Raw genomic sequence first — 56321 nt, 5'->3', positions numbered from 1 at the left:
GGTGATCCCGCCGAGCTCGCGCACCCGGGTCAGCAGCGGCGGCAGCAGCAGCTGGGCGCCGCTCTGGAACGCCGACACCCGCACGGTGCCCTCGGGGCGCTCGAGGAAGGCGGCGCACGCGGCCCGCGCCCGCTCGACGGCGACCGCGACGTCGACCGCCGCCTCGGCCAGCGCCTCCCCCGCCGCGGTCAGCCGCAGCCCGCGCCCGACCCGCTCGGTGAGCGGCACCCCGGCCTCCCGCGAGAGGGCGGCCAGCTGCTGCGACACCGCCGACGGCGTCAGGTGCAGGACGGCGGCCGCGGCGGTGACACCGCCCTGCGTGCGCACCGCGCGGAGGGTCTCCAGCGCGCGGACGTCCATGCAGCGAAGCTACATCGTTCTGTCAGGATTTCTCGCTGGTGCTGCACAGTTGCGGGGCGCACGCTCGACGTCGTGCCGACCCGCGACCGCCTGCTCGCCCTCCTCGTGGCCGTCGTCTGGGGACTGAACTTCCCGGCGATCCACCTGTCCCTCGAGCAGTTCCCGCCGTTCTTCCTCGTGGCGCTGCGGTTCGCGCTGGTCGCCGTCCCGACCGTGCTGTTCGTGCCGCGTCCCGGCGTCCCGTGGCGGTGGGTGCTCGGGTACGGCGCCGGATTCGGCGTCCTGCAGTTCGTCTTCCTCTACGTCGCGATGGACACCGGCATGCCGACGGGTCTCGCCTCGCTGGTGCTGCAGTCCTCGGCGCCGTTCACGGTCGTGCTGGCCGGGCTGCTGCTCCGCGAGCGGCTGACGGGGCGGCAGGCGGCCGGGGTGGGACTCGCCGTCGTCGGCCTGGCCGGCATCGCCGTCCACCGGGCCGGTCTGGACGGCGGCGCCACGCTGCTGCCGGTGCTGCTGACGCTGTGTGGCGGCCTCGGCTGGGCGCTGGGCAACCTGTGCAACCGGCAGGCGCGCCCGGCCCGGCCGTTCCGGCTGATGCTCTGGATGACCGTCGTGCCGCCGCTGCCGATGCTCGCGCTGTCGCTGGCCACCGAGGGCCCCGCCCGCATCGGCACGTCGCTGACGACGCTCGGGACGGCGACGGGGCTGCTCGCGCTGGCCGGCCTGCTGTTCACCGTCGTGGTCGCCACGCTGCTCGGCTCCGGCATCTGGACGGCGCTGATGAGCCGGCACCCCTCGGGCACCGTGGCGCCGTTCTCGATGCTGGTGCCCGTCGTCGGGATGGGCTCGGCGTGGCTGTTCTTCGGTGAGCGGTCGCCGCTGGTGGAGCTGGCCTGCGGCGCGCTCGTGGTGGCCGGCGTGCTGTACGGCAGCCGCCTCCCCCGGGTTCCGCCCGACGCCGCTCCTCCACGGGCGACGGCTCCGCCCCCGGGCGCCGTCGCCGCCGATCACGAGCCGGCCGGGCGCCCGTGACCGGACGAGGGCCCAGGACGGGTCGGTCCGGCCCCCCCGAAGCCGGGGGTTCGTGCGACACACGGGTGAAGGGCACCGGCATGCGTGGACGAACGGAACACCCCGGGTCAGGATTGGCGGGCTGTGACAGCTCAGGGGGACGCGTACATGGACAGGAAGCGACGCGGGGTCCGATCCGCCCGGTTGATCCCGGGGCTCGGCGCCACCGCGTGCGCGCTCGGGATGGCAGCCACGCTGGCGGCGGTCTCCGGGCCGCCGGTCGCGGGCGCGGTCGGGGCGGATCCGACGTCGGCCGAGGCCGGGCGCGGCGGCTCGGGTGACGACGGCCTGCCCGAGGGCGGCCCGCTCGTGATGCCGAGCATCGGCGTCACCGCGCCCGGGTTCGAGGACGGCTGGGCCCCCGCGGCCGCCACCCGGCCCGCGCCGGACGACGACGCCGACTCCTCCCCCGGATCCCTCCCCCGCGGCTCGCTCCCGCGCGGGTCGTCCACCGACGACCGGTCCCTGCCGACGGAGGTCCCGGCCGACCCCGCGCCGGTCGACCCCGCTCCCCTCGACCTCGCGCCCGCCGCCCCGGCTCCTGCCGCCCCGGCGCCCGACGTCCCCGCCCCGGCTGCCGCGGCTCCCGTGGCTCCCGCGGTCGAGGCGCCCGCGACCCCGGCTCCTCCGGCCGAGCAGCCCCCGGCCGCGCAGACGCCCGCCGAGGAGACGCCCGCGCCGGCGGACCCCGCCCCGCCGGCATCGGGACCTGCCGAAGGGCCTGCCGAGGAGCTGCCCGCGGACCAGCCCCCGGCCGAGCCGACCCCCGTCGAGCAGCCGCCCGCCGAGGAACCGCCGGCCGAGGAGCCGTCGTGCGGGGACGCCGACGCCGGGACCACGACCGACCCGGCTCCCGACGCTGCGGCCGCCCCGGCCACGGAGACGACGACGGACCCGGCGGCCGACCCGGCCACCACGACGCCCGGGTGCCCCGCGGGACCGACCTGTCCCGAGGCGCCCGCCGACCCCGCGGCCACGGACTCTCCCGAGGCCCCGGCGCCGGAGGAGTGCACCGCGGTGGAGTCCCCGGCGACCGAGCCCGTCCCCTGAGCGGACCGCGCTCCCGTCAGTCCAGGTCCCGGACGTACCAGACCTCGCGCAGCCGCCGGCCGGCCCACTCCCGCTCGAGCACCTCACCCGTCGGCCGCCACCCGGCCCGCTCGTAGAAGGCGCGCGGGCCGGCGTTGCGCTCCTCGGTGCGCAGCCGGGCCCGGTCCCACCCGGCCGTCCGGAGCAGGTCCAGGACGGCCGCCAGCAGCGCCTGCCCGGTGCCCCTGCCCTGCTCGGCGGGGTCCACGTAGAGCAGCGCCACCACACCGGTCGCGACGTCGGCCCGCCCGAACCCGACGACGGCGCCGTCCCGCTCGGCCACGAGGAACCCGTCCGCGGGGACCCGCTCCCGCCACAGCGGCACGTCCGGCTCGGCCAGGACGTCGCCGAGGAACGCCGACCACGCCGACCGCCCGGCCCGGGCGTGCACCCCCGCGACGGCGACGGCGTCCGCGGGACCCGCCGTCCGGATCACCACCTCGGCCACGGCGGCAGTCTGACCCCGCCGGGCGGCGCGCTGGGGCACGACCGAGGATGGGGCGTGCCCATCGACGCCACCACCAGCTACACCGCCGCCCCCGACCGCGTGTTCGCCGAGCTCACCGACGAGGTCTTCCTGCGCGAGGTCGCCCAGGCCCTGGACGCCGAGGTGCACGAGGTCTCGAGCCAGGCGAACGGGACGGGCAACACCACCCGGGTGCGGCTGTCGGCGCCGACGACGGGCATCCCGCCGGTCTTCGCCCGCTTCGTGGGCACGACGGTCCCGGTCACCGAGACCACGACCTGGCAGCCCGACGGCGACGGCGGCTACCGCGGCGCCCTCGACCTGCGCGCCGAGGTCATGGGCCGCGAGGCCCGGGTCACCTGCGAGCGCCGGCTGACCCCCGCGTCCGGCGGCGGCACCCGCGCCACGGTCACCGGCGACGCCAAGGTCGACGCCCCCTTCATCGGCCGCCAGGCCGAGGGCGCGGTCCGCGACCTGGTCACCCAGGTCGTGCTGCGGCGCGAGCACGAGGTGCTGCAGCGCCGCCTCGGGGAGGGCTGAGCTCAGGGCGCGGCCGAGCCCCAGCGCGCCACGTCGCCGCCGGCGTCGTCGACGAGCACGTACTCCGCGGCACCGGGCGGGTCGTCCGCGCGGTGGCGGGCGACGACGTCGACGGCCTCGGCCTCGGCGGCGGTCGCGTCGGCGGCGTCCCACTCCTGCAGGACGGCGCCGTCGCCGGTGGTCAGGCGGAACTGCGGCATGGCCGGACGGTAGCCGCGGGCACCGCCGGCCGCCCGCTCACGCGAGCCCGGCCAGGGCGCGGGCCAGCACGTCCCGGGTGTCCGCGGGGTCGACGACGTCGTCCACCTCGAACGCCGACGCCACGTTGAGCGCCTTCCCCTGCGCGTAGGACGCGGCGACCAGCTCGGCGAACCGGGCGTCGCGCTCCGCGGGCGGCAGCGCCTCCAGCTCCCGCCGGTACCCGAGCCGCACCGCGCCCTCCAGGCTCATCGGCCCGAACTCGCCGGTCGGCCAGGCCAGCGTGAGCAGCGGGACCTGCAGGTCGCCGCCGAGCATCGCCATCGCGCCGAGCCCGTACGCCTTGCGCAGCACCACCGCCAGCAGCGGGACGCCGAGCTGCGCCCCGGCCACGTACAGCCCGCCGAAGCGGCGCACGGTGCCGGTGCGCTCGGACTCCGGGCCGACCATGAACCCGGGGGTGTCCACCAGCGAGACCACCGGCAGCCCGGCCGAGGAGCACAGCCGCAGGAACGCCGCGGCCTTGTCCGCCGACCCGCCGTCGATCGCCCCGCCGAGGTGCCGCGGGTCGTTGGCCACGAACCCCACCGGACGCCCGTCCAGGCGGGCCAGCGCGGTGACGATCCCCCGCCCGGACGCCGGCCGCAGCTCCAGCACGCTGCCGGGGTCGGCGAGCGTGGCGACCACCGGCCGCACGTCGTAGCTGCGCACCCGGTTGGCCGGCAGCGCCGTCCGCAGCGGCCGCTGGTCGGCGGCCTCCCCCGGCACCACCCGCCCGGTCAGCAGCCCGACCGCCTGCCGGGCGGCGGCCACGGCCGCGGCGTCGTCGGGCACCACGACGTCGACGACGCCGTTGGCCGCCTGCACCGCCGTCGGCCCGACGTCCTCCGGCGCGACGACGCCCAGCCCGCCGGCCTCGATCATCGCCGGGCCGCCCATCCCGATGCTGCTGTCCTCGGTGGCGATGACGACGTCGCAGCAGCCGACCAGCGCGGCGTTGCCGGCGAAGCAGTACCCGGAGACGACGGCGACCGTGGGCACCTTCCCCGCCAGCCGCGCCATCGTGGTGAAGGTCGGGACGTCGAGCCGGGAGAAGCCGCCGCCGTCGGTGTCGCCGGGCCGCCCGCCGCCGCCCTCGGCCACCAGCACCACCGGCAGCCCGCGCTCGGTGGCGACCTCGAGCAGCCGGTCCGTCTTGCGGTGGTTGGTGCGGCCCTGGGTACCGGCCAGCACGGTGTAGTCGTAGACGAGGACGGCGCACGGCACGCCGCCGACCTCGCCGATGCCGGTGACCATGCCGTCGGCCGGCGTCCGCGCGACCAGCTCGGCCAGCGTCCGCCGCGCCCGCTGGGCGGCGATGCCGAGCTGGCCGTACTCGACGAAGGTGCCCTCGTCGACCAGCGCGGCCACCGTCTCCCGCGCGGTCATCCGCCCCGCCTCGTGGCGGCGGGCGACCGCCTCCGGCCGGGCCTCGTCGAGGGTGGCGGCGCGGCGCTCCAGCAGCTCGGCCAGCTCCGGGCGGACGGCGTCCGGGTCCTCCCCGCCGGGTCCACCCTCGGCGTCGCCGGCCTCGCCGGGCACGATCCCGCCGAGCACCGTCCCCGCCGTGACGACGTCGCCGACCCGCACGGCCAGCCCGGTGACCACACCGGCGGCGGGGGCGGCCACGACGTGCTCCATCTTCATCGCCTCGAGCACCAGCAGCGTCGCTCCGGCGGCGACGGCGTCGCCCTCGGCGGCGGCCACCTCGACCACCGCCCCCGACAGCGGCGCGGTCACCGGCAGCACGCCGTCGACGGCCGCCGCGACCTCGGCCGGGCGCCCGGGCACCGGCTCGGGCACCAGGTCGGCCAGGCGCGCGTCGACGAGGTCGGTGGTCGCGCGGCCGTCGGCCACCTCGGGGAGGTCCAGCAGCGCCGCGAGCAGGTCCGCGTTCACGGGCACCCCGGCGACGTCGAGCTCGGTCAGCGCGCGGCGGCAGCCGGCCAGCGCCCGCGGCAGGTCCCGGTCGGCCACGACCACCTTGGCCAGCAGCGAGTCGTAGCGCGGGCCGACCTCGTCGCCGGCCACCACGCCGGTGTCCACCCGCACGCCGCGCCCGGTCGGGGGGACGAACCGCTCCAGCCGCCCGGCGCCGGGGTGCACGGTCCCGTCGGGCAGCAGCGTCTCGGCGTTGACCCGCGCCTGGACGGCGGCCCCGCGGGACGGCGGCGGCGTGGCCAGGCCCAGGTCGGCGAGCGTCGCACCCTCCGCCAGCCGGATGCCGACCTCGACCAGGTCCAGCCCGGTGACCTCCTCGGTCACCGTGTGCTCGACCTGCAGCCGCGGGTTGACCTCGAGGAAGGCCACCTCCTCCGCGCGCACCAGGAACTCGACGGTGGCCAGCCCGCGGTAGGCCAGCGACCCGCACAGCGTGGTGGCGTACCGGGCCAGCCGGGCGCGCAGGCCGTCGTCGAGGCCGGGCGCGGGGGCGACCTCGACCAGCTTCTGCCGCCGCCGCTGCAGCGAGCAGTCGCGGTCGCCGAGGGCCACCACGGCCGCGCCGTCGCCGGCCACCTGCACCTCGACGTGCCGGGCGCCGGTCAGCAGCCGCTCGACGTACACCGCGCCGTCGCCGAACGCCGCCCGCGCCTCCGAGCGCGCCCGCTCCAGCGCGGCGGGCAGGTCGGCCGGGTCGCGCACCGGGCGCATCCCGCGGCCGCCGCCCCCGGCCACCGCCTTGACCATGACCGCGCCGGCGTCGCCGAGACCCGCGAGGAAGGCGGTCGCGGCGGCCAGGTCGGTGTCGCCGTCGGTGGCGGCCAGCACCGGCAGGCCCAGCTCGCCGGCCCGGGCGCGGGCGGCGGTCTTGTCCCCGAGCAGCGCGAGGGCGGCGGCGTCCGGGCCGACGAACGCGATCCCGGCGTCCGCGCAGGCGCGGGCCAGGTCGGGGCTCTCGGCGAGGAAGCCCCAGCCGGGGTGCAGCCCGTCGGCGCCGGCGCGGACGGCGGCCCGGACGACGGCGCCGACGTCCAGGTACGCCGCCGGCCCGGTCCCGGGCAGGCGGACGACCTCGTCGGCGCGGCGGGCGTGCAGGCTCCCGGCGTCGTCCTCCGGCGCGACGGCGACGGTGGACAGGCCCAGGGCGGCGGCGCTGCGGAACACCCGGACGGCGACCTCGCCGCGGTTGGCCACCAGCAGGCGGGTGATGCTCATCGGCGCCGGAGTCTAGGTGGCGCCGGTCACGCCGCGACGCCCTCCCGGGGAGCGCACCGCGCCGTCGGCGGGCAGGCTGCGGTCATGACGACGCCGTCGCAGCCCGACCAGCCGCAGCCGCGGGACATCGCCCTCGAGATGGAGGACGCGGAGACCGAGGCCTCCCTCGAGGCGCAGAGCGAGCCGGAGCCGCAGGACGGGACCGACTGAGGGCGGGACGCCGGCTCCTCCGCGGGCGTACCGTCCGCCCATGTCCGCCGACACGGGTGCAGGGCGGCTGGTCGCCGGCCGCTACGCGGTCACCGGGATGCTCGGCCGCGGCGGGATGGGCGTGGTCTGGAGCGCGACCGACCAGGTGCTGCGCCGGCCGGTGGCGCTCAAGGAGGTCACCTTCCCGGCCCACCTCAGCGACGACGAGCGCGGGGCGCTGCGCGACCGCACGCTGCGCGAGGCCAGGGCGGCGGCGCGGCTCGTGCACCCGTGCGTGACCACGCTCTACGACGTCGTCGAGGAGGACGGCCGGCCCTGGCTGGTCATGGAGCTCGTCGACTCCCGCAGCCTGCAGGAGATCGTCGAGCGGCAGGGCCCGCTGCCCTGGCCGACGGTGGCCCGCGTCGGCCTGGACGTGCTCGCCGCGCTGGAGGCCGCGCACGCCGCCGGGATCGTCCACCGCGACGTCAAGCCGGCCAACGTGCTCGTCGGCCGCGACTGCTCGGCGCACCTCACCGACTTCGGCATCGCGGTCGCCACGGGCGGGCCGTCGATCACCACGTCCGGGGCGATCATCGGCTCACCGTCCTACATGGCGCCGGAGCGGGCGCGGGGCGAGGAGCCCGGACCCGCCGTCGACCTGTGGTCGCTGGGCGCCACGCTCTACACCGCCGTCGAGGGCCGGCGGGCCTTCGACCGGCCCGAGTCGATGGCCACCCTGCTGGCCGTCGTCTCCGAGGACCCCGCGCCGGCCGAGCGGGCCGGCCCGCTGGCGCCGGTGCTCGAGGGGCTGCTCACCAAGGACCCCGCGCGGCGCTGGGACGTCGCGCGCACGCGCGCCGCCCTGCAGGCCCTGTCCGAGCGGACCGGGCCCACGCCGGTGTGGACCCCCGTCGCCGCGGGCCCGCGCGACGCCGGCCCGCACCCCGCCCCCGGGGACCGGGTCGAGCGCTTCGACCTCGACGACCTGCGCGGGCTGGCCTCGGTGCTCGGCACCGTCGCCCGCGACGCCCGGGACCAGGCGCGCCACCTCGCCGACCGGCACCGCGAGCGGCGCGCCGAGCGGCACGCCCGGGCCGCCGCTCCCCCGCCGGCACCGCCCCCGCCCCCGCCGCGGCCGGCCCGGCGGCGGTTCCGGCGCCGCTGGGTGGTCGTCCCGGTGCTGATCGCGCTGCTCGCCGTGCTGGCCGCGATCGGCGGGGTGCTGGCGCTACTGGCCGCCGCGTTCGGCGTGTGGTGACCGGTCCAGCCGCGTGACGTCCAGCCGCTGCGCCGCGACGTAGTACAGCGTCGCGCCCTCCGGCACCGGGGTGTCCCAGGCCGGGCTGACCCGCAGGTCGTCGGCGGTCCGCACCGCCAGCACGGTGGCGCCGTGGTCGCGGCCGAGGGCGGTCTGCCACTCGCCGAACGCCCGCGGCGGCGCGCCGGCCGGCACGCGCAGCGAGTAGGTGTTGCCGTGCCCGCCCGCCGTCATGAGCTCGTTGTAGATCTCGGTGAGCCCCGGGTCGGCGGCCTCCTCCGACAGCAGGAAGGGCATGTGCCACTGCACGACCTGCACGCCGGGGTTGACGTAGCGGAGGGTGTCGCGCCGGCCCAGGTCGCGGACCGCGGCGACCATGTGCACCCGCGGGTTGGCGTGGTCGACGGCGACCGCGATGGCCAGGGTCTCGTTGTCGTCGCGGCCGTCGATGACGACCGTGCGGGCGCGGGCCACGCCGGCGCGGACCATGACGTCGGCGTGGGTGAGGTCGCCGCGGACGAAGGAGACCGCCGTCTCCTCGGGCATGGGGTTGACCGCGACGTCGTCGTGGGCGCACAGCGCGATGCGGGTGCCCGGCTCGACGGTCAGCTCCGCGACGATCCGCTCGGTCCGTCCCGGGGTGTAGCCCAGCACGACGACGTGGTCCCGGAGGTCCAGGCCGACCACTCCTCTCAGTCGCCTGCCCCGCGCGGTCTGCAGGGCGGTGGCCAGCTCGGTGAACAGCAGGGTCAGCGTGACGATCCCGCCGACGATCACGTAGGCGCCCACGACCCGCCCGGCGACCGACGCCGGGTAGAGGTCGCCGTAGCCGACGGTGGCGGCGGTGACGACGAAGTACCACCAGTAGGTGCCCGGCGCGGCGATGCCGCTCCCGGCCGGCTCGAGCAGCGCCATCGCCGCCCAGCTGGTGAGGAACACCAGCCCGATGACCGCCAGCGGCAGCCGCCAGCCCGAGAGCCGGGCGCGGAGGGAGCGCAGCAGCCGCTGCAGGACGAACACCAACGGGCTGGCTCCCTCGACGGCCGGGCGGACACCGCAACCTACCGTCGGCCGGCGCCGGCAGGCGTCCCCCGCGAGCGGGACGGGTAGCGGCCGGTCATGCGGACCCGTGACCTGCTCACCTACGCCTACTCGCAGATCGGCGAGACCCTGCACGCCGCCGTCGAGGGCCTGTCCCCCGACCAGCTCGCCGAGCGCGTCGGGCCCGGCGCCAACCCGGTCGGCTGGCTGGCCTGGCACCTGCTGCGGGTGCAGGACGACCACCTCGCCGACGTCGCCGGCACCGAGCAGGTGTGGACCGCGCAGGGCTTCGCCGGCCGCTTCGGCCTGCCCGTCGACGACGCCGCCACCGGCTACGGGATGAGCGCCGAGGAGGTGGCCTCGGTGCGGGTGCCCTCGGCTGAGCTGCTGCTCGAGTACGCCGACGCCGTCGCCGCCCGCAGCGCGGAGTTCCTCGGCGGGCTCACCGACGACGACCTGGACCGCGTCGTCGACGAGCGGTGGGACCCGCCGGTGACCCTCGGCGTCCGGCTGGTCAGCGTGCTGTCCGACGACCTGCAGCACGTGGGCCAGGCGGCCTACGTGCGGGGGCTGCTCGGCGCCTGACCCAGCACCCGGGCGGCGAGCTCCTCGAGGACGGCCGCGGGCTCCGCGAGGCACCGGGCGAGGTCGGGCTCGGCCTGGGTCAGCGCGTGCGCGGCGGCGAACCCCGCGCCGCGCAGCTCGTCGCCGGTCAGCGCCACCCGCCCGGCCAGCCCCACGCACGGGACGCCGGCCCGCCGGGCCCGCGCGGCGACCACCGAAGGCGCCTTGCCGCGCAGCGACTGCGCGTCCAGCGACCCCTCCCCCGTCACCGCGAGGTCCGCACCGGCCAGCGCCTCGTCCAGCCCGACCAGGTCGGCGACCAGCTCGGCGCCCGACCCGACCGAGCAGGTCACGACGGCGGCCACCCCGGCCGCCGTCCCCCCGGCCGCGCCCATCGCGGGCCGGCCCTCCAGGTCGACCCCGAGGTCGCGGCGGACGACCGCGGCGAACCGCGCCAGCGCCGCGTCGAGCTCCGCCACCTGCCCCGGCGTCGCACCCTTCTGCGGCCCGTACACCGCGGCCGCGCCGGACGGGCCGGTGAGCGGGTTGTCGACGTCCGTGGCCACCCGGACCTCCAGGCCGTGCAGCCGCGGGTCGCGGGCGCCGGGGTCGATCCGCGCGAGGTGCGCCAGCCCCGCGCCGCCGGGCGGCACGTCGCGGCCGCCGGCGTCGAGCAGTCGCACGCCGAGCGCCTGCAGCAGGCCCGCGCCGGCGTCGGTGGTGGCGCTGCCGCCCAGGCCCAGCACCACCCGCCGGGCGCCGGCGTCGAGCGCGGCCAGCAGCAGCTCGCCCACGCCGCGGGTGGTCGCGGTCGTGGGAGCGGGCTCCGCGAGCAGCCCGAGCCCGGCCGCGGCGGCGAGCTCGAGCACCGCCGTCGTCCCGTCGACGGCGAAGGTCGCGCGCACCGGCCGGCCGTCGGGGCCGCCGACCGTCGTGGTCACCGGGCGGTACCCGGCGCGCAGGGCAGCGGCCACCGTGCCCTCCCCACCGTCGGCCACCGGGCGCGCGAGCACCTCGGCTTCCGGGTGCACCCGGGCCAGCCCGCGGGCGACGGCGTCAGCAGCGTCCTCCGCGGTCAGCGTGCCCTTGAAGGAGTCCGGGGCGACGACGATCCGCACGCCCGGCAGCATGCCCTCCCCGCGCGTAGCGTCGGGCCGTGCCTGAGACCGCGAGCACCGACTTCTACGCCCTCGAGGAGCTGCTCACCCCCGAGGAGGTCGAGATCCGCGACCGCGTGCGCGCCTGGTGCGACAAGGAGGTGACGCCGCGGATCAACGACTACTGGGAGCGGGCGGAGTTCCCCTTCGAGCTGGTGCCGGGGTTCGCCGAGCTCGGCATCGCGGGCGGCACGGTGCAGGGCTACGGCTCGCCGGGGATGAGCGCGGTCGCCGCGGGCCTGGTGGCCGCCGAGCTCGCCCGCGCCGACGGCAGCGTCGGCACCTTCAACGGCGTGCACAGCTTCCTCGCGATGCAGTCGATCGCGATGCTCGGCTCGGAGGAGCAGAAGGAGCGCTTCCTCCCCGAGATGGCGCGGATGGAGAAGATCGGCGCCTTCGGCCTGACCGAGCCCCGGCACGGGTCGGACGCCGTCGCCCTGGAGACCAGCGCCCGCCGCGACGGCGACGTCTTCGTCCTCGACGGGCAGAAGAAGTGGATCGGCAACGGCACCATCGCCGACTACGTGCTCATCTGGGCGCGCGACGAGGAGGGCGCGGTCGGCGGGTACGTCGTCGAGAAGGGCACGCCCGGCTTCAGCACGCGGGTGATGACCGGCAAGACGGCGCTGCGGGCGGTGTGGCAGGCCGAGATCACCCTCGACGGCGTCCGCGTGCCGGCCGGGAACAAGCTGGCGAACTGCCGCTCGTTCAAGGACGTCTCCACGGTCCTCGACCGGACCCGCTACACCGTCGCGTGGCGCGCGCTGGGCGTGGCGACGGCGGCCTACGAGCTGGCGCTGGCGCACTGCCTGCACCGCGAGCAGTTCGGGCAGCCGATCGCGGGCTACCAGCTGGTGCAGGAGAAGCTCGCGACGATGCTCGCCGAGATCACCACCATGCAGCTGATGTGCTGGCGGCTGTCCAGCCTCGCCGACGCCGGCCGGATGACCGCGGCGATGGCGTCGCTGGCCAAGCGGCACTGCTGCGCCACCGCCCGGCGGATCGTGGCCGACGCCCGGGACCTCTTCGGCGGCGACGGGATCCTGCTCGAGCACCACATCGCCCGCCACCACGCCGACATCGAGGCGATCTACACCTTCGAGGGCACCGACCACGTGCAGGCCCTGATCGTGGGCCGGGAGATCACCGGCCTGTCGGCGATCAGCGGCCGGCGGCGCTGACCGCCGCGGTCAGCCGGCGCGGCTGAGCAGGGCCTGCTCCCAGGCCAGCCCGGACAGCCGCCGGCACTCCGGGCAGCCGGTGCGCCCGGCGCCGATGCGCTCCCACCGCTGGTGGCCCCAGATCTGCACGATCGACCCGCACAGGGCCAGCTCCACCTCGCCGTCGCGCTCCGCCGCCGGCCACACCGACGGGACGGCGTGCCACGGGGTGCGCTCGGTGGCCGGAGTGCCCTGCTCCCAGCGTGCCGGACGGGCGGATCCGACCGCGAGTGGGTCCACGAGCTGCTCGTGCCCGGGACGGTCTCGTATCAACCCGCCCGTCCAGGAAAGCCGCGGCGCGCCCGCGCCCGGCACCCCGAGCGCGCCCGCGGCGTTACCGTCGGGAGGTCTGCGGAGCGGAGGAGCGACGACGGTGGAACCTGTCAGCCTGGTCATCGGTGCGGCACTGCTGGCCGCGGGCTTCGTGGCCGGCCGGCTCGGGCGCCGTCGTCCCGCGGGGCCGCCGCCGAACCCGACCCCGGTGTGCGGCTGCGGGCACACGCTGAGCCAGCACGACACCGAGACCAACACCTGTTACGCCGAGCTGCGCCGGGACACCTTCGACCGGCGCGGCCGGTTCGCCGGTCACACCTGGGTGCCGTGCACCTGCCGGCAGTACGTCGGGCCGCGCCCGATCGACGAGGTCTTCGTCCCCCGCCTCCTGCCGCCGTCCGACTGACCGGCTGGCCGTCGCCGGTCACTGCCTGCGCGTGCCGGACCGGTGTACCCGGGTGGCCGGGCGCCCGCAGTGGGCTGCCGGCGTCCGACGGTCCCTGACACACGGCCCACGTCGAGTCGGTCATCGGATGCGTGCCGCTCGCGCCGGCGTGTCGGCGCGTGTCCCGTGCACGCAGCCGATGATCGACTTCGCGGCGTGTCCCTGGCGTCCTCGCCGCCCACGGGATGTGGGCCGGGTGCCGCCGCCGTGGTCAGGCGGGCGGGTCGGCGAGGTCGGTGAGCGCGGCGACCAGCGCGGCGACCCGGGCCGGGCCGAGCTCGGTGGTCAGCGCCGCCTCGTGCGCGGACACCAGCGCCTCCAGCCGGTCCAGCCGGGTGCGGCCGCGGGCGGACAGGTGCACCCGCACGCGGCGACCGTCCTCGGGGTCGGGCAGCCGGTAGGCCAGCGCGGCGTCGACCAGGCCGTCGACCATCCGGGTGGCGGTGGGCGCCGGGACGCACAGCGCCGCGCACAGCTCGCTCATCGTGCGGCCGGGACCCGAGGCGAGCGCGCGCATCAGCCGGTAGGTCTCCAGCGTCGCGCCGTCCTCGGCGAGCACCGTCCCGACGCCGCGGGCGACCCGCCGCGAGACGACGGCCAGCAACTCGACCAGCGAGGCGGCGGGCGTGGGGCGCGCGGCGGGCACCGCGGTGCCCGTGGCCTGCTGCTCGACCGCCATGGCCGCACCATACTCAGGAGGTGCCCGGACCGACCGCTCCGATGGAGGCGTGGGAGGCGGCCGTCGTCGGCCGCTCCCCCGACGTCGTCCGGATCGGGCTGGCCGTCCCGCTGAGCGGGCCGCTGGCGATGACCGCGCCGTCCGCGCTGGACCTGGCCGCGCTCGCCGCCGACGAGGTCACCGAGGCCGGCGGGGTCCGCGGCCGCGCGGTGGAGCTGGTCACCGTCGACGCCGGGCGCCGGCCCGCGGAGGTGGCCGCCGACGTCGCGGCCCTGCACGCCGCCGGCGCGGTCGACGTCCTGGTCGGCTTCTCCACCAGCGACGTGTCCCGCGCGGTCGCCGCCGCGCTGGCCGGGCGCGCGGGCTACGTGTTCACCCCGCCGCACGAGGGCGGCCGCGGCTCCCGCGGGGCGCTGCGGATCGGCGCCTCCCCGCTGGCCCAGCACGCCGCCGCGCTGACCTGGCTGGTGCGCCACCGCCGGGCGCGGCGCTGGGTGCTGCTGGGCACCGACTACGTGTGGCCGCAGGCGGTGCACCGCGCCGCGCGGTCGGTGCTGCACGACCTCGGCGCCGAGGTCGCCGGCGAGCTGCTCGTCCCGTTCGGCCCGGCCGACCCCGGCCCGGCGCTGGACCTGGTCCGCCGCACCCGCGCCGACGCCGTCCTGCTGAGCCTGGTCGGCCGCGACCTGGTCGCCTTCAACCGCGCCTTCGCCCGCGCCGGGCTCGACCGCCGCGTCGTGCGGTTGTCCGGTGCGCTCGAGGAGAACGGCCTCTACGCCGTCGGCGGCGACGGCACCGGTGAGTTGTACGCCTGCATGCCCTCGTTCGCGGCGGCCGACGGCGCCGGCGACGAGGGGCAGCTCGCCCTGCAGGAGCGGCTGGCCGCCCGGGTGGGGCCGAGCGCGCCGGTGGTCTGCGCCTACGCGCGCGGCGTGCACGACGGCGTCCGCACCGCCGCGCGGCTGCTGGAGACGGGCACGCCGGCGCCGCCGCGGATCCCGCGGCCGCGGCTGGCGCGCGCCGACGGGCTGGTGTTCCGCGAGGTCGGCCGGCGCGGCTGACCCCCGATGCTTCCGACCGGAAGCATTGGGGCCTACCCTCCCCGCGTCCGGCCCCGAGCCGGCCGAGAGGAGGAGTCGTGACCGACCCCCGCACCACCCCCTCCGCGCACGCCACCGGGAGTTCCGGTGCCGGCGCGGTCCCGGCAGCCGGCGCCGCCGGCGTCGAGGAGTTCGGGTACCGCCAGGAGCTCAAGCGCTCGCTGACGTTCACCGACCTGCTCGTCTACGGCCTGGTCTTCATGGTGCCGATCGCGCCGTTCGGCATCTTCGGCAGCGTCTTCCAGGCCAGCGGCGGCATGATCGCCCTCGCGTACGCCATCGGCGGCCTGGCGATGGCCTTCACCGCGGCGTCGTACTCGCAGATGTCCCGGGCGTTCCCGATGGCCGGCTCGGTCTACACCTACGCCGGCCGCGGCATCGCCCAGCCGGTCGGGTTCATCGCCGGCTGGATGATCCTGCTCGACTACGTGCTGGTCCCCGCGCTGCTCTACCTCATCGCCGCGATCGCCATGAACTCGATCGTCACGTCGATCCCGGTGTGGGTCTGGCTGATCGGCTTCGTCGTCCTCAACACGGTCGTCAACTACTTCGGCATCGAGTTCACCGCGCGGGTCAACAAGATCATGCTGGTCGCCGAGCTGATCGTGCTCGCGATCTTCCTGGTCATCGGCGTCGTGGCGCTGGCCTCCGGCGAGGGCCGCGGCTTCGACTTCTCGCCGATCTACAACAGCGACACGTTCTCGCTGGAGCTGGTCTTCGGCGCGGTGTCGGTCGCGGTGCTGAGCTTCCTCGGCTTCGACGGCATCTCCACCCTCGCCGAGGAGAACCGCGAATCGGCCCGCTCCATCGGCAAGGCGATGATCGCCGCGCTGGCCCTGGCCGGGACGCTGTTCATCGTCCAGACCTGGGTCGCCGCCCTCCTGGTGCCCGACCCCGGCACCCTGATCGCCGAGGGCGACGCCGCCGGCACCGCGTTCTACGACGCCGCCGAGGTCGCCGGCGGGGCGTGGCTGGGCACGCTGACGGCGATCGCGACGGCGGTCGCGTGGGGGTTCGCCAACTCCCTGGTCGCCCAGGCGGCCACCTCGCGGCTCCTGTTCGCCATGGCGCGCGACCGCCAGCTGCCCGGCTTCCTGCGCAAGGTGCACCCGACCCGCCGCGTGCCGGTCAACGCGACCTTCCTCGTCGCGGCCGTCTCCCTCGTGCTCGGCCTGTACATGGAGCAGCGCGAGGACGGCATCACGCTGCTGTCCACCCTGGTCAACTTCGGCGCGCTGTCGGCGTTCCTGCTGCTGCACGTCGCCGTCGTCTGGCACTTCATCGGCCGGATGGGGAGCCGCAACTGGTGGCTGCACCTCGCGGTGCCGGTCATCGGGTTCGGCATCCTGGCCTACGTCGTCTACAACGCCCAGGTGGCCGCCCAGGAGCTCGGCTTCGTGTGGCTGGCCATCGGCGTGGTGCTGATGATCGTCCTGATCGCCACGGGCCGGAGGCCCGAGATCCGAGCGGAGGAGGAGCTGTGACGGCGTCCCTCGAGGTCGTCTCCCTGGAGCCGACCCCCGACCAGCTGCGCTACTCCTTCGGCGGCGGCGAGCCGCTGCTCACCGTGGCGCCGGGCACGGTGGTCGAGCTGACCACCGAGGACTGCTACGGCGGCAAGGTGCGCAGCGTCGAGGACCTGCCGAGCCAGGTGTGCGACTTCCCCTTCCTCAACCCGGTGAGCGGGCCGATCGCCGTCGAGGGGGCCGAGCCCGGGGACACCCTGGCGGTGCACCTGGTCGACGTCGCGCCGGCGCGGGACTGGGCGGTGTCCAGCACGTTCCCGCACTTCGGCGCGCTGACCACCACCCACTCGACGGCGATGCTGCACGAGCCGCTCGAGGAGCTGGTCTGGCTCTACGAGATCGACCGCGAGCGGGGCACCTGCCTGTTCCGGCCGCGCCGCGGCGGCCCGGAGGTGGAGCTCCCGCTCGACCCGATGCACGGCACGATCGGCGTCGCGCCGGCCGCGGGCGAGGTGTTCGCCAGCATCACGCCCGGCGCGCACGGCGGGAACATGGACACCCCCGAGGTGCGGGCCGGCACGACCGTCCACTTCGGCGTCAACGTGCCCGGCGGGATGCTCTCCCTCGGCGACGGGCACTGCCGGCAGGGCGAGGGCGAGGTCTGCGGCACCGCGGTCGAGTCGGCGATGCGCACGGTCGTCGTCGTCGACCTGGTCAAGGGCGGCGGGCCCGCCTGGCCGCGGCTGGAGACCGACGAGTTCCTCATGTCGACCGGCTCGGTCCGGCCGCTGGAGGACGCCTACCGGATCAGCCAGCACGACCTGGTGACCTGGGCGGCCGAGCTGGCCGGCTGGGACCGGCTGGACGCGCTGCAGCTGGTCAGCCAGGCGGGGCTGGCGCCGGCGGGCAACGTCGTCGACACCAACTACACGATGGTGGCCAAGCTGGGGAAGCGGTACCTGCCCGGCGCGGTCGCCGCCGACGGCGTGCACGAGCGGCTGCGCGCCACCGCGGCGGCGTACCTGCAGGAGCGCTGACCCCGGCGCCCGGGACCCGCCTTTCGCGCGCGGAAGGTGAGTCCCGGGCGCCCGGCCGGGTAGCGGTGGTGCAGACCCGTCACCGCCGTCGGAGGGAAGACCGTGGCCGACGCCCCGAACAGCCCGGAAGCCCGCCGCCGCCTGCTCGCCGCCACCGAGCCCGTGCGGGCCGCGGCCAGCGCCGGCGCGCTCGCGCTGACCTACCCGCTGCTGCGCGGCGCCCCCCGCGGCGAGCCGCACGGCGTGCTCGTGCTGCCCGGCCTGATGGCCTCCGACGCCTCCACCGCGACCCTGCGCCGCTGGCTGCGCGGCCTGGGCTACCCGGTGGTCGGCTGGGAGCTCGGCCGCAACCGCGGCCCCACCAAGGAGGTCACCGACGAGCTGCCCCGCCTCGTGCAGCGGCTGGCCGACCAGCACGCCGGGCCGGTCAGCATCGTGGGGCAGAGCCTGGGCGGCATCTACGCCCGGCGGCTGGCGCTGCGGGTGCCGCGCCTGGTCCGCCAGGTGGTCAGCCTCGGCTCGCCGTTCGGGATGGCCGGCGGGCCGCCCGACGACAGCCCCGGCGCCCGCGCCTACGTCCGCTACCGCCACCTGCACGCCGTGCCGCGCGGGCGGGGCGGCCTGGCCGGCGGCCTGCCGGTCCCGAGCACCGCGGTGTACTCGCGCTGGGACGGCGTCGTCGACTGGCGGGCCTGCCGGCAGACGCCCGGGCCGCGCGCGGAGAACGTCGGTGTGCACGCCAGCCACCTCGGGATGGGCCACGACCCGGCGGTGCTGTGGCTGGTGGCCGACCGCCTGGCCCAGACCCGCGACGGCTGGCGGCCGTTCACCCCGCCGGCCCGGCTGCGGCTGCTCTACACGAGCGAGGACGACGTCACCGGCTGACGGCGCCGCGCCCGCAGCACCGCGTCGGCGGCGTGCGCCGAGCCGTGCTCGTGCCCGCGGGCCGCGCGCGGTCGCGCCTCGGCCACCTGCACCTCCCAGTCGCCGGGGTCGAGCACCGCGGCCATCTGCCCGCCGGTGGCGTACCAGTCGGGCAGGCCCGGCCGCTGGATGCCGTGGGCGGCGTCGCTGCCGTCGTGCATGGTCACCAGCAGCGTGCCGCCGGGCGCGACCGCCGACGCCAGCGTCCGCAGCACGTCGTCGCGGGTGCCGGGCGGGAAGTGCAGGAACGAGGCGGTCACCAGGTCCCACCGCTCCTCGCCGGGCTCCCACGAGGAGACGTCGACCTTGCGGGTCTCGAGCGACACCCCGGCCGCCGCGGCCGCCGCGGCCGCCCGGTCGAGCGCGGTGCGGGAGAGGTCGAGCGCGGTCACCGCCCAGCCGCGGCGGGCCAGCCAGACGGCGTCGCCGCCCTCGCCGGCGCCGGCGTCCAGCGCGCGGCCCGGCGGCAGGCCGGCGGCCTCGGTGGCGAGGACGTCGTTGACCCGGCCGCTCCACACGCCGGAGCCGTGCGTGCGGTAGCGCTCCTCCCACCACTGCTCGCCGTACTCCGGGTCGCTCATCGCGCGGATCACGTCGACGGCGGCCCTGGTGTCCTCGGCGACCAGGTCGGCGTTGACCTGCGCGCCGGCCATCAGCCCGGCGGCCGCGGCGCCGATCACCTGGGCGCTCGGGTCGGCGACGTTGCCGGCCGCCCACACGCCGGGCACCGCGGTGGCGCCGCGGGCGTCGACCGGCACGTGCGACCCGACGACCGCCTCGCCCATCCGGAACGGCTGGGCCTCCAGCCCGAGCCCGGTCAGCACGGCCGAGCGGGCGGTGAACCGCGGGGCCACGACGACGGCGGCGCGCGGCACCACCTCGCCGTCGGCCAGCCGGACGCCGGTCAGCCGGCCGCCGTCGGTCTCCAGCGCCGCCACCTCGCCGCGCACCACGCGGATCCCGCGCGCGGCCAGCGCCTCGGCGGTGGCGTCGTCCGGCTCCGGCGCGGTGTGCAGGAAGAACACGACGTCGGCGCTCCACTGCCGCCACATCTGGGCCTGGTGCAGCGACATCGGGCCGGTGGCGACCACGCCGATCGCCCGGTCGCGCACCTCCCAACCGTGGCAGTACGGGCAGTGCAGGACGTCGGTGCCCCACAGCTCGCGCACTCCCGGGACGTCCGGCAGCTCGTCGGTCAGGCCGGTGGTGACCAGCAGCCGCCGCGCGCCGAGCACCCGCCCGGAGGCGAGCTCCACGGTGAAGGCGCCGGCCGCCCCGCCGACCGCGGTGACCGTGCCGTCCACCAGCACCCCGCCGTAGCCGGCGACCTCGGCCCGCCCGGCGGCGAGCAGGTCGGCCGGGGGCGTGCCGTCGCGGCCCAGGTAGTTGTGCATCTCGTGCGCCGGCGCGTTGCGCGGCGTCCCCTCGTCGACGACGGCGACCGAGCGCCGCGCCCGCCCCAGGGCGAGGGCGCCGGACAGGCCCGCCGCTCCCCCGCCGATGACCACCACGTCGTACGTCTCGTCCATGCCGCCCACGGTGCACCCGCCGTCGCGAAAGAGGCAAACCCCTTTGCCATAATGGCAACGTGACCGATCCCGGCGCGGAGCTCGACGCCGTCCTCGACGCGGTGGGCCCGCGGCTGCGCGAGCTGCGCCGGCAGCGCGGCGCGACGCTGACCCAGCTGTCCGACGACACCGGCATCTCGGTGTCCACGCTGTCCCGGCTGGAGTCCGGGCAGCGGCGGCCCACCCTCGAGCTGCTGCTGCCGCTGGCCCGCGCCCACCAGGTGCCGCTCGACGAGCTGGTCGACGCCCCCGAGACCGGCGACCCCAGGGTGCGGCTGAAGCCGCTCACCCGGCACGGCGCCACGTTCATCCCGCTCACCCGCCGGCCGGGCGGGCTGCAGGCCTACAAGATGGTGCTGCCGCCGCGCTGGGGCGGGGAGCCCAATGAGCAGCGCTCGCACGAGGGCTGGGAGTGGCTCTACGTGCTGTCGGGGCAGCTGCGGCTGCTGCTCGGCGACGCCGACGTCACCCTGACCCCCGGCGAGGTGGCCGAGTTCGACACCCGCACCCCGCACTGGCTGGGCAACCCCGACGGCCGGGCCGCCGAGGTGCTCGCCCTCTTCGGCCCGCAGGGCGAGCGCATCCACGTGCGCGCCGCCCTCCGCGGCCGCGGCTAGGGCACCACGACCAGCCGGACGCCGGCGCTCCCGTCGGCCTGCCGCGCCCAGGCGGCGGCGACGTCGGCCAGCGGCACCGTCTCGTGCGCGACGGCGACCCGGCCGGTGGCGGCCGCGGCGAGGACCGCGCCGAGCGCGTCGCGGCGCTGCTGCGGGGTCAGCGCGTTGTTGGTGTAGCCGAGCACCTCCGCCGACCGGCCCCGCAGCACCGCCGAGGAGAACACCGCCTCGTCGCCGGACGCCCCGCCCAGGTTGACCAGCCGCCCGCCCGGCGCCAGCACCCGCGACGCGGCGGTCGCGGCGACGCCGAACACCGGGTCGACGACGACGTGCGCGCCGCCCGGGCACGCCTGCGCCAGCGCGGCGGCGAGCGCGTCGACGTCGCCGGTCAGCGGCACCACGGCGTCGGCGCCGGCGGCGCGGGCCCGCTCCCGCGCCGTGGTCGAGCGGCAGACCGCCACCACCCGCCCGGCGCCGACCACCCGCGCCGCGCCGACCGCCACCTGCCCCACCGCGCCGCCGGCGCCGAGGACGACGACGGTCTCCTCCGGCTGCAGCCGCCCGCGCCAGGTCAGGCACATCCACGCGGCCACGCCGGACAGGCCGATCGCCGCGACCGCCGCGTCGGGCAGGTCGGCGGTCAGGGGCACGAGGTCGTCGTCGTCGACGGCGCACCGCTGCGCCAGGCTCCCGTCGCCCGGCGCCATGCCGGCCGACGTCGCGAACCAGACCCGGGTGCCGGCCGGCAGCCGGCCGGACTCCTCGACGACGCCGACGCCCTGCACGCCCGGCACGTACGGCACCGCGGGCGCGCCGAAGTACGACGTGCCCGAGGCGCACAGCAGGTCCAGCGGCACGATCGGCGCGGCGGTGACCCGCACCAGCGTGCGGCCCGGCCCGGCGGCGGGGTCGGGGTGCTCGGCGTGCCCGGGCGGCGTCCCGGGCGCGCGGACGACGGCGGCGCGCACGTCAGGTGGCCCGCCCGTCAGGTGGTGATGTCGGGATAGGGCAGCGTGATGTGCTCCATCGCCCTGCCGTAGGCCTTCTGGTACTCCAGCGGCCCGTGGTCGCGCTCGAACATGGCGATGAACAGCGTGAGCGTGAGGAACGGGTGGGCGCCCATCCCGAACAGCGTCACGTGGTCGTGCTCGCGCAGCGCGCGCCGCTCGTCCTCGGTGAACTCCAGCCAGGTCGACCGCTCGTCGTCGGTGCAGTTGAGGATCCGGTTGGCCATCTCGGCCTCCCACCACTCGACCGTGCCGGCCGGGTCCTCGCGGTAGCGCTCCACGAGGGCGGGGTCGCGGTCGACGGTGAAGAGGAACTTGTCCAGCAGGTACCTGCTCACGCCGGGGCTCCGTTCGGGTACCAGGTGAAGTAGGCCTCCATGGTGTGGAACAGGTCGAGGGTGTCGACGTGGTCGGCCTTCTGCCCCTCGCCGGCGGCGCCCATCATCAGCATGAAGTCCATGAACCCGTGGGTGGCGTTGCCCGGGGCGTGCAGCGAGTCCAGCGACACCTCGGCCAGGCAGCCCTCGATGTCGCCGGAGGCGATCCACTCGACGGCCTTGCGGTCGAACTCCGGGTCCGGGCCGTGCTCGCCGAACTGGCGCGGCCCGCCGAGCTCCAGCGACAGGTGGCCGGTGCCGATGATGGCCACCCGCTCGTCCGACTCCCAGGACTCGACCATCTCCCGGATCGCCTTCCCCAGCTGCACGAAGCGCCGGGGCTGCGGCAGCGGCGGGGCGAAGATGTTCGTGTAGACCGGCACGATCGGCAGGTCGGCCTGCGGGCGCAGCGTGATGATCGGGCACGTGATGCTGTGGTCGATCCGCAGCTCGTTGGAGAAGGCCAGGTCGAAGTCGCGGTCGAGGCCGTCGCGCAGCAGGTGCGCGGCCAGGTCCTCCTCGCCGCGCAGCGTCATCCGCGGCAGGCCGAACTCGCGTTCCTCGTTGTACCAGTTGGCGTCGAAGAAGGGCGCCTTGCCGACGAGGAACTGGGGCATGTTGTCCAGCCACAGCTGGTGGAAGTGGTCGCTGCCGACCATCACCAGCACGTCCGGCTCGGCCCGCGTGAGCGTCTCCCGGAACCGCTCGATCTTGGCCACCCACTCGTCGGCGAACGGCGGCCGGTCCGCGCCGGTCGAGGTGCTCGCGCGGTAGTAGAAGGGGTGGTGGGTCGACGCGATGACCGCGGCCACCTCAGCCATGACTGCCTCCCAGGGTCTCGGGCTCGTAGGGGTCCGGCGCGACGGAGCGGTTGTGCAGGTCGACGGACAGGAAGACCTCGTTGGCGACGGGGCGCCGGATCTCCTCGGCGAGCTGGCCGATCAGCCCGGCGGTGCGGGCCAGCAGCGCGAAGCCCCGCAGCAGCTCCAGCGGCAGGCCGAGGTCGGCCAGCGCGGCGCCGCAGACGCCGGCGCCGTTGAGCGGCAGCGTCCTCCCGAGCACCTGCGGGTGCACCCGGCCGATCGCGGCGAACAGCGTCAGGTGCGGGCCGACCAGGCCCTCCTCGGCGGCGATCTGGAACAGCCGCGGCGTGCGCGGGTCGCCGTCCTTGTGCACGTGGTGACCCAGGCCCGGGACGAACCGGCCGGCCGCGCGCTGCGCCGTGACCGTCTCCAGGGCGAGGGCGTCCCAGCCGGCGTCGTCGGACGGGAGCTCCCCCGCCGACGCCAGGACCCCGTGCAGGAACCGGCCGCAGTCCTCGGTGACGCCGAGGAAGCGGGACCCGCCGCCGAGCAGCCCGGCGGCGAGGGCGCCCTGCACCGAGTCCGGCGCGGACAGCCAGGTCAGCCGGGTGACGATCGCCGTCGGGGTGAAGCCGTGGTCGGCGAGCGCGGCGAGCACCGCCTCGAACACGCGGGTCTCCCCGGGCGTGGGGCGGCGCTGGGTGGCCAGCCAGAACGCCAGCTCGCCGAAGCCGACGGTGCCCATGACGTCGCGGGCGAGGTCGGTGCCGAGCAGGGTGATCGACTCGCGGCTCGAGGCACCCAGCGCGGTCGGGTACCCGTCCTCGGTCACGGCGTCTCCTCGCCCTCGGCCAGCCAGCGGCGGATCTCCGCACCGTGCTCGTCGAGCGCGGGCGGTGGCAAGCGGTACCGCGCCGCCGTCTCCGAGAACCGGATGGGGTTGCGGATGGACGGCACGGCCGCGTCGCCCTCCCCCGCCGTGACGACGGGGTCCAGGCCGACCTCCTCGGCGAAGGCGACGCCCTGGTCGACGGTGTTGATCGGCCCGCACGGCACGCCCGCGGCGATGATGTCGCGGAACCACTCCATCTTCGTGCGGGTCCTCAGCCGCTCGACCAGCAGCGGGCGCAGCTCCTCGCGGTTCGCCGTGCGGTCCTCGTTGTGCAGGAACCGGGGGTCCTCCACCAGCCCGGGCACGCCGAGCACCTCGCACAGCTTCCGGAACTGGCCGTCGTTGCCGGCGGTGACGATCAGGTCGCCGTCGGCGCAGGGCAGCGGCTCGTAGGGGAACAGGCTCGGGTGGCTGTTGCCCATCCGGAACGGGACGACGTCGCCGGCCACGTACGCCGAGGTCTGGTTGACCAGCCCGGACAGCGCGCTGGAGAGCAGGTTGACCTCGACGTGCTGGCCGCGGCCGGTGGCGTGCCGCAGGTTGAGCGCGGACAGCACGCCGATGGTGGCGTGCAGGCCGGCCATGACGTCGAAGACGGCGACGCCGGCCCGGTAGGGGTCGCCGCCCGGGTCGCCGGTGAGGCTCATCAGCCCGGAGATGGCCTGCACGATGAGGTCGTAGCCGGGCAGCGACCGCCCGCCGGGGCCGCTGCCGAAGCCGCTGATCGAGGCGTAGACGACGGCGGGGTTGGTGGCGGCCACCGTGTCGTAGTCCAGGCCGAAGCGGGCCAGGCCGCCGGGCTTGAAGTTCTCCACCAGGACGTCGGCGCGGCGGGCGAGCTCGCGGGCCGCGGCCAGGTCGGCGTCGTCGGCGAGGTCCAGGGCCACCGACCGCTTGTTGCGGTTGACGCCCAGGTAGTAGGTCGAGACGCCGTCCCGGACCGGTGGCGCCCAGGTGCGGGTGTCGTCGCCGCGCGGGCCCTCGACCTTGACCACCTCGGCGCCGAGGTCGGCCATGAGCATCGTGGCGTAGGGACCGGCGAGGATCCGGGAGAAGTCCGCCACGAGCAGGCCGGCGAGGGGGCCCTCGGGGTTCGGCGCGCCGGGTGCTGCCGTCATCGTCGCGTCGCGCTCCTCGGCATCGGGGCTGGCGCCAGCGGACAGTCGTCCGCCGGTCGCGCCGAGTCTCGGCACCGCCGCCGACCTGTGTCAACTGCACGCCGCCCGTCTTGACACGTGCGGCAGATCACGAGCAGGGTGGCCGCGTCCGCACTCGATGTCCGGTGAGCGGACAGGTGTCCGTCGAGCCAGCGACGTCCGAGGAGAGCACCATGACCGACCCCCAGACCCCGGCCCCGCAGGCCGGGCGCCCCGTCGTGTTCCGCGGCGGCACGGTGCTGACGATGGACGACGCCGGCACGGTGCTGCGCGACGCCGACGTCCTCGTCGTCGGCGACCGGATCGCGGCCGTGGGCCCGTCGCTGCAGGCGCCCGAGGACGCCCAGGAGGTCGACGCCACCGGCGGCATCGTGATGCCGGGGATGATCGACACCCACCGGCACATGTGGCAGACGGCGATGCGCGGGTACGGCGCCGACTGGTCCCTCACCCAGTACTTCGTCTGGAACTACCTCGAGCACGGCAGGAGGTTCCGGCCCGAGGACGTCGCCGCCGGCAACCGGCTCTCGGCGATCGAGTCGCTCGACGCCGGGGTGACGACCACGGTCGACTGGTCGCACAACCTGCACACCGTCGACCACGCCGAGGCGGCGCTGGACGCGCTGCGCTCGGTGCCCGGCCGGTTCGTGTTCGCCTACGGCAACATCCAGGCCGGCCCGTGGGAGTGGTCGGCCGACCCGGCGGTCCGGGCGGTCCTCGAGCGTCTGCGCGACGCCCGCGACGACATGATGGGCGTGCAGATGGCGTTCGACGTCACCGGCGACCCGGCCTTCCCGGAGAAGGGCGCGTTCGAGGTGGCGCGGGAGCTGGGCATCCCGGTCACCACGCACGCCGGGGTCTGGGGCGCGACCAACGACGACGGCATCCGGCTGATGCACGAGCACGGCTTCATGACGCCGGAGACCGTGTACGTGCACGCCTCGACGCTGACCCGCGACAGCTACCAGCGCATCGCGGCGACCGGCGGCTCGATCTCGGTCTCCACCGAGTCGGAGTGCAGCGCCGGGCAGGGCCACGCACCCACGGAGCAGGTGCTGCAGTACGGCATCCCGGTGTCGCTGTCGATGGACACCAGCGTCTGGTGGAGCGCCGACCTGTTCTCCGCCATGCGCGCGACGCTGAACGCCGACCGCATGGCCGAGCACATGGACGCCCACCTGAAGGGCGAGACGATCACCCACCTGCGGCTGCGGGCGCAGGAGGTGGTCGAGTGGGCCACCCGCGGCGGCGCGCAGGCGCTCGGCCGCGACGATCTCGGCAGCCTGCAGGCGGGCAGGAAGGCCGACGTCGTGCTGGTCAAGAACGACCGGTCCCCGGTGATGTTCCCGCTGCTCAACCCGTACGGGCACGTGGTCTTCCAGGCGCAGCGGGGCGACGTGCACACGGTGGTCGTGGACGGCCGGGTCGTGAAGCACGACGGCCGGCTGATCGGGACCGACCTGGCGGCGGTGCGCCGGGAGGTCGAGGCCACCGTCGAGCACCTGCGCGCCGAGCTCGGCGAGGAGGCGTGGGAGCAGGGCATGCACCCGGAGGTGGCGAACACCGAGGTGCTGGACAACCCGTACACGTACACCGAGTACAAGTCCGAGTCGACGCACGCCGGGGGCGAGGAGCGGGTCCTCGGCCGCTGACCGGCGGGGCACGGGGCCGGAGAGGGGGGCGCATGGCCGGGCGCGGTGAGGGGCCGGACTTCGTCGAGGCGCTGGCGCGGGGGCTCGACGTGCTCACCTGCTTCGGCGCCGACCGGCCGGCCATGACGCTGTCGGAGGTGGCGGCCGCCGCCGGGCTGGCCCGGCCGACCGCGCGGCGGCTGCTCCTCACGCTGGAGGAGCTGGGCTTCGTGCGGTCGGCCGGCGGGGTGTTCTCGCTGACCCCGCGGGTGCTGTCGCTCGGGATGGCCTACGTCGGCGCGCTCGGGCTGTGGGACCTCGCCCGGCCGCACATGGAGGCGCTGGTCGCGCGGACCGGCGAGTCGTCGTCGATGGCCCAGCTCGACGGGTCCGACATCGTCTACGTCGCGCGGGTGTCGGTGCCCAAGCTCATCGCGCTGCGGGTCGAGATCGGCACGCGCTTCCCCGCCGTCCAGACCTCGCAGGGCAAGGTGCTGCTCGCCGCCCTGCCGCCCGACCGGCTGGAGGCCACCCTCGCCGAGCCCAGCCGCTCGGGCCTGCCGCCCTACATCGGGCGCCCGGCCGAGCAGCTGGGCGAGGAGCTCACCGAGGTGCGCGCCCGCGGCTGGGCACTGGCCGACGAGGAGCTCGCGCCCGGCGTCCGCTCGGTCGCCGTCCCGGTGCGGGACGGGCACGGCGCGGTGCGGGCGGCGATGAACGTGACCGTGCACGCCGCCGAGACCTCGACCGAGCGGCTGCTGGCCGAGCACCTGCCCGCGCTGCTGCGCACCGCCGGCGAGGTGAGCGCGGACTGGGCGCGCTGGCAGTCCCGGCCGCACGTGGAGGTGGACCGATCGCGCTCCGCCGGATGAGACACGACCGGATGGGGTACCCGGCCGTGCCATGAGCGGGAAGTCGGCGGAGGACTACGCGCGGGACTACACGGACCCGGAGCTGCGCGAGCGGCTCAAGGAGGAGATCAAGGCCGGCGACCGGGGCGGCCGGCCCGGCCAGTGGAGCGCCCGCAAGAGCCAGCTGCTGGCGCACGAGTACGAGGCGGCCGGCGGCGGCCACCGGCACGAGGGCGAGCGCAGCGAGTCGCAGTGGCACCTGCAGGAGTGGACCGGACAGGACTGGCACACCGCCGACGGCGACGACCGCGCCCGGGGATCGGACGGAACGAGGCGCTACCTGCCCGACGCCGCGTGGGAGCTGCTGTCCGACGAGGAGAAGCGCGCCACCGACGCGCGCAAGCGCGGCTCCGACGAGCAGCACGTGGCCGACACCGACGCCGCGAGGGAGGCCCGGAAGGCCGCGGAGCTGGTCGACGCGAAGGCGACCGAGGCGCGCGCGAAGGTCCGGGAGATGCACGGCGACCCCCAGCTCGACCGGGCGGAGAGGGCGGAGCGCGAGCTCGGCGCGGGCCGCAGGACGGTGCTCGAGGCGATCGAGCGGCAACGCGACCGCGACTGACCCGGGCCCGGGCGGCAGGAATGGCCATTCCTGCCACTCCCGAACCAGTCCGACACGCCGTGCACTCCGCGCAAGCTTGCACGGACTGCATGTTTTCCGCGACCATGACGGGGTGACCTCCGGCCTGCGCGAGCGCAAGAAGCTCGCCACCCGCTCGGCGCTGCACGCCGCGGCGCTGCACCTGGTCGCCGAGCACGGCCTGGACGCGGTGTCGGTCGACGACGTCGCCGAGCGCGCCGGCGTCAGCCCGCGGACGTTCTTCAACTACTTCCCCACCAAGGACGACGCCGTCCTCGGCCTGGACCCCGGTGACGCCGCGCTCCTCGCCGAGCGGTTCACCGCGCGCCCGGCCGGCGAGGACCCGGTCACCGCGCTGCGCGCCGTGCAGGCCGAGCAGGCCGCCGCGATGGCCGACGAGCCCGCGGGCGTGTGGCCCCTGCGGCTGCGGGTCATCGACGAGCACCCCGTGCTGCTCGCCCGGCTGCACGCCGCCTTCGGCGCCTCCGAGCGGGCACTGGCCGACGCCGTCGCCGCACGCACCGGCACGCGGGTCGGCGCCGACGCCTACCCCACGCTGCTGGCCGCGGTCGCCGGTGTCGCCCTGCGCACCGCACTGCACCGCTGGCTGGCCGCCGACTTCACCGTGCCGCTCCCCCGCCTCGTCGACGAGGCCTGGGACGTGCTCGCCACCGGGCTCCCCGCCCCGCGCTCCTGACCCCTCCCGAGCGGCCGGCGCCGTCCGCTCCCCCCTCGGTGCCGCGCGCCCGCGGCACCGCCGAACGACCCGTGGAGAACGACGTGAACCCGCCGCCCGACGGCACCGCCCCGCCCATCGTCCTGACCCGGCGCCGCATCAACCTGGTCTTCTCGGCGCTGCTCGCCGGGATGCTCGTCGCCGCGCTCGACCAGACGATCGTCGCGACGTCGATGCCGACCATCGTCGGCGAGCTCGGCGGCGTCTCGCACATGGCGTGGGTGACCACCGCCTACCTGCTGGCCACCACGCTGGTCATGCCCGTCTACGGCAAGTTCGGCGACCTGTGGGGCCGGCGGACGCTGTTCCTCGTCGCCATCGGCCTGTTCACCGTGGCCAGTGTCGGCGCCGCGCTCGCGCCGGACTTCACCTGGTTCGTCGTCTGGCGCGGGGTGCAGGGCCTCGGCGGCGGCGGGCTGATGATCCTGTCGCAGGCGATCATCGCCGACATCGTCCCGGCCCGGGAGCGCGCCAAGTACATGGGCCCGATCGGCGCGCTGTTCGGCCTGTCGGCCGTCGCCGGGCCGCTCGTCGGCGGCTTCTTCACCGACACCGCCGCCCTGGGCTGGGAGTGGTGCTTCTGGATCAACGTGCCGGTCGGCGTGGGCGCCTTCCTCATCGGCTGGTTCGCGCTGTCGCTGCCGCGCCGGCGCAGCACCACCCCGCTCGACATCGCCGGGATCGTCGCGCTGTCGGCCACCACGACGTCGCTGGTGCTGTTCACCGACCTCGGCGGCAGCGACGGCTGGACCGACCCGCTGACCCTCGCGCTGGCCGCCGCGTTCGTCGTCTGCGCCGTCGTCTTCGTGCTGGTCGAGCGGCGCGCGGTCGAGCCGATCGTGCCGCTGTCGCTGTTCCGCAACCGCACCTTCGTCGTCGCCACCGCGCTCGGCATGGCCGTGGGCCTGGGCATGTTCTCGGCCATCGCGTTCATGCCGACGTTCCTGCAGATGAGCTCGGGCCTGTCGGCCGCGAACTCCGGCCTGCTCATGCTGCCGATGACCGCCGGGATCATCCTGACCATCCAGAGCTCGGCCGCGCTGATCCTCAAGGACGGCCGCTACAAGCGGTTCACGATCGCCGGGGTCGCGGTCATCCTCGCGACCATGGTCTGGATGACCACGCTGGCCGGGGACACGTCGCTGTGGACGATCGGCGCGATGTTCTTCGCGCTCGGCTGCGGGCTCGGGCTGATCATGCAGAACGTCGTGCTGGCCGCGCAGAACGCCGTGCCGGCCACGCAGATCGGCACCGCCACCTCGACGAACAACTACTTCCGCGAGGTGGGCGCCACCCTCGGCGTCGCCGTCTTCGGGACGCTGTTCACCAGCCGGCTGGCCGAGAACCTCACCGGCGCGCTGACCGGCAACGCCGAGCAGGCGGCCGCCGCGGGCATCACCTCGCCCGACACGCTGGTGCCGTCGGCGGTCGACGCCGCCGGCGACCCGCTGCGGACGGCGATCGTCGACGCGTACGCCGACTCGCTCGCGCCGGTGTTCTGGTACCTGGTGCCGATCCTCGCCGTCGCGCTGCTGCTGTCGTTCGTGCTGAAGGAGATCCCGCTCGCCGAGCACGCCGGCATGGTCGCCCGCGGCGAGGCGGTGGAGTCCGAGGAGGAGCTGGCGACCCTGCTGCGGTCCGGCCCGCAGGCCGCCGTCCCGGCGCCCGAGCCGACGCTGACGAAGCGGGACGACGACCCGCTGCCCGTCTGACGCGTCCCCGGGGGCGGCGGAGATGCCCATTTCCGCCACCCCCGGGCGAGCGCTGGACCCCGGCGGCCCGGGACCCGCACGGTCCCGGGCCACCCGCGTCCAGCGGTCCGGCCAGGCGTTCCTACCGCAGGCATCGCGGTGTGAAGCTCAGCATCAGCCTCTCCGAGGAGGAGGTCGCGGTCCTCGACGCCTACGCGAAGGAGGCCGGGCTGTCGTCCCGGTCGGCCGCGGTGCAGCACGCCGTCCGCATGCTGCGTCACCCCGGCCTCGAGGACGACTACGCCGCGGCCTGGGCGGAGTGGCGTGCCTCGGGCGAGGAGACCGCATGGGAGGGCACCTCGGCCGACGGCCTCGACGATGCTGCGCGGTGAGATCCGCCTGGTCGACCTGGAGCCGGTCCGCGGCCGTGAGGCAGGCAAGCGCCGTCCCGCCGTCGTCGTGAGCAACGACCGGGCCAACGCCACGGCCACCCGCCTCGGTCGCGGGGTGGTGACCGTGGTCCCGGTCACCAGCAACACCGCGCGGGTGTTCCCCTTCCAGATGCTGCTGCCCGCCGCCGAGACCGGACTGCGCGTGGACAGCAAGGCGCAGGCCGAGCAGGTCCGCAGCGTGGCGGTCGAGCGCGTCGGACCGGTACTGGGACGGGTCCCTGCCGGCACCATGGCCGCCCTCGACGACGCGCTACGCCTGCACCTGTCGCTCTGACCGGGTCAGGAGCCGCTCGGTCGCGGGCGCTGGGCGAGCCGGTCGAGCAGCGCCCGCCAGCGGCCGGCCGACTCACCGGGCGGGAGGCTGCGCAGCCGCAGGTCCCCGAACAGCGCATGCGCCCGCACGACGACGCGCGGGGTGCCGGCCAACCGCGGCACCGGCGCCAGGCCGACCTTCCGGTCGCCGATGACCGTCCAGCCGTCCAGCTCGGCCTCCACGCCCTCGGCGACGACCACGTCGACGTCCCCGATCACCGTGGTCAGTTCCAGCTCGACCACCTCGGCGTCCGTGCGCAGGTCGCGCAGGTCGACCCGGATGTCGCCGATCCCCGTCCTGACCCGCCGCGGCAGGGGGGTCCGCGCGTCGAGCCGGACGTCGCCGACCACGGCGGCCCGCGTCGCGGGTGGGCGGCTGCCCACGATCTCGACCTGCGGGGCGGCCGGGAGGTCGGCGAGCAGCGGGGCGAGCTGGTCGGTGGTCGTCGCCGCGTAGGCGGCCTGCGCCCGCTCCCCGAACTCGTCGACGGTGATCCGCCCCTCGGCCAGGGCGGTCTGCAGCCGGGTCACCGCCGCCTCGCGTTCCGCGTCCGACGCCCGGACGGCCGGCTGCAGCGTGGGGTCCTCGGTCATCGGCCGGCCTCCTCGTCCGCGCTGCCGACCCCCGTGAGGTGCCCCCACCCTGGCACGACCGCCGAGCCGGACGACAGGCCACGGCGCGCGGGGCGCCACGGGTCAGTGCGTGGCGCGGGCGGCGGCGGTCTCGGCCACCAGCCGGTCGAGCAGGTCCTGCGGCAGCGCGGCGCCGAAGTCGGTGGCGAACCGGCGCATCGGCATCGAGCCGATCATCTGCAGCATCATCGCCTGCTCGGCGGGCGAGGCGGCGTCCGCGGGCATGGTCGCGGTCAGCGCCTCCACCAGCGCGGGGCCGGCGGCCGGGTGGGTGAACCACTCGCCGACCGAGGAGTCCATCGTCAGCACCCGCACCAGGTCGTCCCCGGCCAGGGTCACGGTCCGCTCCGCGAGCACGGTCTCCGCGTCGGCGCAGACCTGCACCGCGTACTCGCCGGGCGCCACCAGCCAGCCGGACTCGACGACGTCCCAGTACGCGAACGCCCGCCGGCCGAGCTCCAGCGTCACCTCGCGGCTCTCCCCCGGCTCCAGCCCCACCTTGGTGAACGCGCGCAGCTCCCGCAGCGGGCGGCGCACCGGCCCGGCCGCCGTGGACACGTACACCTGGACGACGTGCCTCCCGGCCCGGTCGCCGGTGTTGGTCACGGTCACCGCGACGGTGGCGGTGTCCGCGCCGGTGGGCTCGACCCGCAGGTCCGACGTCGCGAACGACGTGTACGAGAGCCCGTGCCCGAATGGGTACCGCACCGCCCGGCCCTGCGTGACCAGCCCGCGGTAGCCGACCAGCACGCCCTCGCCGTAGACGACCCGCCCCTGCTCACCCGGGAAGGACAGGGAGCTCGGGGAGTCCTCCAGCCGCAGCGGCACGGTCTCGGCCAGCCGGCCCGACGGGTTCGCCACGCCGTACAGCAGGTCGGCCAGCGCGCCGCCGCCGGCCTGCCCGAGCAGCGCGCCGTCGAGGATCGCGTCGACGTCGTCGTGCCAGCCCTCCAGCGACACCACCCCGCCGTGGGACAGGACGACGACCGTCCGCGGCGCCGCGGCGGCCACCGCCCGGACCAGCTCGACCTGGGCGGCGGGGAGGTCGATCGTCGTCCGGTCGAAGCCCTCGGACTCGTCGGCGTCGGCCAGGCCGAGGAAGACGACGGCGACCTCCGCGTCGCGGGCCAGCGCCACGGCCTCCTCCCGGAGTGCCGCGGCGTCGTCGCCAGGACCGGAGCCGGGCGCGAACGGGAGCTCCTGGCCGGCGAGGGCGCGCATCGTGTCGAGCGCGGACTCGACCCGGGTGGCGGTGACGTTCGAGCTGCCACCGCCCTGGAAGCGCGGCGTGCGGGCGAACTCCCCGACGACGGCCACGCGGGTGCCCGGGGACAGCGGCAGGGTGCCGCCCTCGTTGCGCAGCAGCACCGCGCACTCCGCGGCCAGCTCCCGCGCCAGCGCGCAGTGCGCCTCGACGTCCACCTCCTCGACCGGCCCGCCGGCGTACCGGGCGAGGGCGGCCACCCGGGCGGCGCTGGCGTCGACGTACGCCTCGTCGAGCTCCCCGGCCCGCACCGCCTCGACCACCCGCCGGTCGCCCGCGCCGCGGTCGCCGGGCATCTGCAGGTCCAGCCCGGCGGCGAGCGCCGCGGCGCGGTCGTCGACGGCGCCCCAGTCGGAGACGACGACGCCGTCGAAGCCCCACTGCTCCCGCAGCACCTCGGTGAGCAGCCAGCGGTTCTGCGACGCGTAGACGCCGTTGACCTTGTTGTAGGCGCACATGACCGTGGCCGGCGCCGCCTCCGTGACCACCCGCTCGAAGGCCGGCAGGTAGATCTCGCGCAGCGTCCGCTCGTCGACCTCGGCGCTGATCCGCATGCGCTCGGTCTCCTGGTTGTTCGCCGCGAAGTGCTTGACCGAGGCGCCGGCGCCCGCGGCCTGCTGCCCGCGCACGTGCGCCGCGCCGAGGACCCCGGACAGCAGCGGGTCCTCGGAGTAGTACTCGAAGTTCCGCCCGCCCAGGGGCGACCGCTTGATGTTGACCCCCGGCCCGAGCACCACGTGCACGCCCAGCGCCCGCGCCTCCCGGCCGATCGCCGTGCCGATCCGCTCGGCGACCGCGGGGTCCCAGCCGTTGCCCACCGCCACCGCGGGCGGGAAGCAGGTGGCCGGCAGGTTGCGGGTGATGCCGGGACCGCCGAAGTCGCCCTCCTGGCGGCGCACGCCGTGCGGGCCGTCGGTCAGGACCAGCGAGGGCAGCCCCACCTCCTCGACCGGCGGGGTCGACCAGAAGTCCTGGCCGGAGAGCAGGGTCGCCCTCCGCTCGAGGGGCAGGCCGTCGAGGTCGGTCACGGGAGCTCCTGCGGGTCGTCGGCGCCGGCGTATGCGAACGAGCGCACCACGAGCGAGCCGCGGGCGCACCAGACGCCGCCCAGCCGGCCGGTCATCCCGCCGGCGACCTCGGTGGAGAGGTAGCGCCCGTCCAGCCGGCCGAGCTCGGCGAAGCCGCCGGGCCCGACGACGCCGGCGACGACGACGTCCGGGCCGAGCGTGGTCGCGGAGAAGTGGCCCGTGGCCGGCTCGGTGCGGATCTCCAGCACCGCCTCCGGCCCCGCGGCCGCCTCGCCCAGGGCCGAGCGCAGCGGGCCGACCTGCGCCACCGCCCGCACCCGGTCGCCGTCGACCTCGACGTCGAGGTGGTGCCGGGCGTCGATCCGCAGGGTGAGCCCGCCGACGCCGTCCACCCGCACCGCCGCGCGGAACCGGGCGTGCAGGTGCTCCTGCCGCCGGCCCACGAAGGCGAGGTCCTCGCCCGCCGGGTCGGGGCCGGCCGCGGCCAGCCGCCGGCCGCCGTCGACCCGGCTCAGCAGCTGCCCGGGGAACCGCCGGGGCGCGACCCAGGCGGGGCCGGTGAGGTCCTCCTCGACGGTTCCCGCACTGCCCGGCGGGGTCAGCCACTCCCCCAGCCGCGGCCAGCCGTCGGCCCACTCCACCTCGGCGGCGAACGTCTCGCGGCCGAGGACGTGGAACTCCGGGCTGGTCCCGCGCGGCCGCACGCCGTGGAAGACGACCGCCCAGCTCCCGTCCGGGCGCTGCACCAGGTCGGCGTGGCCGGTGCTCTGCACCGGCGCGTCGGTGCCGCGGGCGGTCAGCAGCGGGTTGGCCGGGCACGGCTCCCACGGCCCGGCCGGCGAGGGGCCGCGGGCGATCGTGACCGCGTGCCCGCGCTCGGTGCCGCCCTCGGCGATCAGCAGGTACCAGAGGTCGCCGACCCGGTACAGGTGCGGCCCCTCCGGGAACCTCCCGCCGGTGCCCTGCCACAGCCGCCGCCGCTCGGTGAGCGCGGCACCGGTGGCCGGGTCGACCGCCTGCTGCACCAGCCCGGCCGGGCCGCCGGCGCCGAAGCCGGCGTACGAGACGAGCAGGGTGCCGTCGTCGTCCCAGGCGAGGTCGGGGTCGATGCCGCGGACCTCCGGCATCCGCACCGGCTCCGACCACCCGCCCAGCGGGTCCTCGGCGGACGTGAGCAGCTGCCACCCGCCGTCGGCGAGGTTGGTGGTCACCATCCAGAACCGGCCGTCGTGCCACCGCAGGGTGGGTGCGGTGATCCCGCCCGACCCCGGCGCCGCGGAGACGTCGAGCTGCGACGGGCGGGCCAGCACGTGCCCCACGGGCTCCCACGACACGAGGTCGGCCGAGCGGTACAGGGGGACGCCCGGGGCGTACTCGAACGACGAGTGCACCATCCAGTAGGTGTCCCCGACCCGGACGACGCTGGGGTCGGGGTGGAAGCCGGGGACGACGGGACGACGGGTCACGGGTGGGCGGACGGGTCGAAGAACGGCCTCGGCCGCTCGACCGGACGCGGCTCCTCGATCGCGCAGGCGAGGGTGTGCCGGCCCGACCCGACCTCCACCGGCGCGCTGCCGTCCGGCAGCGACACCTCGGCCGTCGTGTTCGGCGGCACGGTGACCTCGAGCGCGAACGCCGTCCCGCCGGTCAGCGTCCACGACACCGCCGCGGTGCCGTACGGCGTCTCGTGCGTGGCCGCCGCCGAGGTGATGCCCGGGCCGGGGCGGGGCGCGAACCGGATCCGCCGGTAGCCGGGCGCGGCCGGGGCGAGGCCCGCGACCGTGCGGTGCAGCCAGTCGGCGACCGCACCGTAGGCGTAGTGGTTGAACGAGGTCATCTCGCCGGGGTTGATGCTGCCGTCGGGGAGCATCGAGTCCCAGCGCTCCCACACCGTCGTCGCGCCCATCGTCACCGGGTACAGCCACGACGGGCACTCCCGCTGCAGCAGCAGCTCGTACGCCGTCGCGACCTCCCCGGCCCCGGTCAGCGCGTCGGTGACGAACGGCGTGCCGAGGAAGCCGCTGCCGATGTGGAAGCCGTCGTCGAGCACCTGCCGCGCGAGCAGCCGCCCGGCGTGCGCCCGCTGCTCCGGGGTGAGCAGGTCGCAGGCGAGGGCCAGCGCGTACGCCGTCTGCGCCGGGTAGGCGACGCGGCCGTTGGGGCTGACGTACTCGGCGCGGAAGCGCCCGGCCGCCCGCTCGGCCAGCGCGGTGAACCGGGCGCCGTCCTCCCCGAGCACCGCGGCCGCCTGCGCCACGATCCGCGCCGAGCGGGCCAGGTAGGCGGTGGCGACCAGCGGCCACGGCGTGCGGGCGGCGGCCGGGTTCTCCGGCGGTGCGGTCGGGTCCAGCCAGTCGCCGAGCATCAGCGGCACCCCGGCGAAGTCGAGCTCCTCCCCGGCCGCGCCGGCGAAGGCGTCGATCCAGGCGGTCATCGACGCCCACTGGTCGGCGAGCACGCCGGCGTCGCCGTGCCGCTCGTAGAGGACCCACGGGACGACGACGGCGGCGTCGCCCCACCCGGCCTCGGCCCCCACGGGGAACGGCAGCAGCGGGACGAACGGCACGTACAGCGGGACGACGCCGCCGTGCTCCTCGAGCTGCTCGACGGCGAGGTCGGCCAGCCAGGAGCGCAGCATCCCGGCGGTGTCGTAGAGGAACGCTGCGGTCGGCGCGAACGCCTCGAGGTCGCCGGTCCAGCCCAGCCGCTCGTCGCGCTGCGGGCAGTCGGTGGGCAGGTCGACGAAGTTGCCGCGCATGCCCCACACGACGTTCTCGTGCAGCCGGGTGACGTCGGGGTCGGAGCAGGTGAACGTGCCGGTGGGCCGCATGTCGGTGTGCACGACGACGGCCTCGAGGTCACCGGGCCGCAGCTCGCCCGGCCAGCCGGTCACCTCGGCGTGGCGGAAGCCGTGGAAGGTGAACCGCGGCTCCCAGGTCCGCGGGCCGCGGCCGTCGAGCACGACGACGTCGGTCGCGTCGGCGCCGCGCAGCGGGCGGGTGCCGAGCTCCCCGTGCTCGAGCACCTCGGCGTGCCGCACGGTGATCTCGGTGCCGGCGGGCGCGTCGGGCAGCGCGAACCGGATGCGGCCGACCAGGTTCTGGCCGAAGTCGACGAGCACCTTCCCCGACGGCGAGGTGGTGATGTCCCGGACCGGCAGGGTCTGCGTCCTGCGGACCGGCGGGCCGGTCGGGGCGACGAGGGTGGTCACGTCCAGCTCGCCGATCTCCACCGGCGTCCAGTCCGCGTCGTCGAAGCCGGGGGTGGACCAGCCGGGGAGCTCGCGGCGGAGGTCGACGGTCTCGCCCTTGTAGATGTCGGCGCGCGTCTCGGGGCCGAGCGCCGAGCGCCAGGAGCCGTCGGTGGTGACGACGGTGCGGGTCCCGTCCGGGTGCTCGACCTCCAGCTGCAGGAACGCGCCGGTGCGGTCGCCGTAGAGGTGCCGGCCGCCGGTGAAGCCGAGGTGGCCGCGGTACCAGCCGTCGGCGAGGGTGACGCCGAGCGCGTGCCGGCCCTCGGTGAGCAGCGCGGTGACGTCGTACGTCCGGTACCGGAGCCGGTGCCGGTAGCTGGTCCAGCCCGGCGCCAGGACGTCGTCGCCGACGGTCACCCCGTCGATCTCGGCCTCGTACAGCCCGCGCGCGGTCGCGTACAGCCGCGCGCGGACCACCGGCTCGTCGAGGGTGAACTCGCGGCGCAGCAGGGCCACCGGCTCGCCGGTGCCGCCGGGCTCGGGCAGCACCGGCTGGGCCAGCTGCGCCGTCCAGTCGGCCGGGTCGAGCAGGCCGGCCTCGACGGCGACCTCCTCGCTCCAGGCCGACGGCTCGGCGTCGCCGGTGCCCCACACCCGGACCCGGACGGTGCGCCGCTCGCGACCGGCCAGCGGGGGCGCGCCCCACGGGACGAGCACCGAGTCGGCAGAGGGGACCCGCCCGGAGGACCAGTCGCCGATCTCCAGCTCGTAGGCGGCCTGCCGCCAGCCGGGCAGCTCGGTGGCGGTCACCCAGGACAGCCGCGGGGTGGTCTCGCCGATGCCGAGCGGCTCGCGGTGGTGCTCGACGGTGACGGGCGCGACGGTCACGTCGCTCATCGGACGCGCTCCCCGAGCAGGGCCTCGGCGAGGTACCGGACGGAGCGGTCGACGATCCCGTCGACGTCGTCGTGCCCGAGCCAGATGTGCCCGGCGCCCTCGACCGGCTCGAGGGTCACCGGCGCGCCGGCGGCCTCCAGCGCGGCGGCGAGCTGCTCGCTCTGGGCGCACGGCACCAGCCAGTCGGCGGTGCCGTGCAGCAGCAGGAAGGGCGGGGAGTCGGCGCGGACGTGGTTCACCGGGCTCGCGTCGGCGCGGGTGGCGTCGGTGAGCCCGCGCAGCAGGTGGTCCTCCGGCGGCACCCGCATCTCCTCGGGCAGCAGCGCGGCGACCTGCGGCGGCGGGTCGGTGCGCGGCATCGTCTCCAGGTCGGCCAGGCCGTACCAGCCGACGACGACGTCGACCGCGCTGGACTCCCCGACGACGCCGTGGCCGCCCTCGAGGTCGGCGCGGTGGGCGGTGAGGCCGAGCAGCGCCGCGATGTGCCCGCCGGCCGACTCGCCCCAGGCGCCGATGCGCTCCGTGGAGATCCCGAGCTCGCCGGCGAACCGGCGCAGCCAGCGCACGGCGGCCTTCGCGTCGTGCAACTGCGCGGGGAACGGCGCCTCCAGCGCGTGCCGGTAGTCGACGGTCGCGACGGCGAGGCCGGCGTCGAGGAGCGCGTCGAAGACCCGGCCCTCGCGCAGGGTCTCGGGCAGGTACCGGCGGTCACCCGTCATGAACGCGCCGCCGTGCACCCAGACCACGAGCGGCGCGGGCTCCGCGGTCGGCGGCACCCACACGTCCAGCTGCAGCGGCCGGTAGCCGAAGGCCACCGCGTAGGTGGCGCCGGAGACGTGCCGGACGCCGTCGTCGCGCCGGGTGGCCGGCGGCGGGGGCAGGAACCGGGCGGGGCCGGTCCACTCGGGGGCGCTCATCGCGGACCGTCCTCCAGGGTGCTCGTGAACGTGTGGGTGCCGGGGCCGGCCGGGTGCGCCGTCCCGTCGGGCAGGACGACCTCCGCCTCGCTGCCGGCGGGGACGGCGACGCGCAGGGTCAGGACGCCGTCCTCGATGCGCCAGGCGGACTCGATCCGGCCGTACGGCGACTCGTGCGCCGCCGCGGCGGAGGTGAGCCCGCCGCCGGGGCGGGGCCGGACGCGGAAGCGGCGGTACGCGGGCTCGACCGGCTCGATCCCGGCGGTGTACCGGTGCAGGAAGGTGACGACCGCGCCCTTGGAGTAGTGGTTGAGCGACTCGTGCGGCACGCCGTCGGCGTCCACGCCGTCCCACCGCTCCCAGACCGTCGTCGAGCCGCGGTCGACCATGACCAGCCAGCCCGGCTCGGTGTCCTGCAGCAGCAGCTCGTAGGCGACGTCGAGGTGGCCGGCGTCGGCGAGGACGGGCAGCAGGAGCGGCGTGGCGAGGAAGCCGGTGCCCAGGTGCGTGCCGGCCTTGCGGACCAGCTCGACCAGCCGCTCGGCGACCGCCGGCCGCAGCTCGTCGGGCACCAGGCCGAAGGCGAGCGCCCGCACGTGGTCGGCCTGGGTGTCGGAGACCAGCCGCCCGTCGTCGTCGAGGTACTCGGCCCGCCAGGCGGCGCGCACGTGCCCGGCCAGCTCGGCGTAACGCGCGGCGTCGTCGTCCCGGCCGAGCACCGCGGCGATCCGGCCCATCGACTCCGCGCTGTGCGCGTAGTACGCCGTGGCGACGACGCCCTCGTCGGCGGCGACGAACGCGCCGAAGTCGCCGACCTCCTCGCCGGGGACCAGCCACTCGCCCCAGTGGAAGCCGGTGTCCCACAGCCACCGCTCGTGCGGCGCGGCCTCGGGACGGCGGGCGGCGCGCCCGGGGTGCCGCCGGTCGCGGGCCATCCGCTCGGTGCGCTCCAGCCAGCGGACCATCGCGGGCCAGGTCTCCTCCAGCACCCGGGCGTCGCCGTAGGCGCGGTACAGCTCCCACGGCACGATGACGACCGCGTCGCCCCAGCCGGCCGAGCCGGTGAGGAAGGACACCGGGCTGTCCCGGCCCTCACCGCGCGGGCACGGGCTGACGTTGGCGACCGTGCCGTCGGGCCACTGGTCGGCGACGACGTCGCGCAGCCACTTGGTGGAGAAGCCGGCGACGTCGTAGAGGAACGCGGCGGTCGGGACGTAGAGCTGCCAGTCGCCGGTCCAGCCGTGCCGCTCGCGGTGCGGGCAGTCGGTGGGGACGTCGCAGGCGTTGTCCCGGAAGCTCCACACCGCGGCCTCGTGGAACCGGTCGACGCGCTCGTCGCTGGAGGAGAACCAGCCCGTGCGGCGCAGGTCGGTGTGCACCACGACGCCGCGGACGTCGTCCCGTGTGAGGTCGCGCGGGTGCCCCTCGACGCGCACGTAGCGGAAGCCGTGCGTGGTGCGGCGCGGCTCGAAGACCTCGCCGGGCACGCCCGCGGAGACGACGACGTCGACCTGGCCGGCGGGCAGCGGGTGCGGCAGGAACGGCAGGTCGGGCTCGAGGTTGGCCACCGTGACGTCGCCGTCGGGGGCGAGCCACTCGCCGTGGGTCAGCGTGAGCGTGGTGCCGGCGGGGCCGAGGTCGGTCAGCCGCACCCAGCCGTTGACGTTCTGCCCGAGGTCGACCACCTGGGCGCCGCCCGGGAGCCGGGTGACCGCGACGGGCACCAGCTCCTCCACCCGGCGCACCGGCGGGGCCGGCGAGTCGACGAGGCCGGCGAAGCCGTGCTGCCCGACGGTGACCGGGTCCCAGCCGGCGTCGTCGAAGCCGGGGGTGTCCCAGCCGCGGGGCAGGGCGCGCAGGTCCCAGCGCTCGCCGGCGATGAGGTCGGCGGCGAGGACGTGCCCGGTCGTGCTGCGCCAGGCCGGGCCGGTGCCGACCACGGTGACCGTGCCGTCGTCGGCGGTCAGGTGCAGCTGGGCGAGGAACGCGGTGCGGTCGCCCCACTGGTCGGCGGACCGGGTCACGCCGGTCTGGCCGCGGAACCAGCCGTCGGCGAGGACGACGGCCAGCGCGTGCCGGCCCTCGCCCACCGGTCCGACGTCGTGCGTCTGCACCTGCAGTCGCTGGTCGTACTGGGTGTACCCGGGGGTGAGCTCGGCGTCGCCCACGCGGGCGCCGTCGAGGAACGCCTCGTAGAGCCCCTGCGCGGTGGCGTACAGCCGGGCGGACGCGACCGGCCGGTCGACGTCGAACTCCCACCGCAGCAGGACGGCCGCCCGCTCCCCCGCCGGGCCGGCCGGGACGCTCCCCGGCTCGATCCACTCGACCTGCCAGTCGTGCGCCTCGAGCAGGCCGGTCTCGAACTCCGCGGGCCCGGACACCGGGCTCTCCCCGAGGTCGGTGCGCACCCGCACCCGCCAGGTGACCCGCTGGGCGGAGCGCAGCGCCGGGCCGGGCCACGGGACGAGCACGTGCCGGTCGTCCTCGACCCAGCCGGAGTCCCAGCCGTCGTCTGTGGTGAGCCGGTACGCCTGCTGCGCGCGGGCGCCGCCGGGCAGCCGCCAGGACAGCCGCGGCGACGTCGTCCCGATGCCGAGCGGCTCGTCGAGGTGCTCGACCCGCAGGCCGTGGGGGGCGGAGGACATCCGTCTCCTGTCGAGTGAGGTCTGTGAACGGCCCTCGTGCAGGGGCCCGCCGCGAGCGTGCGAGCGGTGGGGGGCACGGGGGTCCTTCATCACAGGACGGGGACGGACTCGGCGTGGTGGCAGGCGGCCTCGGTGCCCTCCACCAGCCGCAGCGGCGGGCGCTGCTCGGCGCAGACGTCGGTCGCCAGCGGGCAGCGCGGCACGAAGGGGCAGCCGGTGGCCGCGGGCTGCGCCGCGCCGGCGGTGCCGAACCCGGCGGCCTCGCGAGCGGCCCGGCGGGCGGCCTGCTCGGCCGGCCGCGGCACGGGCGCGGCGGCGGTGAGCGCCACCGTGTACGGGTGCCGCGGCGCCCGGCTGACCGCCTCGACCGGCCCGGTCTCCATGACCTGCCCGCGGTAGAGGACCACCGTCCGCTGGGCGAGGAACCGGACGACGCCGAGGTCGTGGGCGATGAACAGGAACGCCAGGCCGTGCTGGTCGCGCAGGTCGGCGAGCAGGTTGAGCACCTGCGCCTGGGTGGAGAGGTCCAGCGCGCTGACCGGCTCGTCGAGGACGACGACCTTCGGGTCGCAGACCAGCGCGCGGGCGATGGCGATGCGCTGGCGCTGGCCGCCGGAGAACTGCGACGGGTAGCGGTCGACGGCGTCGCCGGGCAGGCCCACCGACTCCAGTCCCTGCCGCGCCCGCGCCAGCGCCTCCGGGCCCTTCACGCCCATCAGACGCAGCGGCTCGACCAGCGTCTGGCCGATGGTGCGCGCCGGGTTGAGCGAGGAGTACGGGTCCTGGAAGACGACCCGCAGGTCGGCGACCTGGCGGCTGCGCTGCTTGAGCGACATCCGGGTGACGTCCTGGCCGTTGACCCGGATCGTCCCGGCCGTCGCCGGCTGCAGCCCGAGGACCGCCTTGCCGATCGTCGACTTGCCCGAGCCGGACTCCCCGACCAGACCGACGGTCTCGCCGGGGGCGATGTCGAGGCTGACCCGGTCGATCGCGGGTGGCGCCTGCCGCGCCTTCCGTCCCGACCCGTAGCGCACGACGAGGTCGCGGATCTCCAGCGCGGGCGTGGTGGTGGCCGCGACGGGCGCGGTCCCGGCGGGGGCGGTCATGCGGACACTCCGGCGGTCGGGGCGGGCTCCTGGACACGGGTCTCGTCGCCGGCGGACTCGGGCTCCCACGTGGCGTGCCCGCGGCCGAGCTCGTCGACGCGGACGCAGAGGACGGATCCCTCGCCGTGCGCGGGCAGCGCCGGGAACGGGGCGGTGCACCGCCCTTCCGCGAACCGGCAGCGGGTGGCGAACCGGCAGCCGGCCGGCCAGGAGCCGGGCGGCGGGACGGTGCCGGCGATGGAGGCGAGCCGCTCGGGCACCGGCTCGCCCTCGGGCACGTGGGGGTTCGCCCCGAGCAGTGCCATCGTGTACGGGTGCGCCGGCTCGTCGAGCACGGCCGCGGCGGTGCCGGACTCGACGACCTCGCCGGCGTACATGACGGCGACGGAGTCGCAGATGTCGGCGACAACGCCGAGGTCATGGCTGACGATGACGACCGACAGGCCGGTGTCGCGCACCAGCGCCCGCAGCAGCGACAGGATCTCCGCCTGCACGGTGACGTCGAGGGCGGTGGTCGGCTCGTCGGCGACGAGCAGCTTCGGCTCGCCGGTGAGCGCGAGGGCGATGCAGACCCGCTGCGCCATGCCGCCGGACAGCTGGTGCGGGTAGCTCCTGAGCACGCGCTCGGCGTCGACGATGCCGACGTCGCGCAGCAGGCCGGCCGCCATGCGCCGGGCCTCGGCCCGGCCGACCTTCCGGTACCGGCGGATCGGGCCGGTCAGCTGGGAGGCGACGGAGAACATCGGGTCCAGGGCGACCATCGGCTCCTGCGAGATCATCGCGATCTCCCGGCCGCGGACCCGGTTGAGCTCGGCCTCGGACAGCCCGGCCAGCTCCCGGCCCTGCCAGCGGATCGAGCCGCCGGTGACCGAGACGCCGTCGGGCAGCAGCCCCAGGAGCGAGCGGGCGGTCATCGTCTTGCCGCAGCCGGACTCGCCGACCAGGCCGAGGACCTGCCCCTGCCGCAGGGAGAAGGAGACGCCGGTGACCAGGTCCGGGCCGTCGTCGACGGAGACGGTGAGGTCGCGGACGTCGAGCACCGCCTCCGGGTCGGCGGGCACCGTGGTGGCCGCCTCGACGGCGCGGCGCAGCGGCCGGCGGCGGCGCCTCGGGACGGGCCTCCCGGCGGTCGTGCCCGCGATCGCGTCGGCGAGCTCGTTGGCCGCCACGACGGTGAGCGCCAGCACCAGGCCGGTGGGCACCATCAGCCACGGCGCGTTGTAGATATAGCCCGAGGCGTCCTGGATCATGAAGCCCCAGCTCGGCTCGGGCTCGGCCGGGCCGAAACCGAGGAACGCGAGGCCCGCGACGATGAGCAGGCCGATGCCGAACAGCTGCGCGGCCTGCACCGCCACCACCGTGGCCATCGACGGCAGCACGTGCAGCAGGTTCACCCGCAGCGAGCCCAGGCCGTTGACCCGGGCGGCGTCGACGTAGAGCCGCTGGCGCACCGACTGGGCGACGCCGAGCAGCACCCGGTAGACCGCGGCGGAGATGAGCGCCCCGAGGACGGCCATCACCGGGTAGAGCCGGTTGCCGATGACGCCGATGAGCGCCAGCAGCAGGATCGTCGAGGGCAGCGCGAGCAGGACCTCGGTCGCCCGGCTGATCACCCGCTCCGCGCGGCGGCCGCGCTCGGCGGCGATCAGGGCCAGCGGCAGGCCGATGCCGAACGCGACGACCAGCATCAGCGCCGAGGAGAGCAGCGGCAGCGCGCCGGCGGTGAAGATGCGCGAGAGCAGGTCGCGGCCGAGCGGGTCGGTGCCCAGCCAGTGCTCGGCCGAGGGCAGCGCGAGCCGGTTGGCGGTGTCCTGCTCGGTGACGTCGTAGGGCCGCCACAGCGGGGCGGTGAGCGAGGCGACGACGACGAACGTCAGCCACGCGGCGCCGAAGACCCCGCCGGGACGGCGGAGGAAGCCGGGCAGGCCGCGACGGCGGCGGGCCGGCGGGACGGGCGCGGTGGCGACCTCGTCGGCCGCGACCTCGGCTCCGGGGAGGGGCAGGACGCTCATGACGTGCGCACCTTCGGGTCCAGCGCCGCGACCACGAGGTCGAGCAGCAGGTTGGTGACGACGACGACCACGGTCGCGACGACGACGACGCCGACCAGCGCCGGGAAGTCGCTGGAGGACGCGGCCGCCTGGCTGGCCTGGCCGAGGCCGGGCAGGGCGAAGAGGTTCTCGATGATCACCGAGCCGCCGAACAGCGCGATGAACTGGATGCCGAGCGTGGAGACCACCGGCACGCTGGCGTAGCGCAGCGCGTGTACGTAGCGGATCCGCCACGGCGGCGTCCCCATGGCGCGCAGCGTGCGGACGTGCTCCTGGGCCAGCGCCTCGCGCATCCCGGCGGCGGCGGTGCGGGCGATGATCGCCGTGCCGCCGACGGTCAGGGTGAGCACGGGGATCGCCAGGCTGGTGATCCAGCCGGCCGGGTCGGCGGCGAACTCGGTGTAGCCGGTCGCGGGGAACCAGCCCAGCTGCAGGGACAGCAGGTAGACGAGCAGGATCCCGACCCAGAAGGCGGGCAGCGAGAGCGCGACGCCGCTGCCGGTGGTGACCAGCCGGCCGAGCCGCCCGCCGCGGACGGCGGCCGTGACGCCGAGGACGACGCCCAGCACGCCGGACAGCAGCGTGGCGAGCAGCGCGATCGCGGCGGTGACCGGCAGGCGGTCGGCCAGGTCGGCGCTGACGTCCCGGCCGTCGACGAGGGAGGTGCCCAGGTCGCCCTGCACCAGCCGGCCGACGTAGTCGGCGAACTGCACCCACAGCGGGTCGTTCCAGCCGAGCGCCTCGTTCTCGGCGGCGATCTGCTCGGCGGTGGCCCCGGGCCCGAGGCGGACGGCCCCCGGGGTGCTGTCGCTGGCGTGCACCAGCAGGAAGACGATCACGACAGCGGCGAGCACCGTGCCGACCGCCAGGGCGAGTCGCCGGGCGACGTAGGCGAGCATCTGGGGTCCCTCGTGTCAGTGGGTGGGCGAGGAGGGGCCGGTGGCCGCAGAAGGGTCCGCGGCCACCGGCGGGACCTCAGCTGGCGGGCTGGATCGCCGACAGGACCAGGTAGTTGTTGGTCCCGGCGAAGGCCGGCTCGGAGACCGACTCGGCGTTGTAGCCGGCGTAGGTGAAGTCCTCGTACACCGGCACGAACCAGCCGTTGCTGGTGATGGCCCGGTTGAGGTCGGTCAGGGCCTGCTCCTGGGCGTCACCGGTCGCACCGAGGGCCGCGCCGAGGGAGCCCTCGATCTCCGGCTCGGTGGCGCCCTGCATGTTCATGAAGCCGCCGTAGACGACACCGGCGACGAAGCCCGCCGGGTTGGCGCCGACCGCGAACGGACCCCAGATCACCGGGTCGGTCCGCACCGCGGCGAAGGCCTGGTCGGTGGACGTGGCGGTCGTGAAGTTCAGCCGGATCCCCACCTCGGCCCACTGGCTCTGGATAGCGATGACGTCCTCGTCGGGCTGGCCGAGCACGGTCAGGTTGACGTCGACGCCGTCGGCGTAGCCGGCCTCGGCCAGCAGCTGCCGCGCCTTGTCGGGGTCGTAGCCGAACTCCTCGTCGAGTGCCGGGTCGAAGCCCGGGGCCCCCTCGGGGAACAGCTGCGAGGTCGCCCGCGACCCGTCGTGCAGGTCGCCGACCAGGGTCTCGCGGTCGGTGGCGAACAGCAGCGCCTGCCGCACCTGCTCGCTGGCGAAGGCCGGGTTGGTCGCGCCGGTCTTGTCGGTCACCGGGAAGCCGACGATGGTGCCGCCCACGCTGACCGTGCTCTGCCGCTGCTCGACCAGGTCGATCGTGGTGGGGTCGAGGATCGTGGCGACGTCGGCCTGGCCGGAGACGACCGCGTTGGCCAGCGCCTGCGGGTCGGTGATGACGTCGAAGACGATGCTGTCGTAGACCCACTCGTCGGCGGCCCACGCCTCGTCGTTCTTGTCGAGGGTGTAGGTGCTCGCCCGCGTCGTCTCGTCGGCGTTGAGCGTGTAGGCGCCCGAGCCGTCCGGCGTCGTCTCCAGGGAGGACGGGTCGGCGATGCCCTCGGGCCCGACGATGACGCCGGCGGTGTCCACCAGGTTGTTCTCCGGCGTCGCCTGCGGCTGCGCCCAGGTGATGACGACGGTCCGCGGGTCCTGCACCGTGACGTCGGTGATCTCGCTGGCACCACCCGGTGCCAGCGCGCCGTAGGCCTCGAGCTCGGGGTCGCTGCGCCGGTCCAGGTTGGCCTTGACCAGCTCGGCGTCCAGCGGGGACCCGTCGGTGAAGGTGACGCCCTCGCGCAGGGTCAGCGTGGTCTGGGTGTTCTCGGGGTTGTTGGAGAACTCGGTGACCAGGCTCGGCTCCACCGTGCCGTCGGGAGCGGTCACGAACAGCGCGTCGTAGAGCGCCGCGAAGAAGGTGAACTGCCCCTGCGAGTACAGCAGCGGGTCGTAGCCGGTGGGCGCGGCGTCGGCGTCGTAGGCGAAGGTCAGCGTGCCCTCCTCGCTGGCGCTGGCGGCCCCGCCACCACCGCCGTTGCCGCCGCAGGCGGCCAGCGTGGCGGCCGTGGCGAGGGCGAGCGTCGCCGCGCCGAGGCGGACGGTCGTGGGCCGCGTGCCCGCGGCGCGGGACCGGAAGGTGAGTCGATGCATCGTGTCCTGGCTCCTCATCCTCGACGGACGCGAGGGGTCTGGACGGCCGACCGGCGGCCGTGCGGGCTGCTCCGCCCGACTGCCCCAAGACGATGAGGACGACTGCGCTGTGGCGTCAGGCACAATGCCGGTCAATGGAAAACGAGTGTGGTGCGGGCCTCATCGGCAACGGACGGGCGTCCTCCCGGTGAACGACGGCCCGGTGGACGACGGCCCGGTGGACGCCCCCGCTACGGACGGACCCGGCCCCGAGACGCGGGTCCGCGGCAAGCGGCCACCGCAGGGCGACCCGGTGGTCGACCGCGCCCTCGCCCTGCTCGCCGCCTTCGACGCCACCCGCCCGTCGCTGACGCTGGGCGAACTGGCCCGCCGCAGCGGCATCCCGACCAGCTCGACGCTCCGGCTGGCCGGCCGGCTGGTCGCGTGGGGCGCGCTCGAGCGCGACGCCGAGGGCCGGTTCACCGTCGGGCTGCGACTGTGGGAGGTGGCCTCGCTCGCGCCCCGCGCGCGCGGCCTGCGGCAGGTGGCGATGCCCTTCCTCGGCGACCTGGAGGAGGTCACCCGCCAGCACGTGCTGCTCGCCGTCCGGGAGGGCGGGGACGCCGTGCTGCTCGAGCGGCTCTCGGCGCACGCGGCGATCCCGGTGCTGTACCAGGTGGGCGGGCGGCTGCCGCTGCACTCCACCGGCGTCGGCCTGGTGCTGCTGGCCTACGCCGACCCCGACGTGCAGGAGGAGTACCTGGCCCGGCCGCTGGTGCACGAGCCCGAGCGCACGCCGGTGTCGGAGGCGGCGCTGCGGCGCACGCTGGCCGAGGTCCGCCGTGAGGGGCTGGCCCACTTCCGCCGCCGCGTCCCCCGGCCGATCGTCTCGGTGGCCGCGCCGGTCTTCGACGCCACCGACCGGCTGGCCGCCGCGGTCTCCGTCGTCGTGCCGCAGGAGGGCGCGGACGCCCGCGTGCTCGGCCCCGCGGTGCGCACCGCCGCCCGCGCCATCTCCCGAGGGCTCGGCGCCCGGCGCCCCCTCGGCCCCGGCCGCTGAGGCTGCCCCGCGGGCGTGGGCGTGCAGGAGCGCTCAGGCGGCGGGGGTCAGGAGTGGGGCGGGGACGGTGATCTCGTTGCCGTCCGGTCGGTGGGTGCGCCATCGCCCGTCGGGTTGTCGCTCGACGCGGAACCCGTGGTGGACCTTCGTGTGGTGCCGCTCGCACAGCAGCGCCGAGTTCTCCAGCGAGGTCTCGCCGCCGTCGGCCCAGTGGACGAGGTGGTGGACGTCGGCCCACCAGGTCGGGGCGTCGCAGCCGGCGAACACGCACCCGCCGTCACGCAGTTCCACGGCGCGGCGGATGTGCCGGCTGGCCAGCCGCTGCTCCCGGCCGAGGCCCAGGGGTGCGCCGTCGGGGCCGAACACGACCCGGGCGATGGCGCCGTCGCAGGCCAGCCGGCGGGCCTTGGCCGCGGAGATCACCGCCCCGGATCCGGGCTGCCCGCTGCCGTGGCCGGTGGCCAGGTCCTCCAGCGCGATCGGGGCGATCACCTGAGGTCTGGTGCCGCGCAGCACCGGTGCCGCGCCCGACGCGAGGGTGTTGTCGCACAGCTGCACCAGGGCGTCACCGAGGCGCTGGGCGCGGGTGCGCTCGTCGCCGGCGGGCCGGTCGGCCTGCCCGTGCGCCTCGAGGGCGGTCTGCAGCCGTTCGCCGCCCACGGCGTCGAGGTGCCCGCGGATCGACAGGCTGCCGTCGGCGTGCCGGGACAGCGTCAGCGACCGCCCCTGGGTGGGGTCGGGCTCGGGCCCGTCGAGGTCGAGGTCGTCCAGGTAGTGCGCGACGACCTGCACCAGGTCCTTGTGATCACGCTCGAGGGCCACCTCGGTGAACACCGCGTCGATGACAGCCAGGTCGATCCCGGCGGCCGCGGCCACGGACAGCCGCTCCGGCGTGACCGCCTGCGCCGCGACCGCCACCTGCTCGGCCGACACGAGGCCCGCGTCATGCGCCTCGGCGAGTGCCGGCAGGTGCTCCAGCGCGCGGCCGTTGCGCACCAGCCGAGAGGCCTCGGGGACCGAGAGCCGGCGTGCCCACGCAGCCACGAGGCCATCGACCTCAGGCCGTCCCGTTCCGGCGCCTGCTCGAGTTCGGCTGCCCGGACCCGACGAGCGAGACGGGCGTCGGTTCGGTTGCGCTCGGCGACCAGCGCGGCGACGTCGTCGAGGACGTCACCGCTTCCCTGTCCATCCGAACACATGATCGAAGCCTAGCCGACCAGACAACCTCCCGCGACCTGAATCCGCAGCTCAGCGGCTCGTCCACAGATTCCGACGCGGCCGTTGACGGGGAATCCGCGACGCCTCGCCCTGCCGGCCAATGGCACGGGGATGGCCGGACCGGCCTCGCGCTGACGAAGGTGACGCGGACCACCGTCGAGCCCCGGAGGACCCGTGCCGATCCACCCCGCCATCGCCGCGGACCTTCACCTGCTGGAGGGCATCGAGTCCTTCGAGCGGGGTCTCGCCGATCCGGAGCAGCGCGCCCGCCTCGACGCGTTCATGTCGATCGAGGGCGCCCCGCCGCCGCCCGCCGTCGCCACCCGGCCGGCGTCCGCGCCGGGTCCGCACGGCGACGTCCCGGTCCGGGTGTACGAGCCCGACGGCGGCGGCGCCGACCGCCCCTGCCTCGTCTGGTTGCACGGTGGCGCGTTCCGGATGGGCGACCTGGACATGCCCGAGGCCGACTGGACCGCGCGGCAGGTCTGCGAGCGGGCCGGCGCCGTCGTCGTGAGCGTCGACTACCGGCTGTGCGTCGGCGGGGTCACCTACCCGGTCCCCCACGACGACGCCGTCGCCGCCGTCCGCTGGGTGCGCGACTCCGCCGCGACCCTGGCGTCGACCCCGCGCGCATCTCCGTCGGCGGCGCCAGCGCCGGCGACAACCTGGCCACCGGGGCCGCGCTGCGGCTGCGCGACGACGACGACTGGGTGCCCGCGGCGCTGGTCCTCGCCTACACGACGCTGCACGCGGTGGTCCCCGCGCCGTCGGCCGCGCTCGCGGCGCTCATGGCCGAGGTCCCCCGGCTGCTGCGCTTCCTGCCGGAGGACCGGGCGTCGATCACCCGGAACTACCTGGGCGGGCCGGAGAGCCGGGCCGACGGGTACGCGATGCCGGCGAACGCCGTCCTGGAGGGCATGTGCCCGGTCCTGCTGCTGAACTCCGAGTACGACGACCTCCGGGCCTCCGCCGAGGCGTTCACCGCGGCGCTCGCGCTGGCCGGCGTCGACGTCCGGCAGGTGCTCGTCCCCGGGATGCTGCACGGCTTCCTCAACGTGCCCGCGGCCGACGTCGAGCCGGTCGACCGTGCGCTGGCGCTCATGGCCGAGACGGTCGTCGGCGAGCGCGTCGTCGTCCCGGTGTCCGCGTGACCGTGCCGGTCAATGGAACGGGCCTGGGGCGCGTGACCCGGGTCACGGATGCTCGGGTGGTCACCGCCGACCCGACCCGGGAGTGCAGATGAGCTTCGAGTACCTGATCGACCCGGAGAAGGGCCCGCAGTGGAAGGGGCTGCTCCCCGGCAAGCCGGTCCCCTACGTGCTCAAGCGGGGCGAGGGCGAGCACGCGATGCTCTTCGGCGACCTGTTCACCGTCCTGCTCTCCGGCGACGAGACCGAGGGCCAGTTCGGGATCATCACGAGCGAGTGCCCCGCCGGTGAGCTCATCCCGACGCACGCGCACGCCGAGACCCACGAGACCTTCGGCATCCTCGAGGGCAGGGTGCGGCTGTTCTTCGAGGACGCCGAGGGCACCAAGCAGTCGCAGCTGCTCACCCCTGGCGACTTCGGCTTCGTGCCGGCCGGCTTCGCGCACGCCTACCGGGTCGAGGAGGCCGCCCGGATCATGGGTGTCCTCTCCGGCGGGTTCGAGCGGTTCTTCCAGCACATGGGCACGCCGACCGACCACCCGACGACCGATCAGCCGCCGTTCGTCCCCGACTTCCCGCGCATGCAGGCAGCGGCGCAGCAGCACAACATGCAGTTCCTGCGCGACTACGAGTGGCCCGAGCAGGCCTGAGTCCCGCACTCCCCGACCGGGCGCGGTCCCTCCCAGGGGCCGCGCCCGGCGTCCGTTCCGAGGAGGCCCCGTGCCCACGCCCGCCCTGCCGCTGCCGCCGCCCGCGCACGCCGCTCCCCTGCCCGCGCCGTCGCCCGGCCCGGACGGCACCCGCGTCCTGTCCGGGGTCGCCTACGCGGCGCTGCCCGGCACCCGGCCGCTGGAGCTCGACCTGTACCTGCCGCCCGGCGACGGGCCGCACCCCGTCGTGCTGTTCCTGCACGGCGGGGGCTGGCGGCTGGGCAGCCGGCACTCCGGCGGGCCCGCGTATCCCGGCCGCACGCTGTTCGAGCGGGTCGCGGCCGCCGGGATCGCCGTCGCCAGTGCCGACTACCGGCTCTCCGGCGAGGCGGTCTGGCCGGCGCAGCTGTCCGACGCGAAGGCCGCCGTCCGCTGGCTGCGGGCGCGCGCGGGCGAGCTCGGCGTCGACCCGGACCGGGTGGCCGCCTGGGGCGAGTCCGCCGGCGGGCACCTCGCCGAGCTGCTCGGCCTGGTCACCGACCCGGCCCTGGAGGGCGACGTCGGCGTGACCGGCCCGTCGAGCGCCGTCGCCGCGGTCGCCGCCTGGTACGCGCCGGCCGACCTGGCCGGCTTCGCCGGGGACGCCGGCGCCGACCCCGCCGACGCCACCACCCGGGAGACGCAGCTGCTCGGCGCCCCGCCGGCGAGCGTCCCCGACGCCGCGGCCCAGGCGAGCCCGGTGACCCACGTCCGGGCGGACGCGCCGCCGGTCCTGCTGCTCCACGGAACCGGCGACCGGTTCGTGCCCTGCGTACAGAGCGAGCGGCTGGCGGAGGGCCTGCGGCGTGCCGGGGCCGACGTCGAGCTGCACACCTACGACGGCGCCGACCACATGTGGCTGGGTGCCCCGGACGCGGCCGCGGACGCGCTCGCCCGGACGACCGCCTTCCTGCGCGCGCGGCTGCTCCCGTCCTGATCCGGAACCACCCGGGACCGCTTGCCGGTCAATGGAATCGCCCCTCGGCAGAGTGACCCCGGCCACCCATCCTCGACGTGTCCGGGCGTGGCCCCCGAGCCCACCGGCCCCCTGATCTCCCCGCCCCTCCCCCGCCTTCCGCGCGCGACAGGCGACCGAGGGCGGCACCGCAGTCCGACAGGAGTCCCCGTGACCGAAGCGCACGTCCCGTCCCGGGTCCCGGTGCTCGTCGCCGGCGGCGGCCCCAGCGGGCTGGCCGCCGCGATCGAGCTGGGCCGGCGCGGCGTCGAGGTGCTCGTCGTCGAGCCGCGCACGGAGCTGGACCCGCTGCGCCCGCGCGCCAAGACGACCAGCGTCCGCACGATGGAGCACCTGCGCCGCTGGGGCCTGGCCGACCGGCTGCGCGCCGCCGCCCCGTTGCCGGTGTCCTGGGCGCAGGACGTCGTCTTCTGCACCGGGCTGTTCGGGCACGAGATCACCCGCTTCCCCGAGGCGTTCGGGCTGTGGACCGAGCCCCGGCAGGTCGCCGCCGAGGCCGGCCAGCAGGCGCCCCAGCCGGAGGTCGAGCTCCTGCTGCGGGAGGCCGCCGCCGCCCTGCCGTCGGTGATCCTCCGGGTCGGCGCGCGGGTCACCGCGATCGCCGACGGGGCGGACGAGGTCCGCGCCACCGTCGAGGGCCCGGACGGCGCGCGCACCGACGTCGTCGCGGAGTACGTGCTCGGCTGCGACGGCAGCGGCGGCGCCTCGCGCCGCGCGATCGGCGCCCGCTACGAGGGCTCCTCCGGCGCGATGCCCAACCTCAGCGTCACCTTCCGCTCGCGGGCGCTGGAGGAGCGGCCGCTGTGCGCGCTCGGCGTCCACCACTGGGTCATCGGCACCGAGCGCGGCGGGCTCATGGGCCGGCTCGACCTCGACGGCACCTGGTGGGCGATCGTCCAGGGCGTCGACACGCTGGCCGGGGACGCCGACCCGGCGGCGCTGGTCCGCGCGCTGGTCGGTGCCGACATCGACGTCGAGGTGCTGGCCACCGACCCGTGGCAGGCCCGGATGCTGCTGGCCGACCGCTACCGCGGCGAGCGCGTGTTCCTCGTCGGCGACGCCGCGCACCTCAACCCGCCGTGGGGCGGCCACGGGTTCAACACCTGCGTCGGCGACGCGGTCAACATCGGGTGGAAGCTCGCCGCCGTCCTGCAGGGCTGGGCGCCGGCCGCGCTGCTGGACAGCTACGAGCCCGAGCGGCGCCCGGTCGCCCGGCGGACCATCGACGCCGCCGGCGGCCAGGAGGCGTTCCTCGCCCCCGCGTTCACCGGCCGCGACCTCGACGACGACGGCCCCACCGGTGTGGAGTTGCGCGCGGCGCTGGCCGAGGCGCTGCAGGTCAAGGACCCGGAGTTCCACAGCCTCGGGCTGGTGCTCGGCTACGACTACCCCGACTCCCCCGTCGTCGTCCCCGACGGCCGGCCGGTGCCGGCGCCGGCGCTGGCCACCTTCACCCCCTCGGCGCACCCCGGCGCCCGGCTGCCGCACGCCTGGCTGGGCGACGGCGACTCGCTGTTCGACCGCCTCGGCGACGGCTTCACCCTGCTGCGGCTGGACCCGGGCGCCGACGCCGGGCCGCTGTCCGGCGCCGCGGCCGCCCGTCGGGTGCCGCTGACCGTCGCCGACCTGTCCGGCGTCCCGGGGCTGCGCGACCTGCTCGGCGCCGACCTCGTCCTCGTCCGCCCCGACCAGCACGTGGCCTGGCGCGGGGACGCGGTGCCCGACGCCGACGCGCTGCTCGCCCGCGTCCTCGGGGCCGCCGTCCCCGCCTCCGCCCTCCGCTGACCCCCGACCCGAGGAGACCCGCCTCATGACCGCCGCCTCGTTCCCGGAGGGCTTCCTCTGGGGTGCCGCCACCGCCGCCCACCAGGTCGAGGGCGGCAACGTGAACAACGACCACTGGGAGATGGAGCACGCCGAGCACTCGCCGTTCGCCGAGCCCAGCGGCGACGCGTGCGACTCCTACTCCCGCTGGCCCGAGGACCTCGACCTCGTCGCCGGGGCCGGGCTCAACGCCTACCGGTTCAGCCTGGAGTGGAGCCGGATCGAGCCCGAGGAGGGCGAGGTCTCCCGCGCCGCGCTCGACCACTACCGGCGGATCGTCGACGGCTGCCGCGACCGCGGGCTGGCGCCGGTGGTCACGCTCGTGCACTTCACGATGCCGCGCTGGCTGTCCCACGACGGCGGCTGGACCGGCCCGAAGGCCGGCGACCGGATCGCCCGCTACACCGAGACCGTGCTGCCGGTGCTGGCCGACGCCGAGTACGTGTGCACGGTCAACGAGCCCAACCTCATGGCCGCCCAGCCGGTGATGGGCGCGATGGCGATGCGCGGCAAGCCGATCAGGGGCCTCCCCCGCCCCGACCAGGAGGTCGCCGAGGCGCTGCTCGGCCTGCACGCCCGCTCGGTGGACGTGCTCCGCGGGAACGTCGCCCGCGCCGGCATGACGCTGGTCGGCCGCGAGCACCTCGCCGAGCCCGGCGGCGAGGAGCGGATGCGCGCCGAGCGCGCCGCCTTCGAGGACCAGTTCCTCGAGGCCGCCCGCGGCGACGACTTCGTCGGGCTGCAGGTCTACACCTGCGCCCGCTTCGGCGCCGACGGCCTGGTCGCCCCGGCTCCCGGGCTGCAGACGCTCGCGCACGGCATGGAGCGCCGGCCGCAGGCCCTCGGTGCCGCCGTCGCGCGGGCCGCCGAGGTGCTGCCCGGCACGCCGCTGCTGGTCACCGAGAACGGTATCGCCACCGCCGACGACGAGGACCGCATCGCCTTCACCCGCGACGCACTGACCTCGCTGGCCGCCGCGATCGACGGCGGCGCGGACGTGCGCGGCTACGTGCACTGGTCGCTGCTGGACAACTTCGAGTGGATGCTCGGCTACCGCCCGACCTTCGGCCTGGTCGCCGTCGACCGGCAGACCTTCGCCCGCACGCCCAAGCCGAGCCTCGCCTGGCTCGGCGAGGTCGCCCGCCGCAACGGGCTCGCCTGATGCGCGTCGTGGGGATCCGCCGGGACGGCGGGCCGGTCGAGGCGGCGGCGCTGTCCGACGACGGCGGGTCGGTGACCGTGCTGGCACCGCTGGAGGAGTTCTGGGCCGCTGCGGCCGCGCACCTGTCCCGGACCCCCGACGGCGAGACGCTGCCGGTCGCCGACACCGAGGTGGTGCCGCCGGTGCTGCCCGGCGCCCGCGTGATCTGCATCGGGCTGAACTACCTGAAGCACGTGGCCGAGGGCTCGTTCGCCGGTGAGGGCGTGCCGCCGTACCCGACGCTGTTCGCCCGCTGGACGCAGTCGCTGACCGTCGGCGGCGCGGAGATCCCCGTGCCCGCCGACGAGGACGGCCTGGACTGGGAGGGCGAGGTCGTCGCCTACGTCGGGTCGACGCTGGTCGACGCGACGCCGGACGAGGCGCTGGCCGCCGTCGTCGGCTACTCCACGTTCAACGACGTCACCTCGCGGCGGGCGCAGAAGCTCACCAGCCAGTGGATCCTCGGCAAGAACGGCGACCGCTCCGGTCCGCTCGGGCCGATCGTCCCCGCGGCCGAGGTGGGCGACCTGCGCGACGGCCTGCGCGTGCGGACCCGGGTCAACGGCGAGACCGTGCAGGACGGGCGCACCGACGAGATGGTCTATCCCGTCGGCGACACCCTCGCCCTGATCAGCCGCACGTTCACCCTCCTCCCCGGGGACCTGCTGGCCACCGGCACGCCGTCCGGCGTCGGCTACGCCCGCACGCCGCCCTGGCTCATGCAGCCCGGCGACGTCGTCGAGGTCGAGGTCGAGCGGCTCGGTGTGCTCACCAACCGCGTCGTCGGGACGGAGGCGCGCCGTGGCCGGTGAGTTCCGGCAGTACCTGTTCCCGCACGACCACCCGCGCCTCGCCGAGGTCCGCGGGCTGGACCCGTACGCCTACGGCGAGGTGGCGCGGAAGCCGGGCACGTTCA

Annotated in this window: 52 protein-coding genes and 1 pseudogene (2 of these 53 only partly in view); 28 read left to right on the top strand and 25 right to left on the bottom strand. The window is 76.1% G+C overall.

Annotated features, from left to right (window positions below; translation table 11 throughout):
* Positions 1-360, bottom strand: partial view of a LysR family transcriptional regulator gene (locus ACI8AA_RS02265; RefSeq protein ID WP_457042894.1) — the 5' portion only. It extends 546 nt beyond the left edge of the window; 360 of the gene's 906 nt are visible here — the first part of the coding sequence; it begins with the start codon at positions 358-360; its stop codon lies beyond the left edge, outside the window.
* 72 nt (positions 361-432) lie between these two features.
* Here ACI8AA_RS02265 and ACI8AA_RS02260 point away from each other — a divergent pair, with 72 nt between their 5' ends.
* Together ACI8AA_RS02260 and ACI8AA_RS02255 are read left to right on the top strand one after the other, a co-directional pair.
* Entirely contained in the window at positions 433-1392 is a 960-nt protein-coding gene (locus tag ACI8AA_RS02260; RefSeq protein WP_457042893.1) for an EamA family transporter, read from the top strand.
* 222 nt (positions 1393-1614) lie between these two features.
* Positions 1615-2481 carry a hypothetical protein gene (locus ACI8AA_RS02255; RefSeq protein WP_457042892.1) on the top strand — a complete coding sequence of 289 codons (867 nt, stop codon included), beginning with the start codon at positions 1615-1617 and terminating at the stop codon, positions 2479-2481.
* A gap of 16 nt (positions 2482-2497) precedes the next feature.
* On the opposite strand, the gene ACI8AA_RS02250 is transcribed toward ACI8AA_RS02255, so the two are convergent.
* The gene (locus tag ACI8AA_RS02250) at positions 2498-2968 is read right to left on the bottom strand and encodes an N-acetyltransferase family protein (protein WP_457042891.1); all 471 of its coding nucleotides are present in this window, start codon (positions 2966-2968) and stop codon (positions 2498-2500) included.
* Between the two features lie 54 nt (positions 2969-3022).
* On the opposite strand from ACI8AA_RS02250, the gene ACI8AA_RS02245 reads away from it, so the two are divergent.
* Complete coding sequence (locus ACI8AA_RS02245) at positions 3023-3526, top strand: DUF2505 domain-containing protein (protein WP_457042890.1); 504 nt, start codon at positions 3023-3025, stop codon at positions 3524-3526.
* A gap of 2 nt (positions 3527-3528) precedes the next feature.
* On the opposite strand, the gene ACI8AA_RS02240 is transcribed toward ACI8AA_RS02245, so the two are convergent.
* Together ACI8AA_RS02240 and ACI8AA_RS02235 are read right to left on the bottom strand one after the other, a co-directional pair.
* Positions 3529-3726, bottom strand: a complete 198-nt coding sequence (locus tag ACI8AA_RS02240) for a hypothetical protein (RefSeq protein ID WP_457042889.1) — start codon at positions 3724-3726, stop codon at positions 3529-3531.
* A gap of 37 nt (positions 3727-3763) precedes the next feature.
* Positions 3764-6919, bottom strand: coding sequence for a carboxyl transferase domain-containing protein (locus ACI8AA_RS02235; RefSeq protein WP_457042888.1), 3156 nt, complete (start codon positions 6917-6919; stop codon positions 3764-3766).
* An 84-nt stretch (positions 6920-7003) separates the two neighbouring features.
* Between ACI8AA_RS02235 and ACI8AA_RS02230 the strand changes: the two genes are divergently transcribed.
* A complete protein-coding gene (locus tag ACI8AA_RS02230) occupies positions 7004-7129 on the top strand; it encodes a hypothetical protein (protein WP_457042887.1) in 126 nt (41 codons plus the stop codon).
* Between the two features lie 40 nt (positions 7130-7169).
* Positions 7170-8369 carry a serine/threonine-protein kinase gene (locus tag ACI8AA_RS02225; protein WP_457042886.1) on the top strand — a complete coding sequence of 400 codons (1200 nt, stop codon included), beginning with the start codon at positions 7170-7172 and terminating at the stop codon, positions 8367-8369.
* Here the strand turns inward: ACI8AA_RS02225 and ACI8AA_RS02220 are convergent.
* Positions 8340-9389 carry an NAD-binding protein gene (locus ACI8AA_RS02220; RefSeq protein ID WP_457042885.1) on the bottom strand — a complete coding sequence of 350 codons (1050 nt, stop codon included), beginning with the start codon at positions 9387-9389 and terminating at the stop codon, positions 8340-8342. The genes ACI8AA_RS02225 and ACI8AA_RS02220 overlap by 30 nt on opposite strands.
* 99 nt (positions 9390-9488) lie before the next feature.
* Between ACI8AA_RS02220 and ACI8AA_RS02215 the strand changes: the two genes are divergently transcribed.
* Positions 9489-9995, top strand: coding sequence for a mycothiol transferase (locus ACI8AA_RS02215; RefSeq protein ID WP_457042884.1), 507 nt, complete (start codon positions 9489-9491; stop codon positions 9993-9995).
* Here the strand turns inward: ACI8AA_RS02215 and ACI8AA_RS02210 are convergent.
* The gene (locus ACI8AA_RS02210) at positions 9968-11092 is read right to left on the bottom strand and encodes a glycerate kinase (protein WP_457042883.1); all 1125 of its coding nucleotides are present in this window, start codon (positions 11090-11092) and stop codon (positions 9968-9970) included. The genes ACI8AA_RS02215 and ACI8AA_RS02210 overlap by 28 nt on opposite strands.
* A gap of 38 nt (positions 11093-11130) precedes the next feature.
* Between ACI8AA_RS02210 and ACI8AA_RS02205 the strand changes: the two genes are divergently transcribed.
* Positions 11131-12312: an acyl-CoA dehydrogenase family protein gene (locus tag ACI8AA_RS02205; protein ID WP_457042882.1), complete on the top strand. Its 1182-nt coding sequence runs from the start codon at positions 11131-11133 to the stop codon at positions 12310-12312.
* A 9-nt stretch (positions 12313-12321) separates the two neighbouring features.
* Here ACI8AA_RS02205 and ACI8AA_RS02200 read toward each other — a convergent pair whose 3' ends face one another.
* The gene (locus tag ACI8AA_RS02200; RefSeq protein ID WP_457042881.1) at positions 12322-12591 is read right to left on the bottom strand and encodes a hypothetical protein; all 270 of its coding nucleotides are present in this window, start codon (positions 12589-12591) and stop codon (positions 12322-12324) included.
* A gap of 133 nt (positions 12592-12724) precedes the next feature.
* Here ACI8AA_RS02200 and ACI8AA_RS02195 point away from each other — a divergent pair, with 133 nt between their 5' ends.
* Positions 12725-13030, top strand: a complete 306-nt coding sequence (locus ACI8AA_RS02195) for a hypothetical protein (protein ID WP_457042880.1) — start codon at positions 12725-12727, stop codon at positions 13028-13030.
* Positions 13031-13280: 250 nt separating this feature from the next.
* Here ACI8AA_RS02195 and ACI8AA_RS02190 read toward each other — a convergent pair whose 3' ends face one another.
* The gene (locus ACI8AA_RS02190; protein WP_457042879.1) at positions 13281-13748 is read right to left on the bottom strand and encodes a MarR family winged helix-turn-helix transcriptional regulator; all 468 of its coding nucleotides are present in this window, start codon (positions 13746-13748) and stop codon (positions 13281-13283) included.
* A gap of 20 nt (positions 13749-13768) precedes the next feature.
* Here ACI8AA_RS02190 and ACI8AA_RS02185 point away from each other — a divergent pair, with 20 nt between their 5' ends.
* The 4 genes from ACI8AA_RS02185 (at position 13769) to ACI8AA_RS02170 (ending at position 18236) form a co-directional block, all read left to right on the top strand.
* The gene (locus tag ACI8AA_RS02185; RefSeq protein WP_457042878.1) at positions 13769-14809 is read left to right on the top strand and encodes an ABC transporter substrate-binding protein; all 1041 of its coding nucleotides are present in this window, start codon (positions 13769-13771) and stop codon (positions 14807-14809) included.
* A 77-nt stretch (positions 14810-14886) separates the two neighbouring features.
* Entirely contained in the window at positions 14887-16332 is a 1446-nt protein-coding gene (locus tag ACI8AA_RS02180; RefSeq protein ID WP_457042877.1) for an APC family permease, read from the top strand.
* Complete coding sequence (locus ACI8AA_RS02175; protein WP_457042876.1) at positions 16329-17351, top strand: acetamidase/formamidase family protein; 1023 nt, start codon at positions 16329-16331, stop codon at positions 17349-17351. Before ACI8AA_RS02180 ends, ACI8AA_RS02175 begins: the two co-directional genes overlap by 4 nt.
* 102 nt (positions 17352-17453) lie before the next feature.
* Complete coding sequence (locus ACI8AA_RS02170) at positions 17454-18236, top strand: esterase/lipase family protein (RefSeq protein WP_457042875.1); 783 nt, start codon at positions 17454-17456, stop codon at positions 18234-18236.
* On the opposite strand, the gene ACI8AA_RS02165 is transcribed toward ACI8AA_RS02170, so the two are convergent.
* Entirely contained in the window at positions 18206-19804 is a 1599-nt protein-coding gene (locus ACI8AA_RS02165) for an FAD-dependent oxidoreductase (protein WP_457042874.1), read from the bottom strand. The genes ACI8AA_RS02170 and ACI8AA_RS02165 overlap by 31 nt on opposite strands.
* Before the next feature lie 59 nt (positions 19805-19863).
* Between ACI8AA_RS02165 and ACI8AA_RS02160 the strand changes: the two genes are divergently transcribed.
* A complete protein-coding gene (locus tag ACI8AA_RS02160) occupies positions 19864-20460 on the top strand; it encodes a helix-turn-helix domain-containing protein (protein WP_457042873.1) in 597 nt (198 codons plus the stop codon).
* Here the strand turns inward: ACI8AA_RS02160 and ACI8AA_RS02155 are convergent.
* The 5 genes from ACI8AA_RS02155 to ACI8AA_RS02135 are packed head-to-tail and all read right to left on the bottom strand — an operon-like array spanning position 20457 to position 24657.
* Positions 20457-21428, bottom strand: a complete 972-nt coding sequence (locus ACI8AA_RS02155; protein ID WP_457042872.1) for a zinc-binding dehydrogenase — start codon at positions 21426-21428, stop codon at positions 20457-20459. The two genes, ACI8AA_RS02160 and ACI8AA_RS02155, sit on opposite strands and share 4 nt — an antisense overlap.
* A gap of 17 nt (positions 21429-21445) precedes the next feature.
* Positions 21446-21805: a hypothetical protein gene (locus ACI8AA_RS02150; RefSeq protein ID WP_457042871.1), complete on the bottom strand. Its 360-nt coding sequence runs from the start codon at positions 21803-21805 to the stop codon at positions 21446-21448.
* Positions 21802-22665, bottom strand: coding sequence for a DODA-type extradiol aromatic ring-opening family dioxygenase (locus tag ACI8AA_RS02145; protein ID WP_457042870.1), 864 nt, complete (start codon positions 22663-22665; stop codon positions 21802-21804). The genes ACI8AA_RS02150 and ACI8AA_RS02145 overlap by 4 nt, the downstream gene beginning before the upstream one ends.
* Positions 22658-23479 carry a citryl-CoA lyase gene (locus ACI8AA_RS02140; protein ID WP_457042869.1) on the bottom strand — a complete coding sequence of 274 codons (822 nt, stop codon included), beginning with the start codon at positions 23477-23479 and terminating at the stop codon, positions 22658-22660. The genes ACI8AA_RS02145 and ACI8AA_RS02140 overlap by 8 nt, the downstream gene beginning before the upstream one ends.
* Entirely contained in the window at positions 23476-24657 is a 1182-nt protein-coding gene (locus tag ACI8AA_RS02135; protein WP_457042868.1) for a CaiB/BaiF CoA transferase family protein, read from the bottom strand. The genes ACI8AA_RS02140 and ACI8AA_RS02135 overlap by 4 nt, the downstream gene beginning before the upstream one ends.
* A 212-nt stretch (positions 24658-24869) precedes the next feature.
* Here ACI8AA_RS02135 and ACI8AA_RS02130 point away from each other — a divergent pair, with 212 nt between their 5' ends.
* The 7 genes from ACI8AA_RS02130 (at position 24870) to ACI8AA_RS02100 (ending at position 30971) form a co-directional block, all read left to right on the top strand.
* Positions 24870-26348, top strand: coding sequence for an amidohydrolase family protein (locus ACI8AA_RS02130; protein ID WP_457042867.1), 1479 nt, complete (start codon positions 24870-24872; stop codon positions 26346-26348).
* Between the two features lie 32 nt (positions 26349-26380).
* Positions 26381-27199, top strand: coding sequence for an IclR family transcriptional regulator domain-containing protein (locus ACI8AA_RS02125; RefSeq protein ID WP_457042866.1), 819 nt, complete (start codon positions 26381-26383; stop codon positions 27197-27199).
* Between the two features lie 31 nt (positions 27200-27230).
* Positions 27231-27800: a hypothetical protein gene (locus ACI8AA_RS02120; RefSeq protein ID WP_457042865.1), complete on the top strand. Its 570-nt coding sequence runs from the start codon at positions 27231-27233 to the stop codon at positions 27798-27800.
* A gap of 112 nt (positions 27801-27912) precedes the next feature.
* Positions 27913-28515 carry a TetR family transcriptional regulator gene (locus tag ACI8AA_RS02115; protein WP_457042864.1) on the top strand — a complete coding sequence of 201 codons (603 nt, stop codon included), beginning with the start codon at positions 27913-27915 and terminating at the stop codon, positions 28513-28515.
* Positions 28516-28598: 83 nt separating this feature from the next.
* Positions 28599-30266: an MDR family MFS transporter gene (locus tag ACI8AA_RS02110; protein ID WP_457042863.1), complete on the top strand. Its 1668-nt coding sequence runs from the start codon at positions 28599-28601 to the stop codon at positions 30264-30266.
* Positions 30267-30406: 140 nt separating this feature from the next.
* Positions 30407-30637, top strand: coding sequence for a ribbon-helix-helix domain-containing protein (locus ACI8AA_RS02105; protein ID WP_457042862.1), 231 nt, complete (start codon positions 30407-30409; stop codon positions 30635-30637).
* A complete protein-coding gene (locus ACI8AA_RS02100) occupies positions 30624-30971 on the top strand; it encodes a type II toxin-antitoxin system PemK/MazF family toxin (RefSeq protein WP_457042861.1) in 348 nt (115 codons plus the stop codon). The genes ACI8AA_RS02105 and ACI8AA_RS02100 overlap by 14 nt, the downstream gene beginning before the upstream one ends.
* A 5-nt stretch (positions 30972-30976) precedes the next feature.
* On the opposite strand, the gene ACI8AA_RS02095 is transcribed toward ACI8AA_RS02100, so the two are convergent.
* The 10 genes from ACI8AA_RS02095 to ACI8AA_RS02050 form a co-directional block, all read right to left on the bottom strand.
* Positions 30977-31603 carry a DUF1707 domain-containing protein gene (locus ACI8AA_RS02095; RefSeq protein WP_457042860.1) on the bottom strand — a complete coding sequence of 209 codons (627 nt, stop codon included), beginning with the start codon at positions 31601-31603 and terminating at the stop codon, positions 30977-30979.
* Positions 31604-31705: 102 nt separating this feature from the next.
* A complete protein-coding gene (locus ACI8AA_RS02090) occupies positions 31706-33934 on the bottom strand; it encodes a glycoside hydrolase family 3 C-terminal domain-containing protein (protein WP_457042859.1) in 2229 nt (742 codons plus the stop codon).
* Entirely contained in the window at positions 33931-35400 is a 1470-nt protein-coding gene (locus ACI8AA_RS02085; RefSeq protein ID WP_457042858.1) for a family 43 glycosylhydrolase, read from the bottom strand. Before ACI8AA_RS02085 ends, ACI8AA_RS02090 begins: the two co-directional genes overlap by 4 nt.
* On the bottom strand, positions 35397-38024 hold the full coding sequence (locus ACI8AA_RS02080) for a family 78 glycoside hydrolase catalytic domain (protein ID WP_457042857.1): 2628 nt from the start codon (positions 38022-38024) through the stop codon (positions 35397-35399). The genes ACI8AA_RS02085 and ACI8AA_RS02080 overlap by 4 nt, the downstream gene beginning before the upstream one ends.
* Positions 38021-38941: an alpha/beta hydrolase fold domain-containing protein gene (locus tag ACI8AA_RS02075; protein WP_457042856.1), complete on the bottom strand. Its 921-nt coding sequence runs from the start codon at positions 38939-38941 to the stop codon at positions 38021-38023. The genes ACI8AA_RS02080 and ACI8AA_RS02075 overlap by 4 nt, the downstream gene beginning before the upstream one ends.
* The gene (locus tag ACI8AA_RS02070; RefSeq protein ID WP_457042855.1) at positions 38938-41586 is read right to left on the bottom strand and encodes a family 78 glycoside hydrolase catalytic domain; all 2649 of its coding nucleotides are present in this window, start codon (positions 41584-41586) and stop codon (positions 38938-38940) included. The genes ACI8AA_RS02075 and ACI8AA_RS02070 overlap by 4 nt, the downstream gene beginning before the upstream one ends.
* Before the next feature lie 89 nt (positions 41587-41675).
* The gene (locus ACI8AA_RS02065) at positions 41676-42692 is read right to left on the bottom strand and encodes an oligopeptide/dipeptide ABC transporter ATP-binding protein (RefSeq protein WP_457042854.1); all 1017 of its coding nucleotides are present in this window, start codon (positions 42690-42692) and stop codon (positions 41676-41678) included.
* Positions 42689-44704 carry a dipeptide/oligopeptide/nickel ABC transporter permease/ATP-binding protein gene (locus ACI8AA_RS02060; protein ID WP_457042853.1) on the bottom strand — a complete coding sequence of 672 codons (2016 nt, stop codon included), beginning with the start codon at positions 44702-44704 and terminating at the stop codon, positions 42689-42691. The genes ACI8AA_RS02065 and ACI8AA_RS02060 overlap by 4 nt, the downstream gene beginning before the upstream one ends.
* Entirely contained in the window at positions 44701-45642 is a 942-nt protein-coding gene (locus tag ACI8AA_RS02055) for an ABC transporter permease (protein ID WP_457042852.1), read from the bottom strand. The genes ACI8AA_RS02060 and ACI8AA_RS02055 overlap by 4 nt, the downstream gene beginning before the upstream one ends.
* 76 nt (positions 45643-45718) lie before the next feature.
* Entirely contained in the window at positions 45719-47311 is a 1593-nt protein-coding gene (locus ACI8AA_RS02050; RefSeq protein ID WP_457042851.1) for an ABC transporter substrate-binding protein, read from the bottom strand.
* Between the two features lie 217 nt (positions 47312-47528).
* On the opposite strand from ACI8AA_RS02050, the gene ACI8AA_RS02045 reads away from it, so the two are divergent.
* On the top strand, positions 47529-48350 hold the full coding sequence (locus ACI8AA_RS02045) for an IclR family transcriptional regulator (RefSeq protein ID WP_457042850.1): 822 nt from the start codon (positions 47529-47531) through the stop codon (positions 48348-48350).
* Positions 48351-48383: 33 nt separating this feature from the next.
* Here the strand turns inward: ACI8AA_RS02045 and ACI8AA_RS02040 are convergent, their stop codons facing one another.
* Positions 48384-49394 carry a DUF222 domain-containing protein gene (locus tag ACI8AA_RS02040; RefSeq protein WP_457042849.1) on the bottom strand — a complete coding sequence of 337 codons (1011 nt, stop codon included), beginning with the start codon at positions 49392-49394 and terminating at the stop codon, positions 48384-48386.
* Positions 49395-49850: 456 nt separating this feature from the next.
* On the opposite strand from ACI8AA_RS02040, the pseudogene ACI8AA_RS02035 reads away from it, so the two are divergent.
* The 7 genes and pseudogenes from ACI8AA_RS02035 to ACI8AA_RS02005 all read left to right on the top strand — a co-directional run.
* Positions 49851-50719: pseudogene (locus ACI8AA_RS02035) on the top strand (alpha/beta hydrolase).
* 88 nt (positions 50720-50807) lie between these two features.
* Positions 50808-51365 carry a quercetin 2,3-dioxygenase gene (locus tag ACI8AA_RS02030; RefSeq protein ID WP_457042848.1) on the top strand — a complete coding sequence of 186 codons (558 nt, stop codon included), beginning with the start codon at positions 50808-50810 and terminating at the stop codon, positions 51363-51365.
* 70 nt (positions 51366-51435) lie between these two features.
* Complete coding sequence (locus ACI8AA_RS02025; protein ID WP_457042847.1) at positions 51436-52341, top strand: alpha/beta hydrolase fold domain-containing protein; 906 nt, start codon at positions 51436-51438, stop codon at positions 52339-52341.
* A 189-nt stretch (positions 52342-52530) separates the two neighbouring features.
* A complete protein-coding gene (locus tag ACI8AA_RS02020) occupies positions 52531-54165 on the top strand; it encodes an FAD-dependent monooxygenase (RefSeq protein WP_457042846.1) in 1635 nt (544 codons plus the stop codon).
* Positions 54166-54190: 25 nt separating this feature from the next.
* Entirely contained in the window at positions 54191-55366 is a 1176-nt protein-coding gene (locus ACI8AA_RS02015; protein ID WP_457042845.1) for a glycoside hydrolase family 1 protein, read from the top strand.
* Complete coding sequence (locus tag ACI8AA_RS02010; RefSeq protein WP_457042844.1) at positions 55366-56217, top strand: fumarylacetoacetate hydrolase family protein; 852 nt, start codon at positions 55366-55368, stop codon at positions 56215-56217. The genes ACI8AA_RS02015 and ACI8AA_RS02010 overlap by 1 nt, the downstream gene beginning before the upstream one ends.
* On the top strand, positions 56207-56321 hold the start of the coding sequence (locus ACI8AA_RS02005) for a DUF3500 domain-containing protein (protein WP_457042843.1). Its footprint extends 1136 nt past the window's final position; 115 of the gene's 1251 nt are visible here — the first part of the coding sequence; the start codon lies at positions 56207-56209; its stop codon lies off the right edge, out of view. The genes ACI8AA_RS02010 and ACI8AA_RS02005 overlap by 11 nt, the downstream gene beginning before the upstream one ends.

This window comes from Geodermatophilus sp. SYSU D01180, from assembly GCF_054050415.1.
The sequence above is the reverse complement of the archived record's forward strand: the minus strand, read 5'-3'. Positions and strand labels throughout refer to the sequence as shown.

What these genes read in the sequence shown, in the direction of transcription:
- ACI8AA_RS02240 (WP_457042889.1), bottom strand. Translation starts at nt 3,726, where the DNA reads ATGCCGCAGTTCCGCCTGACCACCGGCGACGGCGCCGTCCTGCAGGAG.
- ACI8AA_RS02235 (WP_457042888.1), bottom strand. Translation starts at nt 6,919, where the DNA reads ATGAGCATCACCCGCCTGCTGGTGGCCAACCGCGGCGAGGTCGCCGTC.
- ACI8AA_RS02255 (WP_457042892.1), top strand. Translation starts at nt 1,615, where the DNA reads ATGGCAGCCACGCTGGCGGCGGTCTCCGGGCCGCCGGTCGCGGGCGCG.
- ACI8AA_RS02120 (WP_457042865.1), top strand. Translation starts at nt 27,231, where the DNA reads ATGAGCGGGAAGTCGGCGGAGGACTACGCGCGGGACTACACGGACCCG.
- ACI8AA_RS02125 (WP_457042866.1), top strand. Translation starts at nt 26,381, where the DNA reads ATGGCCGGGCGCGGTGAGGGGCCGGACTTCGTCGAGGCGCTGGCGCGG.
- ACI8AA_RS02075 (WP_457042856.1), bottom strand. Translation starts at nt 38,941, where the DNA reads ATGAGCGCCCCCGAGTGGACCGGCCCCGCCCGGTTCCTGCCCCCGCCG.
- ACI8AA_RS02050 (WP_457042851.1), bottom strand. Translation starts at nt 47,311, where the DNA reads ATGCATCGACTCACCTTCCGGTCCCGCGCCGCGGGCACGCGGCCCACG.
- ACI8AA_RS02135 (WP_457042868.1), bottom strand. Translation starts at nt 24,657, where the DNA reads ATGACGGCAGCACCCGGCGCGCCGAACCCCGAGGGCCCCCTCGCCGGC.
- ACI8AA_RS02145 (WP_457042870.1), bottom strand. Translation starts at nt 22,665, where the DNA reads ATGGCTGAGGTGGCCGCGGTCATCGCGTCGACCCACCACCCCTTCTAC.
- ACI8AA_RS02015 (WP_457042845.1), top strand. Translation starts at nt 54,191, where the DNA reads ATGACCGCCGCCTCGTTCCCGGAGGGCTTCCTCTGGGGTGCCGCCACC.
- ACI8AA_RS02065 (WP_457042854.1), bottom strand. Translation starts at nt 42,692, where the DNA reads ATGACCGCCCCCGCCGGGACCGCGCCCGTCGCGGCCACCACCACGCCC.
- ACI8AA_RS02130 (WP_457042867.1), top strand. Translation starts at nt 24,870, where the DNA reads ATGACCGACCCCCAGACCCCGGCCCCGCAGGCCGGGCGCCCCGTCGTG.
- ACI8AA_RS02100 (WP_457042861.1), top strand. Translation starts at nt 30,624, where the DNA reads ATGCTGCGCGGTGAGATCCGCCTGGTCGACCTGGAGCCGGTCCGCGGC.
- ACI8AA_RS02060 (WP_457042853.1), bottom strand. Translation starts at nt 44,704, where the DNA reads ATGAGCGTCCTGCCCCTCCCCGGAGCCGAGGTCGCGGCCGACGAGGTC.
- ACI8AA_RS02055 (WP_457042852.1), bottom strand. Translation starts at nt 45,642, where the DNA reads ATGCTCGCCTACGTCGCCCGGCGACTCGCCCTGGCGGTCGGCACGGTG.
- ACI8AA_RS02190 (WP_457042879.1), bottom strand. Translation starts at nt 13,748, where the DNA reads ATGGCGGTCGAGCAGCAGGCCACGGGCACCGCGGTGCCCGCCGCGCGC.
- ACI8AA_RS02225 (WP_457042886.1), top strand. Translation starts at nt 7,170, where the DNA reads ATGTCCGCCGACACGGGTGCAGGGCGGCTGGTCGCCGGCCGCTACGCG.
- ACI8AA_RS02070 (WP_457042855.1), bottom strand. Translation starts at nt 41,586, where the DNA reads ATGTCCTCCGCCCCCCACGGCCTGCGGGTCGAGCACCTCGACGAGCCG.
- ACI8AA_RS02080 (WP_457042857.1), bottom strand. Translation starts at nt 38,024, where the DNA reads ATGAGCGACGTGACCGTCGCGCCCGTCACCGTCGAGCACCACCGCGAG.
- ACI8AA_RS02010 (WP_457042844.1), top strand. Translation starts at nt 55,366, where the DNA reads ATGCGCGTCGTGGGGATCCGCCGGGACGGCGGGCCGGTCGAGGCGGCG.
- ACI8AA_RS02030 (WP_457042848.1), top strand. Translation starts at nt 50,808, where the DNA reads ATGAGCTTCGAGTACCTGATCGACCCGGAGAAGGGCCCGCAGTGGAAG.
- ACI8AA_RS02165 (WP_457042874.1), bottom strand. Translation starts at nt 19,804, where the DNA reads ATGGACGAGACGTACGACGTGGTGGTCATCGGCGGGGGAGCGGCGGGC.
- ACI8AA_RS02215 (WP_457042884.1), top strand. Translation starts at nt 9,489, where the DNA reads ATGCGGACCCGTGACCTGCTCACCTACGCCTACTCGCAGATCGGCGAG.
- ACI8AA_RS02230 (WP_457042887.1), top strand. Translation starts at nt 7,004, where the DNA reads ATGACGACGCCGTCGCAGCCCGACCAGCCGCAGCCGCGGGACATCGCC.
- ACI8AA_RS02095 (WP_457042860.1), bottom strand. Translation starts at nt 31,603, where the DNA reads ATGACCGAGGACCCCACGCTGCAGCCGGCCGTCCGGGCGTCGGACGCG.